37 protein-coding genes, 4 tRNA genes and 1 pseudogene (1 of these 42 running past the window's edge) are annotated in these 57,671 nt (G+C 62.5%); 12 read left to right on the top strand and 30 right to left on the bottom strand.

The features are described 5' to 3' along the window. A protein-coding gene (locus TU74_RS18375) for an ABC transporter permease (RefSeq protein ID WP_047275097.1) crosses the window boundary here: on the top strand, positions 1-558 show its 3' portion. It extends 213 nt beyond the left edge of the window; 558 of the gene's 771 nt are visible here — the last part of the coding sequence; its start codon lies beyond the left edge, outside the window; its stop codon occupies positions 556-558. A gap of 3 nt (positions 559-561) precedes the next feature. Here the strand turns inward: TU74_RS18375 and TU74_RS18370 are convergent, their stop codons facing one another. Continuing rightward, positions 562-822: a helix-turn-helix domain-containing protein gene (locus tag TU74_RS18370; RefSeq protein WP_047293819.1), complete on the bottom strand. Its 261-nt coding sequence runs from the start codon at positions 820-822 to the stop codon at positions 562-564. 145 nt (positions 823-967) lie between these two features. Continuing rightward, positions 968-2,353 (bottom strand): nucleobase:cation symporter-2 family protein, encoded by a 1,386-nt coding sequence (locus tag TU74_RS18365; protein ID WP_047275093.1) that lies wholly within the window; start codon positions 2,351-2,353, stop codon positions 968-970. Between the two features lie 185 nt (positions 2,354-2,538). Between TU74_RS18365 and TU74_RS18360 the strand changes: the two genes are divergently transcribed. Then, positions 2,539-4,182, top strand: a complete 1,644-nt coding sequence (locus tag TU74_RS18360; protein ID WP_048377282.1) for an ABC1 kinase family protein — start codon at positions 2,539-2,541, stop codon at positions 4,180-4,182. 55 nt (positions 4,183-4,237) lie between these two features. On the opposite strand, the gene lpdA is transcribed toward TU74_RS18360, so the two are convergent. From lpdA to TU74_RS18340, 4 genes are read right to left on the bottom strand one after another with little or no spacing between them, the layout of a single operon-like run. Next, positions 4,238-5,626 (bottom strand): dihydrolipoyl dehydrogenase, encoded by a 1,389-nt coding sequence (gene lpdA / locus TU74_RS18355; RefSeq protein ID WP_048377281.1) that lies wholly within the window; start codon positions 5,624-5,626, stop codon positions 4,238-4,240. A 2-nt stretch (positions 5,627-5,628) separates the two neighbouring features. Beyond that, positions 5,629-6,915: a dihydrolipoamide acetyltransferase family protein gene (locus tag TU74_RS18350; RefSeq protein WP_048377280.1), complete on the bottom strand. Its 1,287-nt coding sequence runs from the start codon at positions 6,913-6,915 to the stop codon at positions 5,629-5,631. Further along, on the bottom strand, positions 6,916-7,971 hold the full coding sequence (locus TU74_RS18345; protein WP_047275086.1) for an alpha-ketoacid dehydrogenase subunit beta: 1,056 nt from the start codon (positions 7,969-7,971) through the stop codon (positions 6,916-6,918). Positions 7,972-7,975: 4 nt separating this feature from the next. Continuing rightward, positions 7,976-9,211, bottom strand: a complete 1,236-nt coding sequence (locus TU74_RS18340; protein ID WP_047275084.1) for a 3-methyl-2-oxobutanoate dehydrogenase (2-methylpropanoyl-transferring) subunit alpha — start codon at positions 9,209-9,211, stop codon at positions 7,976-7,978. A gap of 207 nt (positions 9,212-9,418) precedes the next feature. Between TU74_RS18340 and bkdR the strand changes: the two genes are divergently transcribed. Further along, on the top strand, positions 9,419-9,910 hold the full coding sequence (gene bkdR / locus TU74_RS18335; RefSeq protein ID WP_047275082.1) for a Bkd operon transcriptional regulator BkdR: 492 nt from the start codon (positions 9,419-9,421) through the stop codon (positions 9,908-9,910). Between the two features lie 35 nt (positions 9,911-9,945). Here the strand turns inward: bkdR and TU74_RS18330 are convergent, their stop codons facing one another. From TU74_RS18330 to TU74_RS18255, 16 genes are all read right to left on the bottom strand, one after another. Then, positions 9,946-10,491: a histidine phosphatase family protein gene (locus TU74_RS18330; RefSeq protein ID WP_047275081.1), complete on the bottom strand. Its 546-nt coding sequence runs from the start codon at positions 10,489-10,491 to the stop codon at positions 9,946-9,948. Positions 10,492-10,726: 235 nt separating this feature from the next. Next, positions 10,727-11,626 carry a lipid A hydroxylase LpxO gene (gene lpxO, locus TU74_RS18325; protein ID WP_047291238.1) on the bottom strand — a complete coding sequence of 300 codons (900 nt, stop codon included), beginning with the start codon at positions 11,624-11,626 and terminating at the stop codon, positions 10,727-10,729. A 227-nt stretch (positions 11,627-11,853) separates the two neighbouring features. Further along, the gene (locus tag TU74_RS18320; RefSeq protein WP_048377279.1) at positions 11,854-12,795 is read right to left on the bottom strand and encodes a PfkB family carbohydrate kinase; all 942 of its coding nucleotides are present in this window, start codon (positions 12,793-12,795) and stop codon (positions 11,854-11,856) included. Then, the gene (locus TU74_RS18315) at positions 12,788-14,251 is read right to left on the bottom strand and encodes a purine-cytosine permease family protein (protein WP_048377278.1); all 1,464 of its coding nucleotides are present in this window, start codon (positions 14,249-14,251) and stop codon (positions 12,788-12,790) included. The genes TU74_RS18320 and TU74_RS18315 overlap by 8 nt, the downstream gene beginning before the upstream one ends. A gap of 95 nt (positions 14,252-14,346) precedes the next feature. Continuing rightward, positions 14,347-15,351 carry an ADP-ribosylglycohydrolase family protein gene (locus TU74_RS18310; RefSeq protein ID WP_048377277.1) on the bottom strand — a complete coding sequence of 335 codons (1,005 nt, stop codon included), beginning with the start codon at positions 15,349-15,351 and terminating at the stop codon, positions 14,347-14,349. Continuing rightward, positions 15,348-16,061, bottom strand: a complete 714-nt coding sequence (locus TU74_RS18305) for a GntR family transcriptional regulator (RefSeq protein WP_048377276.1) — start codon at positions 16,059-16,061, stop codon at positions 15,348-15,350. The genes TU74_RS18310 and TU74_RS18305 overlap by 4 nt, the downstream gene beginning before the upstream one ends. Positions 16,062-16,211: 150 nt before the next feature. Continuing rightward, the gene (locus TU74_RS18300) at positions 16,212-16,901 is read right to left on the bottom strand and encodes an endonuclease (RefSeq protein WP_048377275.1); all 690 of its coding nucleotides are present in this window, start codon (positions 16,899-16,901) and stop codon (positions 16,212-16,214) included. Between the two features lie 4 nt (positions 16,902-16,905). Further along, complete coding sequence (locus tag TU74_RS18295; protein WP_047275066.1) at positions 16,906-17,157, bottom strand: DUF1654 domain-containing protein; 252 nt, start codon at positions 17,155-17,157, stop codon at positions 16,906-16,908. Positions 17,158-17,310: 153 nt separating this feature from the next. Continuing rightward, positions 17,311-18,216, bottom strand: coding sequence for a metal ABC transporter solute-binding protein, Zn/Mn family (locus tag TU74_RS18290; RefSeq protein ID WP_048377274.1), 906 nt, complete (start codon positions 18,214-18,216; stop codon positions 17,311-17,313). Continuing rightward, positions 18,217-19,116 (bottom strand): metal ABC transporter permease, encoded by a 900-nt coding sequence (locus tag TU74_RS18285; protein WP_047275062.1) that lies wholly within the window; start codon positions 19,114-19,116, stop codon positions 18,217-18,219. It abuts the gene before it with no gap. Continuing rightward, positions 19,113-19,868, bottom strand: a complete 756-nt coding sequence (locus TU74_RS18280) for a metal ABC transporter ATP-binding protein (protein WP_048377273.1) — start codon at positions 19,866-19,868, stop codon at positions 19,113-19,115. Before TU74_RS18280 ends, TU74_RS18285 begins: the two co-directional genes overlap by 4 nt. Beyond that, the gene (locus TU74_RS18275) at positions 19,865-20,803 is read right to left on the bottom strand and encodes a metal ABC transporter substrate-binding protein (RefSeq protein WP_047280370.1); all 939 of its coding nucleotides are present in this window, start codon (positions 20,801-20,803) and stop codon (positions 19,865-19,867) included. Before TU74_RS18275 ends, TU74_RS18280 begins: the two co-directional genes overlap by 4 nt. A gap of 34 nt (positions 20,804-20,837) precedes the next feature. Beyond that, positions 20,838-21,392, bottom strand: coding sequence for a DUF6162 family protein (locus tag TU74_RS18270; protein ID WP_048377272.1), 555 nt, complete (start codon positions 21,390-21,392; stop codon positions 20,838-20,840). Continuing rightward, complete coding sequence (locus TU74_RS18265; RefSeq protein WP_048377298.1) at positions 21,389-21,694, bottom strand: hypothetical protein; 306 nt, start codon at positions 21,692-21,694, stop codon at positions 21,389-21,391. The genes TU74_RS18270 and TU74_RS18265 overlap by 4 nt, the downstream gene beginning before the upstream one ends. 35 nt (positions 21,695-21,729) lie before the next feature. Further along, positions 21,730-22,272, bottom strand: a complete 543-nt coding sequence (locus tag TU74_RS18260) for a hypothetical protein (protein WP_047280368.1) — start codon at positions 22,270-22,272, stop codon at positions 21,730-21,732. Next, the gene (locus TU74_RS18255) at positions 22,269-23,477 is read right to left on the bottom strand and encodes a PepSY-associated TM helix domain-containing protein (protein WP_048377297.1); all 1,209 of its coding nucleotides are present in this window, start codon (positions 23,475-23,477) and stop codon (positions 22,269-22,271) included. Before TU74_RS18255 ends, TU74_RS18260 begins: the two co-directional genes overlap by 4 nt. A gap of 272 nt (positions 23,478-23,749) precedes the next feature. Between TU74_RS18255 and TU74_RS18250 the strand changes: the two genes are divergently transcribed. Continuing rightward, positions 23,750-24,589 carry a YceK/YidQ family lipoprotein gene (locus tag TU74_RS18250; protein ID WP_082149897.1) on the top strand — a complete coding sequence of 280 codons (840 nt, stop codon included), beginning with the start codon at positions 23,750-23,752 and terminating at the stop codon, positions 24,587-24,589. 126 nt (positions 24,590-24,715) lie between these two features. Here TU74_RS18250 and TU74_RS18245 read toward each other — a convergent pair whose 3' ends face one another. Next, positions 24,716-25,666, bottom strand: a complete 951-nt coding sequence (locus TU74_RS18245) for a siderophore-interacting protein (protein WP_048377270.1) — start codon at positions 25,664-25,666, stop codon at positions 24,716-24,718. Between the two features lie 190 nt (positions 25,667-25,856). Here TU74_RS18245 and TU74_RS18240 point away from each other — a divergent pair, with 190 nt between their 5' ends. The 3 genes from TU74_RS18240 (at position 25,857) to TU74_RS18230 (ending at position 49,761) form a co-directional block, all read left to right on the top strand. Beyond that, a complete protein-coding gene (locus TU74_RS18240; RefSeq protein WP_048377269.1) occupies positions 25,857-36,920 on the top strand; it encodes a non-ribosomal peptide synthase/polyketide synthase in 11,064 nt (3,687 codons plus the stop codon). Continuing rightward, a complete protein-coding gene (locus TU74_RS18235; protein WP_048377268.1) occupies positions 36,920-48,709 on the top strand; it encodes a non-ribosomal peptide synthase/polyketide synthase in 11,790 nt (3,929 codons plus the stop codon). The genes TU74_RS18240 and TU74_RS18235 overlap by 1 nt, the downstream gene beginning before the upstream one ends. 89 nt (positions 48,710-48,798) lie before the next feature. Further along, positions 48,799-49,761: an alpha/beta hydrolase fold domain-containing protein gene (locus tag TU74_RS18230; protein ID WP_048377267.1), complete on the top strand. Its 963-nt coding sequence runs from the start codon at positions 48,799-48,801 to the stop codon at positions 49,759-49,761. Positions 49,762-49,771: 10 nt separating this feature from the next. Here the strand turns inward: TU74_RS18230 and TU74_RS18225 are convergent. After that, positions 49,772-51,096 (bottom strand): annotated as a pseudogene (locus TU74_RS18225) (Nramp family divalent metal transporter). Positions 51,097-51,324: 228 nt separating this feature from the next. Between TU74_RS18225 and gltX the strand changes: the two are divergent. The 5 genes from gltX (at position 51,325) to TU74_RS18200 (ending at position 53,552) form a co-directional block, all read left to right on the top strand. Continuing rightward, positions 51,325-52,806 (top strand): glutamate--tRNA ligase, encoded by a 1,482-nt coding sequence (gene gltX, locus TU74_RS18220; protein ID WP_048377266.1) that lies wholly within the window; start codon positions 51,325-51,327, stop codon positions 52,804-52,806. Between the two features lie 239 nt (positions 52,807-53,045). Further along, positions 53,046-53,121 (top strand) — tRNA-Ala (locus tag TU74_RS18215). A 77-nt stretch (positions 53,122-53,198) separates the two neighbouring features. After that, positions 53,199-53,274, top strand: a tRNA-Glu gene (locus TU74_RS18210). Between the two features lie 50 nt (positions 53,275-53,324). Then, positions 53,325-53,400: transfer RNA gene (locus TU74_RS18205), tRNA-Ala, on the top strand. A gap of 76 nt (positions 53,401-53,476) precedes the next feature. Then, positions 53,477-53,552, top strand: a tRNA-Glu gene (locus TU74_RS18200). Positions 53,553-53,905: 353 nt separating this feature from the next. On the opposite strand, the gene TU74_RS18195 is transcribed toward TU74_RS18200, so the two are convergent. The 6 genes from TU74_RS18195 to TU74_RS18170 all read right to left on the bottom strand — a co-directional run bounded on the left by TU74_RS18195 (position 53,906) and on the right by TU74_RS18170 (position 57,545). Continuing rightward, a complete protein-coding gene (locus tag TU74_RS18195; protein ID WP_048377265.1) occupies positions 53,906-54,478 on the bottom strand; it encodes a recombinase family protein in 573 nt (190 codons plus the stop codon). 537 nt (positions 54,479-55,015) lie between these two features. After that, positions 55,016-55,240 (bottom strand): hypothetical protein, encoded by a 225-nt coding sequence (locus tag TU74_RS18190; protein ID WP_048377296.1) that lies wholly within the window; start codon positions 55,238-55,240, stop codon positions 55,016-55,018. A gap of 164 nt (positions 55,241-55,404) precedes the next feature. Continuing rightward, on the bottom strand, positions 55,405-55,674 hold the full coding sequence (locus tag TU74_RS18185) for a hypothetical protein (RefSeq protein ID WP_048377264.1): 270 nt from the start codon (positions 55,672-55,674) through the stop codon (positions 55,405-55,407). 40 nt (positions 55,675-55,714) lie between these two features. Further along, complete coding sequence (locus TU74_RS18180) at positions 55,715-56,083, bottom strand: hypothetical protein (RefSeq protein WP_241485591.1); 369 nt, start codon at positions 56,081-56,083, stop codon at positions 55,715-55,717. Positions 56,084-56,337: 254 nt separating this feature from the next. Then, the gene (locus tag TU74_RS18175) at positions 56,338-57,279 is read right to left on the bottom strand and encodes a hypothetical protein (RefSeq protein ID WP_048377263.1); all 942 of its coding nucleotides are present in this window, start codon (positions 57,277-57,279) and stop codon (positions 56,338-56,340) included. Positions 57,280-57,305: 26 nt separating this feature from the next. After that, positions 57,306-57,545: a hypothetical protein gene (locus TU74_RS18170; RefSeq protein ID WP_048377262.1), complete on the bottom strand. Its 240-nt coding sequence runs from the start codon at positions 57,543-57,545 to the stop codon at positions 57,306-57,308. Positions 57,546-57,671: the final 126 nt, after the last annotated feature.

The raw sequence follows: 57,671 nt of genomic DNA, 5'->3' as shown, positions 1-57,671 counted from the left end.
ATCGTGGTCAGCCTGGTGATGGCGTTATTGATCGGCGTGCCATTAGGGCTGCTGATAGGCGGCTCGCGTAATCTGGAGGCCGCCACCACGCCCGCCTTTCAATTCCTGCGCATGATTTCGCCGCTGTCCTGGATGCCGGTGGTGGTGATGCTGATGGGCGTGGGCGATCAGCCCATCTACTTCTTGCTGACCTTTGCCGCCGTGTGGCCGATTTTGCTCAATACCATTGCGGGGGTACGCCAACTGGACCCGCGCTGGCTGCAACTGAGCCGCAGCTTGAGTGCTACGCGTTGGGAAACCTTGCGCCGGGTGATCCTGCCCGGTGTGTTGGGGCATGTGCTGACCGGGGTCCGGCTTTCCATCGGGATTTTGTGGATCGTGCTGGTGCCTTGCGAAATGCTCGGCGTGAGTGCGGGGCTGGGCTATTTCATTCTCGACACCCGCGACCGGCTGGCCTATTCAGAACTGATGGCCATGGTGCTGTTGATCGGTGTGCTGGGGTTTGCGCTGGATGCACTGGCCCGTGGCCTGCATCGACGCTGGGTACACGCGGCCTGATACTCAGCGCTCGCTGAGCTGGCCATTACCGGATGTTTCAGTGTGCGGGTGAGGCGGGTGCGGGGTATGGCGGCCGGTCAGGACGAACAACACGTCGATTCCGACCAGCGTGATGGCCGCCAGGTAGTTGGCGCGGGGCAGGGTCATGTCACGCTCATACAGGCTTTGCGCGTGCCGACCGACTCCACCGGCCTGCGCCAGTTGCTGTTGCGTCAGGCCCAGGCGCATGCGTTCCTGCTGCAGTCGTTTTCCGTAGGTATTCATATCGACGCCTGTTTCAGGCTGGGGGATGGAAAAAGAGTACTGGAAGCGCCGCAAGAGGAAAAGCCTGGAATGTGGCATGTCGCCAGCGTGCGGGGTGAGTCTCATAATCGGGCAGGATCAGCGGGGAGCCTGCCCGGTTATCGACTTAAATGCCTGGTTTTTGCTCGGCTTCCGGCAAGAACCAGTTCAGCAGCAGCGCACAGATACCGCCGGTCGCCACGCCCGATTCCAGTACGTTGCGTAACGCCGCCGGCATGTGGGCGAGGAACTCAGGCACTTGCGACACGCCCAGGCCCAGCGCCAGCGACACGGCAATGATCAGCAGCGCACGACGGTCCAGGGTGATGCTGGCCAGAATGTTAATGCCCGATGCGGCCACCGCGCCAAACATCACCATGGCTGCACCGCCCAGTACCGGCTCGGGCACAGCCTGAATCGCCCCGGCCACGCTCGGGAACAGGCCGAGCAGGATCAGCATGGCGGCAATCCAGACGCCGATGTGGCGGCTGGCAATGCCGGTCAGCTGAATCACGCCATTGTTCTGGGCAAAGATCGAGCTGGGGAAGGTGTTGAAAATACCGGCCAGCAGCGAGTTGGCCCCGTTGACCAGTACGCCGCCCTTGATACGTTGCATCCACACCGGGCCTTCGACGGGCTGGCGTGACACCTTACTGGTGGCCGTCACATCGCCAATCGCTTCCAGCGAAGTGACGAGGTAAATCACTAGCATCGGAATGAACAGTGCCCACGAGAACCCAAGGCCAAAGTGCAGTGGCACCGGCACTTGAAACAGCTCGGCCTGGTGCATGCCGGTAAAATCCAGACGCCCCAGATAGCCTGCCAGCGCATAGCCCACCGCCAGTGCGATGACGATGGCGCAGCTGCGCATCCACACCAGCGGGATGCGGTTGAGGATCACGATGATCGCCAGCACCACGCCTGACAGCATCAGGTTTTCGCCATTGGCGAACGTGCCATTGCCCATGGCGGTGAAGCCGCCGCCCATGCTGATCAGGCCGACCTTGATCAGCGTCAGGCCGATCATTAACACCACGATGCCGGTCACCAGCGGGGTAATCATGCGCTTGACGAAAGGCAGCACCCGCGAGATGCCCATTTCAACGAACGAACCGGCAATCACCACGCCAAAGATCGCCGCCATCACGCTTTCGACGGGCGTGCCTTGCTTGACCATCAACGCGCCGCCCGCGATCAACGGGCCGACGAAGTTAAAACTGGTCCCTTGCACAATCAGCAAGCCAGCACCGAATGGGCCGAAGCGTTTGCACTGCACAAATGTGGCGATCCCCGAAATCACCAACGACATCGAGACAATCAGGTTGGTGTCGCGACTGGACACGCCCAACGCCTGACAGATCAGCAGGCCGGGGGTGACGATCGGAACAATGATGGCGAGCAAGTGTTGCAGGGCCGCCAGAAAGCCGATCCACGGCTTGGGGCGGTCCTCAAGACCAAAGACCAGATCGCTGTTCTGGGACTCGGCTTCAAGCGGCGTTTTGGGAGAGGTCATGGCGAGCGCCCTTGGAAAAAAGAGCGCGATTCTACTGGTGTTAGGCCAGCACGCCCAGCGTTTGCGTACCCAAGCGTGCCATTGAACCGGTCGCAGGCTTTAATCAGTCGAATGTTTAGGCCCGCCGACGGTCCCAGATAGAGCCGCCCCGGCTGTCAGCCCCCCAGAAACAAGGACCCGTGCCCATGCTCGAACCCACCTGGACCGCCGTCAAACATCACCGCCGCCTTCATCAGATCATCGCCACCCTGGTGCGTTTTGGCGCGCAGGACGTGGTGGTGCGCCTGGGGCTGGGGCGTTTGCTCGCCCAGGTCAGCGCAGAACCGGGTGAGGCTCTGCCAGCCAGCAGCGCGCAGCGCGTGCGCATGGCGTTAGAAGCCCTGGGCCCGACCTTTATCAAGTGCGGGCAGATTCTGGCCAGCCGCAGCGACATCCTGCCGCCGCACTGGGTCGAAGAACTGCAGGCGCTGCACAGTCAGGCCTCGACCGTGCCGTGGGAGGCGCTGCACGTGCAGGTGCTTGAAGACCTGGGCTGCCCGCTGGAAGAGGTTTTCGCGGTGTTTGACACCCAGCCGCTGGCCGCGGCTTCCATGGCGCAGGTGTACCGCGCACGTTTGCACACGGGCGAGGAGGTGGTGGTCAAGGTTCAGCGTCCCGGGCTGAGGGGCAAAATGACGGCGGACTTGCAACTGCTGGAAAGCGTCGCCCAGTTGATTGAGCAAAACGAGGCGCTGGCGGTGGATCAGCCCCGCCAGATGGTGCGCCAACTGGCGCGGGCGATGCTGCAAGAGCTGGATTTCACCCAGGAGGGCCAGCATTGCGACAGCGTGGCGCAGCATTTTGAACACGACCCCGCCATCGTGATCCCGCGTATACATTGGGCCTACAGCAGCCAGCGGCTGCTGGTGCAGGAATTTCTCCCCAGCTTCACGCCGTTGGAGCGCGAGGCGTTGATTGCCCAAGGCCTGGACCCAAGCCTGTTGGCGCAACGCGGCGCCAAAGCCTTCATCAAGATGTTGCTGGAGGACGGCCTGTTCCATGGCGACCCGCACCCCGGCAATCTGCGGGCCATGAGTGAAAACCGCGTCGGATTTATCGACTTCGGCATGGTCGGGCGCCTGGATGAGCGGCGGCGTCTGGAGGTCATGACATTTATGCGTGCGTTGACCGAAGGCAGTACTGAAACCCTGATCTCGGTCTTGATCGACTGGCAGGGCGAACGGGTGCAGGACGTGACCCAGATCGAACGTGCGGCGCGTCAATACATGGCACAGCACACCCGCCAGCCGTTGAACATGAGTGCGCTGATTCGTGATTTTTTGACGGTGATGCGTGAATACCGCTTGCTGTTGCCCCCGGACCTGCTGGTGCTGTTCAAGGCGCTGATAACAGCCGATGGCGTGTTGACCCGGCTGGACCCGGAGCTGGATTTGGTCGCAACCGCCCAACCTGCGGTGCAGAAGATGCTCCGCGAGCAGTTGAGCTGGAACGTTGCCCAGCGCCTCGCAATGGACGGGCTGCAGTTGGGGCGCGGTGTGTTGGAAGATTTGCCGAAATTGACCCGGTTGATGGTGCATCGCCTCAAGCACGGCGTGCTGGATCTGAAAGTCGACCTGCCGGGGATCGAAAAGCTGGAGCGCTCACTGCGCCTGGCTTCAACGCGCTTGTCGCTGGCGCTGTTGATCAGTGCGTTGTTGATCGCCTTTGGCCCCCAGATCGCGGCGGCGGGACCCGTATGGCAAGGGCTCTCGGCCATCGGCTGGCTGGCGGGGATTGCCACGCTGGGCGGGTTGCTGGCGTTCTTGTGGAGCCTGTTCAAAGGTTCCTGACGAAAAACGAAGCGGCGCCGGTCAGGCCGGACGCCGCCTCGTGCACGGCACGGTGTTACATATGCAGCGCATGCCCCAGTGCGCGCAGCGCGGCTTCCTGCACTGCCTCGCCCAGGGTCGGGTGGGCGTGGATGGTGCCAGCAATGTCCTCCAGGCACGCACCCATTTCCAGTGATTGGCCAAAGGCCGTGGACAATTCCGACACACCCGCACCGACGGCCTGCCAACCCACAATCAGGTGATTGTCACGCCGCGCCACCACCCGCACGAAGCCGCTTTTGGACTCCAGGGTCATGGCTCGCCCATTGGCCGCAAACGGGAAGCTGGCGTTCAGGCAATCCAGCCCTGCGGCCTCAGCCTCGGCCGGGGTCTTGCCGACCACGACGATTTCAGGGTCGGTGAAACACACGGCCGCGATCGCCGCCGGGCTGAACTCACGTTGTTGGCCAGCAATGATCTCGGCCACCATTTCCCCCTGCGCCATGGCGCGATGGGCCAGCATCGGCTCGCCGGTCAGGTCGCCAATCGCCCAGACGTTGCGCATGCTGGTCTGGCAGCGGTTGTCGACACGGATCGCCGGGCCGTTCATGGTCAAGGCGAGGGTTTCCAGATTGAAACCCTGCGTGCGCGGGCGACGGCCGACCGCCACCAGCACCTGATCGGTTTCCAGCGTCTGGCTTTCCCCCATGCGATTGCGCATCGACAAGGTGCCGGTGCTGGCCTGGAACCCTTCGACGCTGTGTTCCAGGTACAGCGTGATGCCCAGCGCTTTGAGGGATTCGGCAACCGGCTGCGTCAGCTCCATGTCATAGGTGGGCAGGATGCGCTCGCGGGCTTCGACCACCGTGACTTCCGCGCCCAGCTTGCGGTAGGCGATCCCCAGCTCAAGCCCGATGTAACCGGCGCCCACCACGGTCAGGCGTTTGGGAATGTGTGTGGGGTTCAGTGCTTCGGTGGACGAAATAATGGCGCCGCCCAGTGGCAGTATCGGCAGATTGACCGTTTCTGAGCCGGTGGCCAGCAGCAGGTGTTCGCACTCGATGCGCTGGCCGTCGACCTCAACGGCCTTGCCATCCAGAATCTTCGCCCAGCCATGGATGACCTTGACGCCATTCTTTTTCAGCAACGCGCCGACGCCCGTGGTCAGGCGATCGACGATGCCGTTCTTCCAGCTCACGCTTTGCCCGATGTCCAGGGTCGGGGCCGTGGTCTTGATCCCCAAGGGCGAACCGCCCGCGCTGTAGCGTTGCGTGGTGTGGAACTGCTCGGCTACGTGAATCAGGGCTTTGGACGGAATGCAGCCGACATTCAGGCAGGTTCCGCCCAGCGACTGGCCTTCGATCAGGACCGTGGGTATGCCCAGCTGGCCAGCGCGGATGGCCGCCACGTAACCGCCGGGGCCGCCGCCGATAATCAGCAGCGTGGTGTGTTGAGTTGGCTGCATGTTCACTCCACAAACAGGGTGGCAGGTTGTTCGAGCAAGCCACGCATGGCCTGGATAAAGAGTGCCGCGTCCATGCCGTCCACCACCCGGTGGTCGAACGAGCTGGAGAGGTTCATCATTTTGCGCACCACGATCTGGCCTTTGACCACCACCGGGCGCTCGACGATGCGGTTGACGCCAATGATCGCCACTTCCGGCAGGTTGACCACCGGCGTGCTGACGATCCCGCCCAGCGCACCGAGGCTGGTCAGGGTAATGGTCGAGCCCGACAACTCTTCACGGGCGGCCTTGCCGGTGCGCACGGCATTGGCCAGCCGGGCGATCTCATCGGAGGCGCCCCACAGCGTCAGGCTTTCGGCATGCTTGACCACCGGCACCATCAGGCCGTTGTCGCTTTGCGCTGCGACGCCCACGTGCACGGCGCCAAAACGGGTGATGACCTGTGCCTGATCGTCGTAGCGCACGTTGATCTGCGGGAAGTCACGCAGCGCCACAACCATGGCCCGAACCAGGAATGGCAGCAGGGTCAGCTTGCCGCGGCTGTCGCCCCATTTCTGGTTGAGCTGGGCGCGCAGTTCTTCGAGGGCGGTCACGTCGACTTCTTCGACATAGCTGAAATGCGCGGCCCGGCGCTTGGCATCTTGCATGCGCTCAGCGATCTTGCGGCGCAGGCCGATCACCGGAATCTGTTGTTCGTCGTTGCGTTTGGCGTAACTGCCGACCGGCGCAGGGCTGGTTTGCGTGTCCTGGGCCAAATAGGCATCAAGGTCGTCATGCAGCACGCGGCCAGCCGGGCCGGTGCCGATCACAAAGCGCAGCTCGATACCGGCGTCCCACGCGCGTTTACGCACGGCCGGCGAGGCCAGCGGGCGCTCATTGGCTTCACGGGCCACCGGCGCCGGGCGTGAGGCCGGAGCCACCGCCGGTTTGGCGGGCGGCGCGGTCACGGCGGCCACTTCGACCCGGGCCTGGGGTGCCGCTTTTGGCGCCGCCGCCGCAGGAGCAGGTTCGGCGGGGGCGGCTGCGCTTTCGCGCAGGTTGCCGGCCCCCTCGACTTCGATGCGAATCAGTTCGCTGCCCACGGCCATCACTTCACCGGGCTGGCCGCCCAGAGCCAACACCTTGCCCGCCACTGGCGAAGGAATGTCCACCGTGGCCTTGTCGGTCATCACATCTGCGACCACCTGGTCTTCGCTGACCATGTCACCGACTTTGACGAACCATTCCACCAGTTCCACTTGCGCAATGCCTTCGCCAATGTCCGGCATCTTGATAACGTGCGTACCCATTCAGACCTCCATAACCCGTTGCAAAGCCGCTCCCACTCGCGCCGGGCCGGGGAAATAGGCCCACTCCTGAGCATGCGGGTAAGGGGTGTCCCAGCCCGTGACACGCTCGATCGGCGCTTCCAGATAGTGGAAGCAGTGCTCTTGAACCAGTGCGATCAGCTCGGCGCCAAAACCGCACGTGCGGGTGGCTTCGTGCACGACGACGCAGCGGCGGGTCTTTTTCACGGAGTTGACGATGGCGTCCAGATCCAGCGGCCACAGGCTGCGAAGGTCGATGACTTCGGCGTCGATGCCGGTTTCTTCGGCCGCCACTTGTGACACGTACACCGTGGTGCCGTAGGTCAGGATGGTGACTTCTGTGCCGGGGCGCACGATGGCGGCGCAGTCCAGCGGTACGGTGTAGTAGCCGTCCGGCACCAAGCTGGCGGCGTGTTTGGACCACGGGGTCACGGGGCGTTCGTGGTGACCGTCGAACGGGCCGTTATACAGGCGCTTGGGTTCGAGAAAAATCACCGGGTCATCGTTTTCGATGGAGGCGATCAGCAAGCCCTTGGCGTCGTAAGGGTTGGACGGCATCACGGTGCGCAGGCCGCAGACCTGGGTGAACATTGCTTCGGGGCTCTGGCTGTGGGTCTGGCCGCCGTAGATCCCGCCGCCGCAGGGCATGCGCAGGGTCATCGGGGCTATGAATTCCCCGGCTGAGCGGTAACGCAAACGGGCGGCTTCGGACACGATCTGGTCGGAGGCGGGGTAGAAGTAGTCGGCAAACTGAATCTCGGCCACCGGGCGCAGGCCATACGCGCCCATGCCGACCGCGGCGCCCACGATGCCGCTTTCGGAGATGGGCGCGTCAAACACCCGCGACTTGCCGTATTTGGCCTGCAAGCCTTCGGTGCAGCGGAACACGCCGCCGAAGTAACCCACGTCCTGGCCGAATACCACCACGTTGTCGTCGCGCTCAAGCATCACGTCCATGGCCGAGCGCAAGGCCTGGATCATCGTCATGGTGCTGGTGCTCACGGCGTTCTCCATCTGAATTTTATTGTTGTCGTTCATCTGGTTATAACCCCAATTGCTGACGTTGCCGACGCAAGTGCTCGGGCATGTCTTTGTAGACGTCCTCGAAAATCGTTGCGGCGCTCGGCATTTGCCCGCCCGCCAGGGTGCCGAAGCGTTCGGCTTCCTTTTGTGCCCCGATGATTTCGGCTTCGAGTTCTGCGCTGACGGCAGCGTGTTCGTCTTCGGACCAGTTGCCGGTGGCAATCAGGTGCTGTTTGAGGCGAATGATCGGATCACCCAGCGGGAAGTGGCTCCAGTCATCTGCAGGACGGTACTTGGAAGGGTCGTCAGATGTTGAGTGCGGGCCGGCGCGATAAGTGACCCATTCGATCAGCGTCGGGCCCAGATTGCGGCGCGCACGTTCTGCGGCCCATACCGAGGCGGCGTAAACGGCGATGAAGTCGTTGCCGTCGACCCGCAGGGAGGCGATGCCGCACCCCACGCCACGCCCGGCGAATGTCGTGGATTCACCCCCGGCAATGGCCTGGAACGTGGAGATGGCCCACTGGTTATTCACCACGTTGAGGATGACCGGGGCGCGGTACACGTGAGCGAAGGTGAGGGCGGTGTGGAAGTCGGATTCGGCGGTGGCGCCGTCACCGATCCAGGCGGACGCAATTTTGGTATCGCCCTTGATGGCCGACGCCATGCCCCAGCCCACGGCCTGGACGAATTGGGTGGCGAGGTTGCCGGAAATACTGAAGAAGCCGTAATCGCGTACCGAATACATGATCGGCAACTGGCGGCCTTTGAGCGGGTCGCGCTCGTTGGACAGCAGCTGGCAGATCAGGTCCACCAGCGGTACGTCGCGGGCCATGAGAATGCTTTGCTGGCGATAGGTCGGAAAGCACATGTCGTCAAGGTTCAGTGCCAGCGCCTGGGCACTGCCGATGGCTTCTTCGCCCAGGCTTTGCATGTAGAACGACATCTTTTTCTGGCGTTGGGCAACCACCATGCGGGTGTCAAAGATGCGGGTTTTGAGCATCGCCCGCATCCCGGCGCGCAGCACGTCGGTCGGGACGCCTTCGGCCCACGGCCCCAAGGCCCGGCCCTGATCGTCGAGTACGCGGATCAAGCCCTTGGCCAGGTCTGCGGTGTCTGCCGGTTCTACATCAATGGGCGGCTTGCGTACCAAACCGGCGTCGGTAAGACGCAGGTAGCTGAAATCGGTCTTGCAGCCGGGACGGCCGGAAGGTTCGGGAACGTGCAGGCGCAGTGGTGCATAGTCTTGATTCATGGCTTTCTCTACGCTCGATCTTGTCGTGTTTTATTAGGGCGCGGGAGCTAGGTACTGCATGCAAGAAATGTCAGTTCAACCGGCAGATCTTGTCCTACAACAATCATATTCCGGACAGTGAAGAATATTTATCTGTAGTTCGTTGTGCTTTACGGCGAATAAGGATAAGAATTCTGCATAAACATAAAAAACAGGTGGTTTTGTCTCATGCGCAAGCTGGATCGAACGGATATCGGGATTCTCAACAGCCTTCAGGAGAACGCGCGCATCACCAATGCGGACCTTGCGCGCTCGGTCAACCTGTCGCCCACCCCGTGTTTCAACCGGGTCAAAGCGATGGAAGAGCGCGGGTTGATTCGCGAGCAAGTGACCTTGCTCGATGCCGACATGCTCGGCCTGCACGTCAATGTGTTTATTCACGTGAGCCTGGAAAAGCAGGTGGAAGAGGCGCTGCAACATTTCGAGGCGGCCATCTCGGACCGGCCCGAGGTGATGGAGTGCTACCTGATGGCGGGTGACCCCGACTACCTGATTCGCGTACTGGTGCCGAGCATTCAGGCGCTGGAGCGCTTCATGATGGACTTCCTGACCAAAGTCCCCGGCGTTGCCAACATCCGCTCCAGTTTCGCCCTTAAGCAAGTGCGCTATAAAACTGCGCTGCCGTTGCCGCCGGGCGGGTTGGTGCTCGAAGAACGCTAAACCGGATGCGGGGACCCGCCTCGAGTTGCCTCAGCTCAGAATCGCAGCCGCCAGCGTTCGTTAAAACGCAAATCCACGACCGCTAACGGCTCGATGTCAATCAGGTTGAACGAAGCGGTGCTGGCCGCCAGGGCATGCAAAATGGCGGCGCGGATCACGAACGGATGCGTGACCACGGCAAAATGGCCTTCCTCGCGGAATTCATCGAGCCAGGCGCCCACCCGCAGGCACAGGTCTTGCACCGACTCGCCATGGTGGGGCGCGGCATAGGGGTTGCTGAGCCAGTCCGCCAGGGCCTGCGGGGTGCTCTCTTGCAGGTCAGACAGGCTTTGGCCTCTCCAGTCGCCAAAATCGTATTCTTCCAGCGCGGGCACGATTTCGATTTCGCTGCCCAGGGCATGGGCGGTTTGCAAGGTTCGGGTCTCAGGGGCGCAGAGAATCCGCACCGGTTTTTTCAGCACTGTGGCCAGTTGCCCGGCTTTTTCCAGGCTTTTGCTTTCTGCCGGCTCATCTTGCGGGAACCGGCCCAGACGCTGGGCTTCGGTACGGGCATGGCAAATAAAACTGAGACGAATGGGCATGGTGCAGACCTCCAGAGTCCTGTCACACAATCGCCTGCCAGGGCGGTTCAACAAGCACACGCCAACCAGTATATGGGCGCGCTTTCGCAACTCAAGGCGCATTGCCATGATGGCTGATTAACACAAGGTGCGGGAACGACGTGAGGCGTGAGACGTGGGGCAGGAGGGTAGCAAGCGCCGCGCAGCCGCTTCACAGGTGAGCGACTGCGGGTGTCGGGGTCAACGGGCGAGCGGTTCAGATCAGCAGGAACAGCGCCAGCAAGCCGCCGAAAATGGCCCACTTTTCAAGGTAGTAGCGTGTGCGGTTGCGCTTTTTCAGTTCCTTGCCGCGCAGGCGGATTTTGTACAGTTTGGTGAACGCACGGTTCAGGCCGCCGACCTTGTCATTGGCGTCGTTCGGCGAGCTGGCAGAGGCCATGACGGTACGGCTGAACCATTGGTTGAACGCCGCCGCCCAGCGGTACTGCATCGGCCGCTCGACATCGCAGAACAAAATAATGCGGTTTTTGTCTGTCTTGTTTTCGGCGTAGTGGATGAAGGTTTCGTCGAACATCACGGCTTCACCGTCACGCCACGCGTAATTCTGACCGTCCACGTTGATGTAGCACCCTGGATCGTCCGGCGTGTCCAGGCCCAAGTGGTAACGCAACGAACCTGCGTACGGATCGCGGTGGCGCACCAGCTTTGAGCCGGGCGGCAGCTCGGCGAACATGGCGGCTTTGATCGTGCCAATGCCATTGAGCAGTTCGATGGTGCGTGGGCACAGCTCCACGGCCGAAGGGTGATTGTCGCCGTACCATTTGAGGTAGAAGCGCTTCCAACCGGTTTTGAAAAACGAGTTGAAACCCACGTCATTCGGTTGCTCTGAGCGCTTGATCTCGCCCGCGTGCATCAGCTTGCGGGCTTCTTCGCGGATCTCTTCCCAGTGCGCTTGCAACGGTTGCAGTTCCGGGAAGTCCTCAGGCTTGAAGTAAGGCTGGCTGGGGACTTTGGAGAACAGGTACAAAAAGCAGTTGATCGGTGCCAGAAAGGTTGAATGGTCGCTTAATTGACGGCTCAGCTTATGCCGAACCTTGCCCCGCAAGTGGACATATGCGATGGACAAAACGTAGACAGCAATAATGATGAGTTTCAAGAGTATCGTCACAAGTCGAGAGAAAACGCCGCCCTGTTAGCACGCAAATGGCTCGGGAAACGTAAGAATTACCGCGCACAGGTGCAACAGGAGGGATGTTAAAGGGCAAGGTTAAATCAGCCCTTTAGGCATTTTCCAGCTTTTGTGAAGGTTTTATACACTTTTGCTTACATTCTTTGGTCGTGTTGATTGTGGGAATTAACCCTGAAGAGATTCAGAAATTGCGTTCACACCTCGGAAGTACGGGCGTTTTGCTGTGCCATGAACCCATCGATCTCCTCTGCACGAGGCGCCGTGGCGGGGCCCCGCCAGGTCACGGCAATGGCCGCCCCGGCGTTGGCCCGTCGCGCGGCTTCAACCGGCGTAGCGCCATGGGCCAATGCCGCCAGCAACACGCCTGTGTGAGCATCACCCGCACCGTTGCTGTCCAGCGCGTGCACCTTGAACCCGGCAATGCGGTGGTGGCCATGGGTATCGCTGACCCGGCAGCCGTGCGCGCCATCACGTACCACGTTCAGGCAGGTGCGAGGCAAGCGTTCATCCAGCGCCGTCAGGGCATCCTCCAGCGTGCACGTACCTGTGAGGGCCTGCGCTTCATGGCGATTGCTGGTCCACAGGTTCAGGCGTGGCAACAGTGCGTCCAGCAAGTGGGGGGCGATGTCGTGGAGCAACGGGCCGGGATCGAGGCTGATGTGAACATCCCCCGGCAAGACCAGCAGCCAGTCCAGCAAGGGTTGCGCTTTGCCAGCGTGCAGCAGGCTGTAACCGCTGACATACACGTAGTCGTCATGGGCCACCTGCACCTGTTGCAGATCATCGGCGCTCAGCACGCCCTCGGCGCCGATGTACGAGATGAACGTGCGTTCTGCGCTGGCTTCCGTCAGGGCCACACACAGGCCGGTGTCTGTGTGCGGATCGGGTGGCAGGGTCGGGGTGATGCCTTCGTCGCGCATGGCCTGACGCGCCAGTTCACCGAACCGGCCTTGGCCGTGTCGCCCCAGGTACAGGGCGGGCAGGCCGTTACGCCGGGCGGCGGCCATCACGTTAAAACCGCCCCCGGCGTGGAAGCTGGCGCTGCTGGCCAGCGCATCACCGCCCGAGGGTGGCAGGGTATCGAGTGCCATCACCAGGTCGATGATGATTTGGCCCGTGTGCAGCATCCTAGGCATGGACAGGCTCCGTGCCACTGAGACGCCGGTCACGCGCGCCGCCCAGCAGGGCATACAGGCCGCCTGCCACCACGAAGGTCACCACCCAGCCCATTCCGTTATGCCCCAGCCAGGCATCTGCCAGCGGGCCGACAAACCAGTCGGCCTCGCTGCTGCCCACCCGGGTAAAACAGAACCCCAGGATCAGCGCCACGGCCCAGGCACCCAAGGCCCGCCATTCGATGCCGCCGGTGTACCAATAGGCACTGGAAGGGCTGACGTCCATCAAGTCCTGAGCGCTGTAGTAATGACGGTGGATCAGGTCGACCACAAAGATGGCGACCCACGCGGTAATCGGAATGGCCGTCAGGGAGATAAAGGTAATGAACGGGCCATAAAAGCTGTCTGCGTACAACATGAAGTAAATCGAGCCACAAAAAATCGCGACGATATCCACGACCACCGCCTGGACGCGCTTGATCCTTACCCCGAGGGTCAAGGTGGTCAGGCCCGCGGAGTACACCGACAGGTGATTGGACAGCAACAGGCCGCCAAAGGCGCTGAGCAAATAGGGCACGGCCATCCAGGCGGGCAGCAGGTTGCGGATGGCGGCAATCGGGTCGGTGGCCGAAGCCAGTTCATGATTGCCCACGGTCAGCAAACCGCCGAGGGTAATGAGCAGCACCAACGGTATGCCAGCGCCCCAGGCCGCAGATGCCACCAGTTGCGGGCCACTGACGCTGCGTTTTTGATAGCGCGACATGTCGGCCCCGGCGTTCGCCCAGCCGATACCCGTGCCTGCCGCCATGATGCCGATACCGATAATCACAGCGCTCATGGGGGCCGAAGGCGCTGCAAACACACCTTGCCAGTCGATGGTGGCGCAGAGAAAACCGCCGACCAGTACGTTGAGGGCGCCGAACACGTAGGTGGCCCATCGCTGGATGACCAGTAACGTGGCATGGCCAAGCCCGGACACTGACAAGGTGAGCAGGGCAAAAATGGCAATGCACAGCAGGGTCAGGAGCGGGGCGCTTTTAGCGTCGGTCGGGGTGCCAAATACGATGGCACTCAGGGCCAGCAAAACAAACGCTGCCGTGGTGGTATTCACGGTTTCCCAGCCGACCCGCGAAATCAGCGACACCAGTGTCGGCCCGATATTGCCGCGCACGCCGAAAATGGCTCTGGAGAGTGTCAGGCTTGGCGCGCGGCCGCGTCGCCCCGCAATGGAAATGACCCCGACCACGGCGAACGAGCCTGCGGCGCCGATCAGCGCGACGAGAATGACTTGCCAGATCGCCAAGTGGTGAAAGGCCACCAGCGTGGCGCCCAAAGGCAACCCTAAAATGCTGATGTTGGCGGCAAACCAGACCCAAAACAGTTGCAGCGGATTGCCATTGCACTCCGTTTCCGGGACGGGTTCGATGCCACGGGTTTCCAGTTGACCGGCGCTGTGGCCGACGGGGCGATTGTTCATGGGTGTCGCTCCTGATGCTTATTTAGCGTTTTTAAGCAAAGTGTCGCGCCGGTATTGGGCCGCAAACCGGTGTGCAGTCCATTGCGAGGGGGCATCTAAGCGTTGCGCAGGGTTAACAACGCCTCGACCAGCGGTTCGAGTTGCAAGTGATTGACGTCCCGCACCTGCTCAATCAGTGCCGTGGGCCAGGTGTCGAGCCCCTCACAGGCGCCCAGCATGGCCCCGAGCACCGCAGCGATGGTGTCGGTGTCGCCGCCAATACTGGCCGCCCTGCACAGCGCATCAAAACTGTTCATTTCACCACTGGCCACCCGCTGTGCCAGCGCAAAGGCTGCGACCACGGATTCTTGTGAGGCGACTGAGGTGCCTATCACGTCGTACAGCAGATCCCCGACGTTATCGTTGTTGCAATGCGCGCTGGCATCGCGTGCCCAGCGCAGGCGAGGCCCGATGCGGGCGCCTGCCACCCAATGGCCGTGATGCTCGGCTATGTAGGCCATTTCAGTGCCGGCATTCAAGGCGTGTTCGAGTTTTTTACCGTTGATCCCGCTGGACACCACGGCCGCGACGGCGGCAGCGCTGGCGATTCCCAAACGGGTGTTGTGGGTCACCTGACACGACTGGACGACCGCCTGTATGAAGCGTTCGGGGTGCGCGATGTCGCTGACGATGCCGACGGGCGTAATGCGCATGGCCGCACCGTTGGTGGTGCCATAACGGCCTGCTTCTTCGGGGCTGTGGCCCGCCAAAATCAGGCTGATGGCCCGTTTGGTGGAGGGCCCCAGCAAGTCTTGTGAGCCCTTGGCCTGCATCCCGGCCTCCCAGTCAATCAGCCGCTGTGCCAACAGAGCGGCGGGGATGCAGCCCTGATTTTCGATCAGCAGTTGAGCGACGAGAATGGCTTGCTCGGTGTCGTCGGTGACTGAGCCCTTTGCCATGTTCGGGGCTACGGGCTGATCGGCGGGCGCCGATTCAAGGGTGGTGATGCGGCCGAAACGGGCAGCGATTTCGGCACGGCTGAACGACTGGGTGGGCATGCCCAGCGCATCCCCCAGTGCCAGTCCGTAAAACGCGCCCAGCGCCCGGTCACGTTGTGTCACAGGGGCGCCCCGAATGACTGGTGCATGCGGAAGTGCTGCGGGTCCAGCCAGCTTTCGACCTGCTCCATGAAGCGACCTTGTCGGTCATAGGTGGTGCGCAGTGCCTTTAGAAATACCGTGCCGGGGGTTCGCCCCAGCAGTTGCGCGTCGTCGACGGTCAACGGTTCGGCACCGATCCATTGATCGCCACGCTCACCGACAAAGCCATAAGCGGCGAGGGTGATGGTGAGTGAATCGTCGATCAGCCCTACCCGTGGCAAGCTTTCAAGGCCGTTGGTGGCCGGCATCAATGAGCGCTCCAGCGACACCGCGGTGCCATCGGCGCGACGGCGTCGGCGGTCCAGGGTAATGAACTGGCTGACACCAAACTGATGAAGCAGCTCGGGCCGCTCAATGGCTTCAAAACGCAACAGTTCGGTATGGATGCGCGCGCCAGTATCAGCCAGCGCCTGGGTCCAGCCATTGTTTTGATCCAGCGTGATGCCGTCGTAGGTCACGACAGAGCCGCCCCCGGCACGGGTGGCGATATAACGGCGACGTTCGAGTTCGGTCAAGGCCTGACGCAACGTATGGCGGGTGACACCCAGTTCTTGTGCCAACTTGTCTTCTTCGGGCAGGGGTAAGCCATCGACTAAACGTCCGCTTTCTATTCGGTGAACCAGTTCATCTACCACGTGTTGTTTCTTATTGAATCGAGCTTGTCTAATCATGTGCAGAGTAATAGCTCAATAATGGCACTTCGGCAATAAAAGGGCCTCTGAATCGAGGGCATGCAGGAAGGGTTACAGCGGTGCTGATGTGAAAAGCCCCTTGAGCCTCAGGGCAGCAAGACTCAAGGGGTAACGGGCTTGCGGGTTGCTCTAACCGCAGGCCTTGAGATTAACCGGGCCGACGAACTCATTACCGCGACCCATGACACAGGCCACGGCCTGGTTACGCTGGCGTTCCCAAGCTTGCACCGGGTAGGTTTTATCCCACGCTTCGTATAACTGTCGGTCTTGTTTGGACAAGCGCAAATTGTAGCGCTTGCTCATGTAGAAATAGGTGCGTGCGATCATCCCCCGGATAGAAGGTCGGGGCATGACCTTCTTTGCCTTGAAGTCCACCTGGGTCAAACACGAACCGTATTGCCCCGGCTGCTGCGGGAGCCAGCCGAAACTGAAGTTGTTGCGGTCACCGTTGACCTCTCCGATGCTCGGCACCAGGTTGTGCAGGTCGGCCTCGGCCACTTTGTAGACCGGGTCGTTGCGGGTGCAGTTTTTGCGTCCTCCTTTTTGCCAGCATTGGCGTTGATGGCCAATCTGCCAGGCCGGCACGATGTGTTCCCATTCAATGCGTGCCGCGCGGTTGGCATTTTTGCGCGGCACATACCCACAGGCTTTTAGATTGACGCGGTTACCTGTGTATTTGCAGCCACAGTAAAACTCGGTGGATTGAGGTGCGTAGAGTTTCCAGGCAACCTTTTTCGCTTCACTAAAGGTTTGCGGCGCAGCCGCGTGAACGCTTAAAGCAGTGAAGAGGCTGGCAAATGCCAGTAAACAAACCCTCATTGACTCAGTCTTCCTCAGGCACAGTCCAGAAAACGTTCACGCCGCCATCATCGCGATGGGCAACGGTGACGTTGTCGTTTTCGGAGATTTCTTCCAGCAGGCGCTCCCAGAATTCCGGGTTATCGCCTTCCTGACGCAAAAGGACCGCCATTTTGGCCTTTTGTGCCTTGGGAGAACTGATTTCTTTTTGTATGCGAAGCCCGAACAATTCGTAGGGTGTTGGAGGCGTCGGTGCTTTCGCTGCTTTTTTAGCCATGATGCGGTCCTTGGTTAGCTGTATGTGCATACAGTATTTAACTGCGCGACATTTCGCAACCGTTTGGTGCATTCCAGTGGCTGGGAGGGTGGAGTCCTCCGGCTTCGAGGGGGACGCAAACACGGCCGCGCCAACATCCCGCCCGATACCGTGTTACGCCTTGTTCAACGCCTTGATGATTGCTTCGATCGTGGCCTGCAGTTGCGCCACCGGATCTGCACCGTCGGCGTTGACCACCAGCAGTTGGCTGCCGCTTTGTGCCACGGCCGCTGTTAACGCGTCGCTGGGGGCACGATGGTCCAGCACCAGCGCCACGTCGTTGTCTTTCAGGGTGCGGGTCAGGGCTTCAAGGGCTTCGGGTGTCCAGGGCTGGTCAGATGGGTGGTCGACCGTCACCGGTTCCAGGTTTAACCCTGCCACCAGGTAATCCAGTCGGTCGGACAAACTCACCACGCTCAGGTTGTCGACGTTGGCCAGTTGCTGTTCAGTGTCGGCGCTGAGCTTGAGCAGGCGTTGCTTGAGGGCGGCCAGATTGGCTTCGATCTGCGGTTTGGCGTGGGGGGCCAGGCGTACCAGGTCGGCGGCCATAACGTCGGCCATGCGCCCCATGTTGTTGCTGACCAGCCACGGCTGAGTGTTCAGGCCATCGCGCGGGGCGCCCGGTTGCAAGGCGATACCCGGCAGGCTGCCATCGACCGGGCGTGCGGCATCGATTTCGACGATGCGCAGGTTGCTGCGGCGTGCCATGGGGTAGAGCGGGTCGTCGGCCCATACCGAACGCAGGCCGATGACGGCATCGGCGTGTTCGGCCAGTTTGTGCAGGGCGGGTGCGCCGCGCCCACTGAAGTAAGCGCTTTGGCGGCTGCCTGGGAGATTGGCGGCCGCAGCGCGCTCCAGGGTCACGTCAGTGTCCTTGAGCAACAACTGGCCCAGGCCATAGGTGATTGGTAAGCTGGCCAGAATGCGCACCGGTTGTGCCGCTGGGTCGGCGGCCATGAGCGGGGTGCTGAGCAGGCCGGTCAGGGCCAGCGCGAGGGTGAGTGTGCGCAGAGTAGGCATTTATCCAATATTCCCTTTCAGGCTGGGGACCACACCGCGCGCGATGGCGGCGAGGGCAAAGGCGATACCGGCCACCAGAATGATTGCGGCGCCGGAGGGGATGGGCAGGTCGAACACGATGGGCAACAAAATCCCGCACAACGTGCTGAACGTGGCAATGACTACCGAGATCCAGAAGAAACCCTTCAGCGACTGGCTCAGCAGCCGTGCCGCGGCTGCCGGAATCACCAGCAGGGCGCCTACCAGAATGGCACCGATGACCTTGACCGCCGCGACCGTGATCAGCGTCACCAGAATCACGAACAGGTAATCCAGCGACTTCACGGCCACACCGCGCACGGCGGCCAGTTGCGGATTGAAACTGGCCAGCATGATGCGGTTGTACAGCGGCAGGCTTAGCCCGAGCACCAGCGCACCGACAATCGCCAGCACCAGCAAGTCGTTGCCGTTGACGGTGAGGACGGAGCCAAAGAGCACGTTTTCGAGAATGTGAACGTTGATCTTGCCCGCCAGAATCAGCAGCAGGCTGGCGCCCAACGCCAGTGACACCGAGAGGAAAACGCCAATCAGTGTGTCGGGTGCCAGACCGGTGCGATTGCGCAGGTAATTGAGTGACACGCCAAACAGCAGGCAGTAGCCGAACAGGCTGCCATAGGGCCCGGTATAGGGTTCGCCGAGCAAAATGCCGATGGCGACCCCCGTCAGTGCCGCGTGGCCCACCGCTTCGGAGAAAAACGCAAAGCGCTTGACCACCACCAGCGTTCCCAGGCCGCCAAGGACCGGGCCGATCAACAGACCGGCCAGCAACGCGTTGACCACAAAACCGTAGGCCAGTACCCCGGGCAGATAACCCGCCGAGGCCCAGCCTTGAACCATCAGCCGAAAGGCTTCGTAACTCATGAATCAGTGCTCCCGTGGCCGGTGGGGTGAGTCGCAAACAGGTTCAGCAGGCGTTCGGGGCTCAAAGTCTGTTCGGGTGGACCGTCGAACAGCACCCGACGGTTGAGCCCCGTGACTCGTTCAGCCAAACGCTTGACGGCCGCCAGATCGTGTTCGATCCACACCACGGTCACGCCCGCCTGACGCCAGTCCTTGAGCAAGCGTTCAAACACGCGGGCGCCAGCTTCGTCCAGCGCGGACATGGGTTCGTCCAGTACCAGCAACTGCGGGGCCGGGATCAGGCCCTGAGCCAGTAGCACACGCTGGCGTTCACCGCCGGACAATGCGCCCATGCGGCGCTTGCGTTTGTCCTGCATGCCGACCCGCTCCAGTGCTTCACCAATGGCGGGCGCTACCTTGCGCGACAGGCCCAGAAAGGCCGGTCGCCGTTGGCACATGGCGGCCATGAAGTCGTCCACCGTCATGGGCAAGCCCCGGTCGAATTCCAGCGCCTGCGGCACGTAGCCGATCGGACCGGTTGCGCCCGGCCAGTTCAGGCACAGGCGGCCCTGATGCGGCATCTGCCCCAGCAGGGTCTTGATCAGCGAGCTTTTACCACCGCCGTTCGGGCCGACCAGCGCATGCACACTGCCGGGGCGGATGTTGAAACTGACGTGATCGAGAATCGGCGTCTGGCCCAGGGTCAGCGAGACCTGGTCGAACTCAACCCCGGGGCCGGTGGCGAGGGTGGCCAGCGGTTCGGCAGCGCTCATGCTCCGGCCTCCTGTATGGCCTTGACCACGGTGTTGAGGTTGCCGGTCATTTCTTTTTCGTATTTGTCAGCGCTGTAGTCGCCATAGGAAATGTGTGACAACGGATAGAGCTTGACCCCCGACTCGCGCTGGATGGTGTCGACGTAGGTGGAAGGGAAGTCCATCTCCGAGAAAATCACCTTTACGTCCAGTGCGCGCAATTGGTCGATGGTCTTTTTCAACTGGCTCGGGCTGGGCTCGATGCCGTGGGCAGGTTCGACCACGGCCGTGACTTCAAGGCCAAACTCGCGCAATAGGTAGTCATACGCGGCATGCACAGTGGCCACCCGTAAATCGGCATTGGGGGCTTCGGTCAATTTGGCCAGCGCATCGGCCCGCATCTGGCGCAGGCGTTTGCCATACGCGCGGGCATTGGCGGTGTAGGTTTTGGCATTGGCCGGGTCCAGCTTGCCCAGTTCGCGGGCAATGTTGTTGACCTGGGCAATCGAGGCGCTGATGGACAGGAAGGTATGAGGGTTGACCACTTTGCCTGCACCGCGGGCGGCATTGCCGGTGGCGGCCAGCAACGGCACGTTCTGATTGGCCTCGATCACCGGGATGTCGGGCGTTTCGCTGGCTTCGATCATGCGGTCAGCGAAGTCGTCGTGGCCCACGCCGTTGAGCACGATCACATCCAGCGTGCCGATGCGTTTGATGTCTTCGGCCCGGGGTTCGTAGGCGTGGGGGTTAAAACCGGCGGGAATCAGCGGCACCACCTCGGCCTTGTCGCCGACGATGTTGCTCACGTAGCTGTAATAGGGGTGCAAGGTGATGCCGATGCGCAACGGCTTGGCGAGCGCTGTTGGGCTGTCGGCCGAAGCGAGCGGGGCAAGGCAGCAGGCAATCAGCCCGGCCAGCAACAGGGTGCGGCGACGCAGAACAGATGAAATGGACATGGCGAGCAGGCTTCTCTCAGGTCAGGCGGTGGGTTCAGTGCCGATGCTGGCGAGTCACCCCGGCATCGAATTGCGCGATCACTTGCTGCCAGCCGTTGCTGCGCAAGGCCGCATCGCTGACGTCGGCGGGTACGCTGACCGTGCTGTTGCGGTTGAGCCAGACATCCGGCTCAGCACCGATACGCAACAAAAACGAGCCCGCAACCTCAGGGTGGGGGCTCACGCCCAGGTATGCCTGGTCGCCCAGCAACTGCCACACGTGGCCGCCGCGGCTGATTGAGCTGGCGTCGGTCGCAAAAGGGGCAAACCCTTCAGCGGCCAGTTCTGAGGGCTCGGCCAGCGCATTCGAGTCTTCGCGCAGCCACTGGATTTCGTCGAGTGTGACCCGCAGGTCGGCGTAGATCCCTTGCTCGGCGGCGTTCAAGTCCCGTCGCGCATCCAGTTGGTGGGCCGCTACTGGGGTTTCGCTCAGCGATTCATGGCGCCACGCCACCACCGAACCGGCAACGCTCAGGATCAACAGGCATAACAGCAGGGCGTACAGGGTTTCATGCCCGGCCCCGGCGGGGCGTACCACGTGCGTATTCATGGGGCCTCGATGTCGGCTTGGTCGATTTCAACGATGTGCCCGGGGCCCGCGTCAAACAGCACGTAAAATTCGCCATTGGGTTTTTTGAACGTCAGGCTGGAGTCCTGACCCAACTTGCCGGGCACCAGAATGGTTTCGTCGTAACCGATGACGTCCAGGGTGACACCCGGCGCGCCACTGCCGTCCGAGAATCCGCCGGTGCAGCGGATCTGTTCGCCATCTAGTTCTTTGCATTCGCACATCGGGTTGTGCGCAAGCACCGGGGTGCTCATGACCATGCAGGCGGCAAAGCCTGCGGTCATCAGGCGCCGCGCAGGGAGTCTGGACAGTCGCATGTTCATGGTTTGCCTCCTTGTTGTTTCAGCCAGGCCACCGTGGCAGGTGATGCCGTTTTCAGGGGGATGGATGCCTGATGCACCGAGCCGTCCCAACCTTCAAGGGTGACCCACAGCTCGGCATTCTCTTGGGTGCGCAGCGGCACGGGAACGGTGGCGCCCAGGCGATAGGGCGTGCCGAAGAAAATCACCCCGGCGGTGCGCAGGCTGCGGGGTTTGCCGATGCGCAGGTAGACCGCCTTGACCGGTTCGATGCAGGCGTCGCACAAGGCCGCGTTAAAGTTTTTCATGTAGCCCGCAGGCCCGTCCGGGCGTGGCGCTTCGTCGCGCAGTTCGGCCAGTTGCAGGCTCCAGGGCCCGACCTGCAGGGTGCCGATGTCGCGTTCGCCCAGACCGCTGTCGCCGCGAAACAGCGACGCATCGGCGAAGTACTTGGGCATGAACCCCAGCGGCACCAGCAACAGCAAAATGTTCAGGTGAAAGCGCCATTGGTGCCACCAGCGGCTCAAGGGCGAGGCGGGCTGCGCCGTGGTTGCCTTGCTCATGCGTTGACCTGCGTGTGGTTATCGGTGGTTGTTGTGGCGGCCTGAGCGGCAGGCGCGCGCGCAGGCGTGTTGCTGCGCTTGAGGGCGTGGGCGGTGGCCAGTGCGGTGCGCTTGGTCCAGATCAGCAAACCGCTGAGCACCATCATGCTCAGGATCAGGCCGAAGAAGAACCAGATCAGCTTGACCCAAATGCCGCCAAAGTCGCCGGTGTGCAGCGGCCGCATCGACTCGGTGACCAGCTCCAGGCCGGAGCGGTCGGCAATCATGCGCGAGCCTTCAATCAGGCCGTTGTACGGGTTGATCTCGGCGGTCTGAAACAACAGCGGGTACCAGCCCGGGCCGCCGACTTCGATATGGCCGTAGGCATTACTCGGCAGGCTGATGAAGCTGGCTTCAAGGCCGGGAATTTTCTCGGCAGCAATCGACACGGCCTTGTCCAGACTGATCTGCGGCGCCGGTTTGCCGTCGGCCATGATCGGCACGTCCTGACGGGCCACCACCGGCGGGTTGCCGGCCGTTGAAATGGAAATCTGGTTATCGAACATGAACGCCTGAATCAGGAACCACAGGCCGGTGATGGAAATCACCGCGATAAACCAGATCGACCAGATCCCGCACAGGCGATGGAAGTCGCCCCAGAAAATTCGCGCGCCGTGCTTGAAGCGCAAGTTGGGTTTGAAAAAGCCTTTCCAGAATTTCTTGTAGACCACCAGCCCGGTAATCAGCGAGCCCAGCAACGGCAGGCCGAGGAACGACACCAAATACCAGCCCCAGCTGTAACCATTGGTGAACGGCACCAGCCACCAGCCGTGCAGGGCGCGGGTGAACGCCTTGAAATTGAAACTCGGGCTCTCGCCCTGAATGGCGCCGGTGTAGGGGTTGATGTACAGCGAAGGTGAGCGCCCGTCGGGGTACACCACATCGGCCACCAGCGCGAAGTGGGCCTCGTCGGGTCGGCTGATCGACTGCACGGCCAGGGCGGGTTCGGCCTGATGAATGGCAGTGAGCACCTGTTCATAACTGAGTAGCGGCGCATCGTCCGAGGGCTGGCTGGCACGGGCTTCAGGGGTCGCCAGCCACACAATTTCCTGGCTCACCACGGCCAGGGTGCCGGTCACGCACACGATCAGCACGAAGAACCAGATCGGCAACGTGAGCCAGCTGTGCACCAGAAACCAGAGCTTGGAACGGGATTTTTTGGACATGGGTAACGGCAAACTCGCGGTTGAGCGGGTGTTAATCGCCATTGAGAAGCGATTGCTTATCCATGTAGGACGGATGAGCAGGCCGAAACCCGAACCTTGAGATGTAAAGAATTATTACAGCGCGTTTTCGTAGGGCATTTCAGAGAGGGTATTCAGTTTTGTTGATAGTCACAGACATGGGCAAAAATATAGGCATTGCGACCTGTTAATTTATAGATTTATTCATGTGGATCCGTTAAAAACCAGATAAAAAGAAGAAGCAAGGAGTTGCAATGAAAGTCAGTCGCCATAAAGAAATACAGGGATATGTTTTGGTGGTGTGTATGTCGCTGATGTCCGGATGTGGGACGTTGATGAGTGAGCGGTCAGGAGGGTTTAGCGGGGTTCGAGAAGATATGAAAATTGCCAAAGAGCCCTTTTTCTGGATAGGTTCACTCGGGTTGCTCCCGATGATGGGAATCGCCTCCATGCCGGTGGATTTGGCAGTGGATATTGTTTTGTATCCGTTCGATGTTTGGCTAAAAAATAGTTTGCGGGTCAAAGATACACCTCGTCCCGTGGGTTATTCGGCCCCGCTGTACAGCATTAATTTAACCGGCGGTGGTGACTTCGATTATGCGATATGGACGTATTATGATGCGCCTCGAAACAACACTGACTTTACAAAAGTGACCGCGCTCCAACAGCCCGACAGCTACACGGCACGCGCGGTGTCAGCCCCCAGCCCCGGCGGGCCTGTAAAACCCGTGGCCGGGGTGATCAATCCGGCACGACTGTTTTCACGTTATCCCTACAATTCAGAGACCACCTACAGCTTTCACAAATTGGGTCCGGAGTATCAGGGGGCGGAGGGTGAGCGCTATCGAAACACAACCAAGATTAAGGAAGCCAAGCTGGCGCCTGTTGATGATGTAACGGACAAGTCCATTATTATTTTTTTTATGCCGTGTAATGAACTGGTGTTAGTTCGTTCTGATGTGCCTGACTACAACCCTGAGGCGTTACAACTGCCTGGCGTGCAATCCCTGTATAAAAAATTGAAGAAACAGTCCTCTCTCGCCCAATGCCCTGTGCCTGCATCGACTGATAAGGTTGTGGTTGTTCAGGGTTAAATATTTCGCAAATCCGATGTTGATGTATGACTCATAACCTGTACTTGTGGAATGTTCTTACAGGGGAAGCGAATCAAGTGTGCGCGATTGAACTTTATTAGGTTCAATCGCCTGCACGCTGAGTCATTATTCCAGTGACCGCCCCAGTTTCCAGTAACCCATCAATGTCAGTTGCTGGCGTGCCAGCCCTTGTTCGTTGATTAAAAACCGTCGAATCGCCATCACCGCAGCGGACTCACCGGCAACCCAGGCATAAAAGTCGCCCTGTTTGGCGCTGGCGCGCTCCCAGGGGCGCTGGGTGTTGAGGTCCAGCTCTTCAGCGGCCGCCGTGTTGGCCATGCGCGTGTTCACCGGCGGCAAGCTCGCCAGCTCCCGGGCCGCCAGGGTCATGCCTTCGCCGTGGCGCTTGCCCAGACTGGCGCGGGGCAACCAGTGGACCTTGGCATTCAAGCCGCAGAGCAGGGGCAGGCAGTCGGCTTCTTCGGGCACTTCGATAAAGGCTTGTACCCGTGGCGCATCGGGGTGGTCGGTCAGTTGCTCCAGAATCCCGGCCAGCGCCGGTAACGCGGTTTCGTCGCCAATCAGCAACACCTGCCGCACCCCTTGGGGCGGCTGCCATTCATAGCCTCCGGGGTCGCCTCGATACGCCGCCTGCGGCGCGACGATTTGCAGGCGGTCGCCCGGCTGGCTGTGCACGGCCCAGCGCGAGGCCGGGCCGGTTTCCCCATGCAGGACGAAGTCGATGTCCAGCTCGTGGGCGTCGGGCCGCAGGTCGCGAACGGTGTAGGTGCGCATGGGCGGGATTTTGTCAGCGCTCAAGGCGCGCCGCGCTGCCTGCCAGTCACCGCTCTTCGGCAGGCAGGGCAAGGTCCCGTCGTTACTGGGGAAGAACAGCTTGACCCGCTGATCCGGGGCCAGGGTTTGCATCAGTCCCACATCTGCGCCGGTGAACACGAAACGCATCAGCGAAGGGCTCAGGGCAATGCGCTGCTGGAGGTGGATGTCGAACAGTTCATAACCGCCAGGTTTGCTCAGGCGTTTGCGCAGGGTGTGCACCAGCGTGGCAGCGGCAGACATAAACAGCACCTCGGTCAGTGGGAGTCATGCTGGATAACGAGTGAGTGCCGCCGGTATTTACCCCGGTACGGCCACCCCGAAACCTGCGACCCCCGGCCTGCGGGCGCAGGTTAATTTTGTGCCGCGTTCATCCGTTCCGTAGGGATAGCCGAGCCAATGCTCGATAGCCAATACGTACGGAAGAAGCCAGATGAATGCTGAGAAGTCCCTCAAACTTGCCCGCCGGTTCATCGAATTGCCGCTGGAAAAACGCCGGTTATTCCTCGACGGATTGCGCGGGGAAGGGATCGACTTTTCTCAGTTCCCGATTCCTAAAGAGGTGGCGCAAGACGACCGCCACGCACTGTCCTACGCACAGCGGCGCATGTGGTTTTTGTGGCAACTGGACCCGCACAGCGGCGCGTACAACTTGCCGGGCGCGGTGCGCCTCAAGGGTGAGTTGAACGTCGCGGCGCTGGAGCAGGCGTTCGCCCATGTGGTGCAGCGCCACGAAACCCTGCGCACGGTGTTTCGGCAGAACGCCGATGACAGCCTCGAACAAGTGGCCTTGAGCCAGCCATTGGCGGTCGAGTCGATGGATTTCACCCTGCTGCCTGCCGTGGCGCGCGATCAGGCGGTGGCTGCCCAAGCGCAGCGCCAGTCGCTGTTGCCCTTCGATCTGGCCAATGGCCCCCTGTTGCGCATCATGTTGCTGAAACTGGCTGACGATGAACACGTCCTGCTGCTGACCTTGCACCACATCGTGTCTGACGGCTGGTCGATGAATGTGCTGATCGACGAATTCATGCGCGGTTATGACGCCTTTGAGCGCGGTCAGTCACCACAACTGCCCGAACTGCCGATTCAATACCGCGACTATGCGCTGTGGCAGCGCCGCTGGCTGGAGGCTGGCGAGCAGGCGCGGCAGCTGACGTATTGGCGTGACAGGCTGGGCGACGAACACCCGGTCATCGCGTTGCCCACCGATTACCCGCGCCCGGCGATGCCAAGCTATCGCGGCACCCGCCATGAATTCGCGCTCGATCCTGCACTGGTGGAGCAGTTGCGCACATTGGCGCAACGCCACTCGGTCACGCTGTTCATGCTGTTGCTGGCGGCGTTCAACATTCTGTTGCACCGCTACAGCGGCCAGACCGATGTGCGTGTCGGCGTGCCGATCGCCAACCGCAACCGGCGTGAGGTCGAAGGGCTGATCGGCTTTTTCGTGAACACCCAGGTGTTGCGCTGCGAACTGAATGCCCAGACCCCGGTGGCGGACCTGCTGCGTATGGTCAAGGAAACCGCCCTCGGCGCCCAGGCCCATCAGGAGCTGCCGTTCGAGCAATTGGTCGAGGCGTTCAAGCTGAAACGCAACCTGAGCCATAACCCGCTGTTCCAGGTGATGTACAACCACCAGTCGCAGGTGGCGGACCTTGAAACGGTCAAGACGGCCTCGGGCCTGGAACTGGGCCTGATCGAATGGGAAGCGCGCACCACTCAGTTCGACCTGAGCCTGGACACCTGGGAAAAAGGCGGGCGCCTCAACGCAGCGCTGACCTATGCCAACGATCTGTTCGACGCCGCGACCATCACCCGCATGGCGCGCCACTGGAGCAACCTGCTGCGGGCGCTGGTGGCCAATACCGAGTGCCGGATCGGCGAGTTGCCGATGCTCGATGCCAGCGAATTGCACACGCAGGTTTACGAATGGAACCACACGGCCGCCGCGTACCCGTCCGATCGCAGCGTGCATCATTTGCTCCAAGCGCAGGTGGCGCGCACCCCGCAAGCCTGCGCACTGGTGTTCGGGGAGCAGGCGCTCAGTTATGCGCAGCTCAATGCCCGCGCCAATCAGTTGGCACGGCACCTGCGCGAACAGGGCGTGGGCCCGGATGTGCTGGTGGGCATCGCGCTCGAACGTTCGCTGGAGATGGTGATCGGCCTGCTGGCCATCCTCAAGGCGGGCGGCGCCTACGTGCCGCTGGACCCTGAATACCCGCAAGAGCGCCTGGCCTACATGATCGAGGACAGCGGCATCGACCTGTTGCTCACCCAGCAGGCGCTTGTGGCCGGTCTGCCCGCGGCCGACATCCGGATCATCGCCCTCGATGACCCCGCCCAAGCACTGCACGGCTATGACGACAGCAACCTGAACCTCAGCCATGACGCACAGCAACTGGCCTATGTGATTTACACCTCGGGTTCGACCGGCCGCCCGAAAGGCGCGGGCAACACCCATGCGGCGCTGGTCAACCGGTTGTGCTGGATGCAGCAGGCGTATGGCCTGGATGCGCACGACACGGTGCTGCAAAAAACCCCGTTCAGCTTTGACGTGTCAGTGTGGGAGTTTTTCTGGCCACTGCTCGCCGGAGCACGGCTGGTCGTGGCGCAGCCCGGTGAACACCGCGAGCCGCTGCGCCTGATCGACACCATCCGCCAGCATCAGGTCAGCACCCTGCATTTCGTGCCGTCGATGCTGCAGGCCTTTATCCACGAAACCGGTGTGCAGCACTGCACCAGCCTGCGGCGCATCGTGTGCAGCGGTGAAGCCTTGCCGGTGGACGCTCAGCAGCAGGTGTTTGCCAAGCTGCCGGGTGCCGAGCTGTACAACTTGTACGGCCCGACTGAAGCCGCCATCGACGTCACGCACTGGACCTGTGTCGATGAAGGCGCAGCCAGCGTGCCCATTGGCCTGCCCATTGCCAACCTGCGCACCGTGGTGCTCGACGCTGACCTGTCGCCGGTGGCAGTGGGTGTGGCAGGCGAGCTGTATCTGGGAGGCGCCGGTCTGGCCCGTCACTACCATCGACGTCCGGGGCTGACCGCCGAACGCTTTGTGCCGTGCCCGTTCCATGACGGCCAGCGCCTGTACCGCACCGGCGACCGGGTACGCCAGCGCGTGGACGGGGTGATCGAATACCTGGGCCGTCTCGACCATCAGGTCAAACTGCGCGGGCTGCGCATTGAACTGGGGGAAATCGAAGCGCGCCTGGCCGAACACGCTGGCGTGCGTGAAGCCGTGGTGCTGGTGCTCGACGGCAAGCAACTGGTGGCCTACGTGGTCCTGCAAGACCCGGTCAGCGCTGGCGACTGGCAGGCTGCGCTGACGGCCCACCTGCTGCGCGGCTTGCCGGAGTACATGGTGCCTGGCCACTGGATCAGCCTTGAGCACCTGCCGCTGTCGCCCAACGGCAAGCTGGAGCGCAAGGCCTTGCCGCGCCCCGACCCGGTGTCAGCGCAGCAGGTTTACAGCGCGCCTGCCACGGAACGGGAACAGCGTCTGGCTGAGATCTGGCAGGCGGTGCTGGGCGTGGCGCACATCGGCGTGGACGACAATTTCTTCGCGCTGGGCGGCGACTCGATCATCTCCATTCAAGTGGTCAGCCGGGCGCGTCAGGCAGGCATCGCCTTCAGTCCCCGTGACCTGTTCCAGCATCAGACCATCCGCAGCCTGGCGCGGGTGGCCGAACTGAGCACACACACCGCCCTCGATCAGGGCATTGCCCACGGCCCGGTGGCCTTGGCGCCAGTGCAGCACGGGTTCTTCGAGCAGCCGATGCCGTCACGCCATCACTGGAATCAGTCATTGCTGTTGCACCCGCGTCAGCCGGTCGAGGCCGCGCCGCTGGAGCAGGCGTTGCGGCAACTGCTGACCCATCACGATGCCCTGCGCCTGCGTTTTGAACAGCGCGATGGCCAGTGGCAGCAGGCCTATGGCGAACTGTCGGCCGAGCCGGTGTTGTGGCAGCAACAGGCGGCGTCGGAAGATGAACTCAACCGCCTGTGCGAACTCGCCCAGCGCAGCCTTGATCTGCAAGCAGGGCCGCTGTTGCGTGCGGTGCTGATCGACATGGCCGACCACAGCCAGCGCGTGCTGCTGGTGGTGCACCATCTGGCCGTGGATGGCGTGTCGTGGCGGGTGCTGCTGGAGGACTTGCAACAGTTCTACGCGCAGCCGACGCAGGCGCCGCAGGCCAAAACCAGTGCCTATCAGGCCTGGACCGCGCACTTGCAGGCCGCCGCGCAGGCGCGTTTGCCGGAATTGGCGTACTGGCACGCTCACCTGAGCGGGGCCAGCAGTGAATTGCCTTGCGACCGTGCCGGGGGCGGGTTGCAGAACCGTCACGGGCAAACACGCGCGTTCAGCCTGGACGCCGAGCGTACCCGGCAATTGCTGCAAGTGGCGCCCGCGACCTACCGCACGCAGGTCAATGACCTGTTGCTCACGGCGCTGGCGCGGGTGATCTGCCGCTGGAGCGGCCACACCAGCAGCCTGATTCAGCTTGAAGGCCACGGTCGCGAAGAGCTGTTCGACGGTCTCGACCTGTCGCGTACCGTGGGCTGGTTCACCAGCCTGTTCCCGGTGCAATTGACGCCAGCCGTGGGCATGGGCGAGTCGATCAAGGCCATCAAGGAACAATTGCGCAGCGTCCCGGACAAAGGCGTCGGTTATGGACTGCTGCGCTATCTGGCCGGCAGCGAGGCGGGTGCGCAACTGGCCGCGCTGGCCACCCCGCGTATCACCTTCAACTACCTGGGCCAGTTCGATCGCCAGTTCGACGGTCAGGCGCTGTTCGTCCCGGCGGCCGAAAGCGCCGGTCAGGCGCAGGATGAACAGGCGCCGCTGGCCAACTGGCTGAGCATCGAAGGGCAGGTGTATGGCGGCGAGCTGAACCTGCAATGGACCTTCAGCACCGAGATGTTCGAACCGGCAACCATTCACGCCTTGATGGACGACTACCAGCGCGAACTGTCGGCGCTGATCGAGCACTGCGTGACCCATGAAACCGGCGGCATGACGCCGTCGGACTTCCCGTTGGCGCGCCTTACTCAGCAGCAACTGGACACCCTCAAGGTAGCGCCCGGGGCCATTGAAGACATCTACCCGCTGTCGCCGATGCAGCAGGGGTTGCTGGTGCACACCTTGCTGGAACCGGGGTCGGGCATTTATTTCATGCAAGACCGTTACATCATCGACAGTGACATCGACCTGCCACGCTTTACGGCGGCCTGGCACGCCGTGGTGCAGCGTCACGATGCATTGCGGGCGTCGTTCAGCCTCGACGATGACGGCAACATGCTGCAAATCATCCACCGCGACGCAGCGCCCAAGGTGCAGGTGCATGACTGGAGCGATCGCCCCGAGGCTGAGCACGAAGCGGCGTTGCAAGCGTTGCTGGCGCAAGACCGCGCCGAAGGGTTTGACCTGCTCAACACGCCACCTTTCAGCCTGCGCCTGATTCGCCGCAGCACCGGGCATTACTGGTTCATCCTCAGTAACCACCACATCCTGATCGATGCCTGGTGCCGTTCGCTGTTGCTGCAAGATTTCTTCGCCCTTTACAGCGGTCAACGCAGCCTGCCGCCCGCGGCCCGTTACCGCGACTTTATCCAGTGGCTGCAAGAACAGGGCGAGCGCGAGGCGCTAGCCGCCTGGACCCGGGAGCTGGCGGGCTTTGAGCAACCCACCCCGTTGCCGTTTGACCGGGCCTTGCGGCGTCAGGGCGGCTTCTCGGTGATAGGCGATGTGTATGCCGATCTGCAGGTCAGTCAGGGCCGCGCCTTGCGCGAGTTGGCGCAGCGTTTCCAGCTCACCGTCAACACCCTGACCCAAGCGGCCTGGGCGTTGGTCTTGCAGCGTTACAGTGGCCTCGATGAGGTGCTGTTTGGCGTGACCGTGGCCGGTCGCCCGGTCAATCGCCCCGAGATGCAGGACACCGTGGGCCTGTTCATCAACAGCATTCCGTTGCGCCTGCAACTGCCGCGTGCCGGGCAGGACGTCAGCGTCAAGGCGTGGCTGCAACGCTTGTTCGAGCACAACCTGGCGCTGCGTGAGCACGAGCACCTGCCGCTGTTGAAGGTTCAGGCGTGCAGTGCGCTGGACAAAGGCCAGTCGATTTTCGACAGTTTGTTTGTCTACGAAAACGCGCCGGTGGAAAGCGCCGTGGTCACGGGGGCCGAGCACATCAGCGCCCGATCCGACAGCGCGCGCACCCACACCAACTACCCGATGACGGTGGTGGTGTACCCCGGCGACGCGCTCGGCCTGCACCTGTCTTACGACACGCGCTTCTTCGACGACGCCACCGCCGAGCGTTTGCTGGCCGATTTCAAACGCCTGCTGCTGGCCATTGGCGAGCATGCAGACGGGCCGTTCGCGGAGTTGCCGGTGGTTGACGCCGCCGAGCGCGAGCACCTGTTGCAGGCGGGCAATCACACCGACCGCGACTACCCCCTGGCCGACGGTTATGTGCGCCTGTTTGAAGCGCAGCACGACGCGCACCCGGAGCAGGTGGTGGCGACATGCCTCGATCAGCGCTGGACGTATCGCGAGCTGGAAACCCGCGCCAACCGCCTCGGCCATGCCTTGAGGGCGGCGGGTGTGGGGGTCGATCAGCCAGTGGCGCTGCTGGCCGAGCGCAGCCTGGCGCTGCTGGGCATGATGCTCGGCAGCTTCAAGGCCGGTGCAGCCTATTTGCCGCTGGACCCGCAATTACCCGCCCGGCGTTTGCTCGATTTGCTGCAACTGGGGCAAGTGCCCGTGCTGGTGGCCAGCGCGGCGTGTGGCGATCAGGCCCGTGCCTTGCTGGCGCAATTAGCCCCGGCGCAACGGCCGCGCCTGGTGGTGTGGGAGGACGTGCAGGCCCAGGACTTCTCCAGCGCGCGGCCGGGGGTCTACACCGGGCCTGACCATTTGGCCTACGTGATCTTCACCTCGGGCTCCACCGGGACGCCAAAAGGGGTCATGGTCGAGCAGGCCGGGATGCTCAACAACCAGTTGAGCAAACGGCCTTACCTCGACCTGGGCCGTGACGCTGTGATTGCCCAGACCGCGTCCCAGAGTTTCGATATTTCAGTGTGGCAATTCCTCGCGGCGCCGTTGTTTGGCGCACAGGTGGACATCGTGCCGAGCGCCATCGCCCATGATCCGGCCGCGTTGCTGGGCCACGTCGCTGCACGCGGCATCAGCGTGCTAGAGAGCGTGCCGTCGCTGATCCAGAGCCTGCTGGATGAACCCCTTGGTCAACTGTCCGGCCTGCGCTGGATGCTGCCGACCGGTGAAGCCATGCCGCCCGAACTGGCGCGGCGCTGGTTGCAGCGATACCCCGACATCGGTCTGGTCAATGTCTACGGCCCGGCAGAGTGCTCGGACGACGTGGCGCTGTTCCGGGTCGACGCAGCGTCGGCCGACAGCGCGTACCTGCCGATTGGTCTGGCCACCGACAACAATCGCCTGTACGTCCTCGACGGCGGCTTGCAGCCTGTGCCCACCGGAGTGGTGGGCGAACTGTACGTGGCCGGCACCGGCGTGGGGCGCGGGTATTTTGGTGATCCGTTGCGCACCGCCAGTGTGTTCCTGCCCAATCCTTACGCCCGGCAAGCGGGGGAGCGCTTGTACCGCACCGGCGATCTGGCGCGCCGCCGCGCTGACGGTCAGCTGGAATACGTGGGCCGGATCGACCAGCAGGTGAAAGTGCGCGGGTTCCGCATTGAGCTGGGGGAAATTGAATCACGCTTGCGCGACGTGAGCGATGTGCGTGAAGTGGCCGTGGTGGTGCAGGACGGTCCGACCGGCAAGGCGCTGGTGGCATTTATCGTGGCGCAACCGTCGGCGCCGCAGTGGTCAACGCTGCGTGAACAACTGAAAACCGCGCTCAAGGCGCAGTTGCCCGACTACATGGTGCCGTTGCAATGGCTGCCTCTGGACCACTTGCCGCTCAATGCCAACGGCAAGGTGGACCGCAAGGCCTTGCCGCAGGCGCAAGCGGCCGACTGGCAGCGCGAGCTGGTGGCGCCCCATGCAGGCATTGAGTCGCGTATTGCGGCGATCTGGCAGGAAGTCCTCAAACTGGACGCCGTCAGCCGCGACGACAACTTCTTCGAATTGGGCGGCCATTCGCTGCTGGTGGCGCAAGTGGTGTCCCGCGTGCGTCAGCAGTTGATGATTGAACTGCCCCTCAGCAGCCTGTTTGAAACCAGCGTGCTCAGCGAGTTTGCTGCCCGTTGCCAGGCGCAGCCGCCAACGCTCAGTGCCCCGACCTTGAAGCCGATGGCGCAAGGGCAGGCGGGGGTGCTGTCGTACGCACAGCAGCGGCAGTGGATTCTCTGGCAACTGGACCCGGACAGCTCCGCTTACACCATCCCGGCTGCGCTGCGGCTCACGGGCACGCTCAATCGCGATGCCTTGGTGCGCAGTTTCAATGACCTGCAAGCGCGGCACGCCACCTTACGCACCACCTTTGTTCAGGACGGCGAACAGGCGCGTGGCGTCGTGCACGCCAGCCTGCCGTTGGACCTGCGCGAGCTGACGCTGGCGGCACCGACGCAGGCCGAAATTCAAGCACGGGTCGCCGAGGCGATGCGTCAACCCTTCGACCTGCGTCACGGCCCGCTACTGCGTGTATTGTTGCTCACCGTCGGGGCCGATGAGCACGTGTTGGTGCTGACGGTGCACCACATCGCGGCCGACGGCTGGTCGATGCAAATCATGGTCGATGAGTTCAGCGCCCTGTATCAGGCCCATGTGCTGGGGCAGGCGCCCGAGCTGCCGGCCCTGGCTGTCAGTTACGCCGATTTTGCGGTCTGGCAACGGGACAGGTTGCAGGCCGGTGAGGGCGAGCGTCAGTTGAGTGCCTGGAAGGCCCATTTGGGCCAACAGCATCCGCCGCTTGAACTGCCCAGCGAACTGACTCGCCCGGCGATACGCAGCGAACGCGGGGCGCGCCTGGAACTGGCAGTCGAGCCCGAACTGGCGGCCGGTTTGCGGCAGTTGGCGCAGCAACACCACGTGACCCTGTTCATGGTGCTGCTGGCCAGTTTCCAAACCGTGCTGCACCGCTACAGCGGTCAGTCGGCGATCAACGTCGGTGTGCCCAGTGCCGGGCGCAGCCACCTCGAAACGGAAGGCCTGATCGGTTTCTTCATCAACACCCACGTGCTGCGCGCGGAGATTGACGGCCAGCAGACATTTGCCAGCCTGCTGCAACAGGTCAAGAGCACCGCGTTGTGGGCGCAGGCTCATCAAGAATTGCCGTTCGAGCAACTGGTGGAAGCGCTGCAACCTGAGCGCAGTCTGAGCCACAGCCCGTTGTTCCAAGTGCTGTTCAACCACCAGCGGCCGATCGGCGAGAGCGTCGAGCGCAGTCTGCCGGGGCTGGTCATCCGGCGCATGGCGTGGCAACAGCACACGGCGCAGTTCGATCTGGCGCTGGACACCGAAGAGCAGGGCGAGCACTTGCACGCCAGCCTGACCTACGCCAGCGACGTGTACGACGCCGCCACCGTCGAACGCCTCGCGCAGCACTGGCTGAACCTGCTGCGCGCCGTGGTGCGTGAACCACAACAACGGATTGCGGCGCTTGAGCTGATGGCCCCTGCCGAGCAACAGGCGCTGATCCGGCAGTGGAACCCGCAGGTCGAGGTTCAGCCCGTAGCACCTGGCTTGCATCAGCTGTTTGAAGCACAGGCCGCGGCGCAGCCGCAGGCGGTGGCAGTGCGCTGTGGCGAGCAATCGCTGGATTACGGCGAGCTCAATGCATGCGCCAATCGACTGGCGCGCAAGCTGCGCGAACTGGGCGTCGGCCCGGAAGTGCGGGTAGGGATTGCCACGGAACGTGCGATACCGCTGGTGGTGGGCGTGCTGGCCATCCTCAAGGCGGGGGGCGCTTATGTGCCACTGGACCCGCAATACCCGGCCGAACGCTTGAGCTACATGATCGGGGACAGCGGCATCCGCCTTCTGCTGACCCAAGAGCACTTGCTGGAAAGTCTGCCGCCCCACGTCGGGGTTCAAAGCCTGTGTCTGGAGCACCTGACGCTGGACACGTTCAGTGCCGAGAACCTGGCGAACCTGACCCGACCGGACAACCTGGCCTATATGATTTACACCTCGGGCTCCACCGGGCGGCCAAAGGGCGCCTTGCTCAGCCATGCCAACGTCACCCGCTTGTTGAGTGCCACGCAACAGTCGTTCGGTTTCGATCAGCACGACGTGTGGACGCTGTTCCATTCCTACGCGTTCGACTTTTCGGTGTGGGAGCTGTTTGGCGCCCTGTGCAGCGGAGGGCGCCTGGTGATCGTGCCGTATTTCATCAGCCGCGAGCCGCACGCGTTCCATCAACTGCTGTGTGATGAAGGCGTCACGGTGCTCAACCAGACCCCGACCGCTTTCCGGCAATTGATGCCGGTGGCGTGCCAAAGCCCGCAAGCGCTGGCATTGCGCTGGGTGATCTTCGGCGGCGAAGCGCTGGAGGTGGCGAGTCTGCGGCCGTGGTACGAGCGCTTTGGCGATCGCCCCACGACGCTGGTCAATATGTACGGCATCACCGAGACCACGGTGCATGTGACCTTCCGCGCGCTCAGCCCGGCCGATCTGCAGGCCAACGTGCAGAGCCCGATTGGCCGCCCGCTCAGTGACTTGAGCTGGTACTTGCTCGACAGCCAGTTGCAGCCCGTGGCGCCGGGGTGCGCGGGCGAGCTGTACATCGCCGGTCAAGGGCTGGCGCGGGGCTATCACGGCCGCGCCGGGCTCAGCGCCGAACGCTTTGTGCCCAGCCCGTTTGCGCCGGGGGAACGCCTTTACCGCAGCGGCGACCTGGCGCGTCAGCGGGCAGACGGCAACATCGACTACCTGGGCCGCATCGACCAGCAAGTGAAGATTCGCGGTTTCCGCATCGAGCTGGGGGAAATCGAGGCCTGCCTCAAGCAGCAACCGGGGGTCGCGGAGGCCGTGCTGACGGTGCATGCGAGCGGCCAAGACTCACAACTGTGCGCGTACGTGGTGGCAATCGACACTCCGACCGATCCGCTGGCCTGGCGCGAACATTTGCGCGCGGCGCTCAAGGTCGACCTGCCGGACTACATGGTGCCCAGCCACTGGCGGCTGCTGGATGCGCTGCCCCTGACCGGCAACGGCAAGCTGGACCGCAAGGCCTTGCCGCAGCCGGATGCCGATGCCGAAGGCTGGCAGCGCCCTTACAGCGCCCCGGTCGGGACGCTGGAAACGCAGCTTGCGGCGATCTGGGCCAGCGTGCTGGACGTGGAGCGTGTGGGTCGACATGACAACTTCTTTGAATTGGGCGGGCACTCATTGCTGGCGGCCCAGGCCAGTGCCCGGGTCGAGCTGGAGCTGGGCATCGAGCTGGCGCTGCGTGCGCTGTTCGAGGCGCCCGACCTGCAAGCCTATGCCGCCTTGGCACAAGCACACACGCCTGCGGATAACGATGGTCGTCTGAGCGCACTTGAGTCGCTGCTCGACGAGATGGAGATCAACTGATGGAAAATTCTACCGCGTGGCGTATTGCCAACCGTTTTGCCAGCCTGGCGCCGCACCAGCGCCGTGAATTCCTGCAAAAAATGCAGGAGCAGGGCGTCAGCTTCGGCCAGTTGCCGATTCCGCCCACCGCCAATGCCAACGCCGACGCGCCGTGCGAACTGTCGTACGCGCAACAACGGCAATGGTTTTTATGGCAACTGGACCCGCAAAGCGCGGCCTACCATATTCCGGCGGCCTTGCGCCTGCTCGGCGCGCTGAATATCGAGGCTCTGCAACGCAGCTTCGACGCCTTGCTGGAGCGCCATCACAGTTTGCGCAGCGTCTTTGTCGAGCCAGACCCGCAGGCCGCTGGCGACGACAGCCAACCCCCGTCACGGACCTTCAAGGTGGCCGCGTCGGTGCAACCGCTCGCGGCCAGCGGCCCTTGGCTGAGGCTTGCGCGCCACGACTTGCGCGATCTGCCCCACCACCAGCGCCTCGACCAGGCGCTGACGCTGCTGGAGGACGACATCGCCCGGCCGTTCGACCTGCAACATGGCCCCTTGCTGAGGGTCAGCCTGTTGCAGCTCGACACCGACGATCACGTGCTGGTGCTGACCCTGCACCACATCGTGGCCGATGGTTGGGCGATGGGCGTGTTGGTCGATGAGTTTTCGCAGCTGTACGCCGCCCATGCCCAGGGCCAGTCCGTGACCCTGCCACCCTTGCCGATTCAGTACGCCGACTACGCGCGGTGGCAGCGGCGCTGGATGGAGGCGGGCGAACTGGAACGCCAACTGGACTGGTGGCGCGCGCAATTGGGTGACGAGCAGCCGGTGCTGGAGCTGCCCGCTGATCGCCCGCGTCCCGCTCACCCGACGCAGCAGGGCGCGCGGCTGGACTTCACCCTGGACCCGCTGCTGGCCAAAAACCTCATGGCATTGGCCCGTCAGCGGGGCGTGACCCCCTTCATGCTGTTGCTGGCCAGCTTTCAGGCGTTGCTGCATCGCTACAGCGGCCAGCCGGACCTGCGCATCGGCGTGCCGGTGGCCAATCGCACGCGCGCCGAGACCCGTGGGTTGATCGGTTTTTTCGTCAACACCCAGGTGCTGCGCGCCGAACTGGACGGGCGCATGCCCTTTGCCCGCTTGCTGGAGCAGACCCGCGATCGTTCGCTTGATGCACAGGCCTATCAGGAGGTGCCGTTCGAGCGTCTGGTGCAGGCGCTACAGGGCGAGCGCAGCCTGAGCCACAGCCCGTTGTTTCAAGTGATGTTCAACCACCAGCAAAGCCGACCCGGTGCGCTGAGCGGGATGCTGGCCGGGTTGCAGGTCGAAAGCGTGGAGTGGCAAGGCCGTACCACTCAATTCGATCTGCAACTGGACACCCATGAGGAAGGCGAGCGCCTGATGGCCAGCCTGACCTACGCCACCGACCTGTTTGACGCACCGCGTATCGAGCAGATGGCGGCCCATTGGCGCAACCTGCTGGCGGCCATTGTGGCCAATCCTGAGTGCGCGATTGGCCAATTGCCGATGCTGACGGCGGCCGAGGTTGAATCCACCCTTTATCAACTCAATGCCACCGAACACCGCTATCCCGGCCCCGCGTGCGTTCAGGAGCACATCGAAGCGCAAGCGGCCGCCACCCCCGATGCCTGTGCGCTGATATTTGCTGATGAGCACCTGAGCTACCGCGCGTTGAATGAGCGCGCCAACCGTTTGGCCCGGCGTCTGCGCGACGCAGGGGTGGGGCCTGAAGTGCGTGTCGGGGTGGCCTGCGAACGCTCGCTGGAACTGGTCATCGGGCTGCTGGCGATTCTCAAGGCCGGGGGCGCCTATGTGCCGCTGGACCCGGAATACCCGGCTGAGCGTCTGGCCTATCTGTTTGAAGACAGTGCTATCAGCCTGTTGCTGACCCAGCCCCATGTGCAGGCCGACCTGCCGTTGCCTGACGCGTTACCGGTCATCTGCCTGGAAGCGGGCGACACCTGGCTGGCCGGGTACGACAGCGACAATCTGCCCAACCTCGCTTGTGCCCAGCACCTGGCGTACGTGATTTACACCTCCGGCTCCACCGGGCGCCCCAAAGGCGCGGGCAACAGCCATGGCGCGCTCTATAACCGTCTGGCATGGATGCAACAGGCCTATGGCCTGAGCGCGGCCGACCGGGTGTTGCAGAAGACACCGTTCAGCTTCGACGTGTCGGTGTGGGAGTTTTTCTGGCCGCTGATGCACGGCGCCACGCTGGTGGTGGCAGCGCCAGGCGTCCACCGCGACCCGCAACAGCTGGCGGCGCTGATCGTGGAACAGGCGATCACCACGCTGCACTTTGTGCCGTCGATGCTGCAAGCGTTTATCAGTGTCGATCAAGCCCGCCAGTGCAGCTCGTTGCGGCGCATTGTGTGCAGCGGTGAAGCGCTGCCAATCGAATTGCAGCGCCAGACCCTGCGCAGCTTGCCGAAGGCGGCGTTGTACAACCTGTACGGCCCGACCGAAGCCGCGATCGACGTCACCCACTGGACCTGTGTCGAAGAAGGCCGCGACAGCGTGCCCATAGGTCGCCCGATTGCCAACCTGCGCACGTATATCCTGAGCCCCGAATTGCAGGCGTTGCCCTGTGGTGCAATCGGCGAGTTGTACCTGGCTGGCAGCGGTCTGGCCCGGGGCTACCATGCCCGGCCGGGGCTGACAGCGGAGCGCTTTGTGGTCGATCCGTTCGGCACGGGCGAGCGCTTGTACCGCACCGGCGACCTGGCCCGCTATCGCGCCGATGGCGCCATTGAGTACTGCGGCCGCATCGACCATCAGGTGAAAATTCGCGGCTTGCGCATTGAGCTGGGGGAAATCGAAGCGCGCCTGCACGAACACCCGCAGGTGCAGGAAGCCGTGGTGCTGGCGCTGGACAATCAATTGGTGGCGTACCTGGTGCCGACCGACGCGCAATTGGCCCACGACGTTCAAGCGCAAGGCCCGTGGCGCGACGCCTTGAAAGCGCGCTTGTTGCAGAGCCTGCCCGATTACATGGTGCCGACGCACCTGATGGTGATTGAGCGGATGCCGTTAAGCCCTAACGGCAAACTGGAGCGCAAATTGCTGCCTGCGCCTGGGGTGAGCGTCAGTCAGCGCGTGTTTGAAGCGCCACGCAGTGACCACGAACGGCAGCTAGCAGCGATCTGGCAGCAGGTGCTGGGGGTCGAACAGGTCGGCCGGCAGGACAACTTCTTTGAGCTGGGCGGCGACTCGATCATCTCGATTCAGGTCGTGAGCCGGGCCCGGCGTGCCGGGCTGCGTTTACAGCCGCGCGACCTGTTTCAACAGCCGACCTTGCAGGCGTTGGCGGCCGTGGCCAGTCAGCAGGCAGTGCCGCAGATCGCCCAAGGGCCGGTGCTCGGCACACAAGCCCTGACCCCGGTGCAACGTTGGTTCTTCGACAACCAGACCGTGCAGCCACAGCACTGGAACCAGGCCGTGTTGCTGGAGGTGCGCGAGCCGCTGGACCTGCTGCGGTTGCAGACTGCCCTGCAACGGGTGTTGGCCCGCCACGATGCGCTGCGCCTGCAATTTCGTCAGGTCGAGGGGCAATGGACGGCGCGGTATGTGCCGCTCGACAGCGCGGCGGCCACCGACGTGCTGTGGACCGCGCACGTGCAGAGCGATGAGGCATTGCAGGGGTTGTGCGATGAAGCCCAGCGCAGCCTGTCGCTGCAAGAGGGCTCGCTGTTGCGTGCGGTGTTGATCGACCACGCAGACGGCGGGCAACGCGTGCTGTTGGTGATTCATCACCTGGTGGTGGACGGTGTGTCGTGGCGGATTGTGCTTGAAGACTTGCAAGCAGCGTATGCCGACCAGCCGTTGCCGGAAAAAACCAGCGCCTTGCAAGACTGGGCGAACCAGCTCGGTGCCTACGCCAACAGCGACGCCGTGGTAGCTGAATGCAACTGGTGGCAACAGCACCTGCAAGACGCCAGTGCTGCGCTGCCCAACACTCGCCCGAACGCCAGCCAGGCCGTGCGTCACCGCCAGGTGGTCAGCCTGGGGCTGGACCGCGAGCGTACGCGCCAACTGCTGCAACAGGCCCCGGCGGCGTACCGCACCCAGGTCAATGACCTGTTGCTCACTGCGCTGGCGCGCGCCCTGTGCGACTGGACCGGCGACGCCCATGCATTGATTCAACTGGAAGGTCACGGCCGTGAAGACCTGTTTGACACCATCGACCTGACCCGCACCGTGGGCTGGTTCACCAGCCTGTTCCCGGTCAAGTTGACCCCGGCCACCGATCTGGCGACGTCGATCAAAGCCATCAAGCAACAACTGCGCGACATTCCCGGCAAAGGGCTGGGGTTTGGCCTGCTGCGCTACCAAGGGCCCGTCGAGGTGCAAGCTCGCCTGGCGGCATTGCCGAGCGCGCGGGTCACGTTCAACTACCTGGGGCAGTTCGACCAGAGCTTCAGCGACGACGCCCTGTTCGTGCCCGCGCGTCAAGCCAGCGGCGCAGCGCAAAGCCCGGATTCACCCTTGGCCAACTGGTTGTCGGTGGACGGCCAGGTGTTTGGCGGGGAGCTGAAACTGGACCTGAGCTTCAGTCAGGCATGCTTCGACAAGGCCGATATTCAGGCGTTGGCAGCGGCCATCGAATCGAACCTGCAGGCCGTGGTGGCGCATTGCATCGACCCGCGCCACGGCGGTGTGACCCCGGCCGATTTCCCGCTGGCCGACCTGACCCAGGCGCAACTTGATGACGTGCCGGTGACGTCGCGGCAGATCGAGGATCTGTATCCGCTGTCGCCGATGCAGCGCGGGCTGTTGTTCCACAGTGTGTACGAGCCGCTGGCGGGCGCGTATGTCAACCAGCTCAGCGTGGAAGCCACCGGGCTGGACGCGACGCGTCTGGCGCAGGCGTGGCAGGCGACTCTGGACGCACACCCGATTCTGCGCAGCGGCTTCCATTGGCCGCCGGGCGCCGCGCAACCGGTGCAAGTGGTGCAGCGCACACTGGAGTTGCCGTTGACTGTGCTGGACTGGCGCGGGCGCGCCGATCAGGCTGGCCAATTGCAACTGCTGGCGCGCAGCGAGCGGTTGCAGTTTGACCCGGCGCACCCGCCCTTGCTGCGTCTGGCGCTGGTGCGGCTGGATGAACAGCGTCAGCAACTGATTTACACCCATCATCACCTGCTGCTGGATGGCTGGAGCAACGCGCTGTTGTTGGGCGAAGTGTTGCAGCGCTATGCCGGGGACACTGTGGCGAGCCATTCAGGGCGTTTTGCCGACTACATCGGTTGGCTGCACAGGCAGGATGCAGCAGCCGATGAGGCGTTCTGGCGCACCCAGCTGGCCGGTCTGGAAAACCCGACCCTGTTGGCCCAGAGCGTGGCGTACACGGCTTCGCCACAGGCGGATGAGTACGCCGACCATCGTCAGGTCTTCGACGCGGCCAGCAGTGCGGCGTTTACCGCATTTGCCCGCCAGCACGCCATCACCCTCAACACGCTGCTTCAAGGCGCGTGGGCGCTGCTGTTACAGCGCTACAGCGGCCAGCAGACGGTCGCGTTCGGCGCCACGGTCTCGGGGCGCCCGGTGGACTTGCCGGGTGCCGAGCATCAGCTCGGGCTGTTCATCAATACCTTGCCGGTGATCAGCCAGCCGCAGGCCGCTGAAAGCGTGGCGCAGTGGCTGGACCGCTTGCAGGCACATAACCTTGAGCTGCGGGAGCACGAATTCACCGCGTTGAGTGACGTGCAGCGTTGGGCCGGGCGTGCGGGTGAGCCGCTGTTCGACAGCTTGCTGGTGTTCGAAAACTTCCCGGTTGCCGAGGCCTTGCAACAGGGTGCCCCGGACGGCTTGCGCTTTTCGCTGCCGGATAACCACGAGCGCACCAACTACCCGCTGACGCTGGCGGCGGTGAGTGAAGGGCATTTGAGCCTGACCTGGAGTTACCAGCTCAGCCACTTCTCGCCCCCGGTGATTGCCCGCATGAGCCAGCATTTGGCGTGCCTGCTGAACGCCATGGTGGCCGCCCCGCAGGCCCGCCTGGGCGAGTTGCCCTGGTTGAGCGAAGGTGAACGCCAGCAGTTGCTGCATGACTGGAACCCGGCACCGGGGCCAGCGACCACGCAATGCGTGCATCAGTTGATCGAAGCGCAGGCGGCGATTCGCCCCGAGGCGGTGGCGCTGATCTTTGCCGACACCCCCTTCAGCTATCACGACCTCAATCAACGTGCCAACCGCTTGGCTCATCGCTTGCGTGAGTTGGGTATCGGCCCCGAGGTGCGCGTGGGGCTGGCCGTCGAGCGCTCGCCGCAGATGATTATCGGCCTGCTGGCGATCCTCAAGGCCGGGGGCGCTTACGTGCCGCTGGACCCGGCGTACCCGGCCGAACGTTTGGGGTATTTGATGCAGGACAGCGGCATTGCGCTGCTGTTGACCCAATCGTGGCTGCGCCCGTCATTGCCACCGGTGGCAGGGGTGCCGGTGCTGGAACTGGACCGTGAGGCCGTGGCGCATTTGCCGGGCACCGACCTGCGCAACCTGAACGACGCGCAGAACCTCGCTTACCTGATTTACACCTCGGGTTCCACCGGGCGTCCGAAAGGCGTCAGTGTCGCCCATGGCCCGCTGGCCATGCATTGCCTGTCCATCGGCGCGCTGTACGGCATGACCCCGCACGACCGCGAGTTGCAATTTGCCTCCATCAGTTTCGACGGCGCCCACGAGCGCTGGCTGACCCCGCTGGTCTTCGGCTCGGCGCTGATGCCCCGTGATGACGAGCTTTGGAGCGTGCAACGCACCTGCGAAGAGATCGAGCGGCACGGCATCACCATTGCCTGTTTCACCCCCAGCTATTTGCTGCAAATGGCCGACTACCTGGGTGAAGCCGGGCGTGCCTTACCGATCCGTTCTTACACCGTGGGCGGTGAAGGCATGCCCAAACACGCCTTCGATGAAGTGCAGCGGGTGTTGCAGCCACCGCGCATTATCAACGGCTACGGCCCGACTGAAACCGTGATTACACCGTTGATCTGGTGCGCGTATCCGGGCACGCAGTTTGACTCGCCGTTTTTGCCCATTGGCCGTCCGGTGGGGCAGCGCAGCGCTTACGTGCTCGACAGTCAGCTGCAACCCTTGCCGGTGGGCGTGGCGGGCGAGCTGTACATGGGCGGCGAGGGCATTGCGCGTGGCTACCATCAGCGGCCCGACCTGACGGCGGAACGGTTTGTACCGGACCCGTTCGTGGCAGGCGCGCGCCTGTACCGCAGTGGCGATCTGGCGCGGCTGCGCGAGGACGGGGTGGTCGAGTACCTGGGCCGTATCGACCAGCAGGTGAAAATCCGTGGGTTCCGCATTGAGCTGGGGGAAATCGAAGCCTGTCTGCTGGAGCACGACGGCGTGCGCGAAGCCTTTGTGGTCGACCGCGAAGGTCCGGTCAGCCGTCAGTTGGTGGGTTACATCGTGCCCCGCGACCCACTGGCCGATGACAGCGCGCTGCGCGAGGCATTGATAGCGCACCTGCGCAGCCGTCTGCCGTCACACATGCTGCCGGCGCATTTAATGTGCCTGGCCGCGTTGCCGTTGACCCCCAACGGAAAGCTGGACCGTCAGGCGCTGCCGGCGCCCGAGGCCAGCCGCCAGGTGGCGGAACGGGTCTTGCCGGGCACCCCGGCAGAAGCCCTGCTGGCGGCGGTCTGGCAAGACGTGCTGGGGCTGGAAGCCGTGGGGGTGACTGAAAACTTCTTCGAGTTGGGCGGCGATTCGATCATCTCGTTGCAGGCCGTGAGCCGTGCAGGGGCGCTGGGCTTGGCGTTCACCCCGAAACAACTGTTCGAGGCGCAAACCATTCGTGCGCTGGCACAACGGGCCGTGGCGGCAGCACCCCGTGTCGCGCATGCTCCCGACGCCGTGCCTTTTGCCCAAGCGCCGACCACCGTGCAGGTGGAGCGCGAGGGGCTGGACGACCTGTACCCGCTGTCGCCGATGCAACAGGGCATGCTGTTCCACTGCATTGAGTCGCCCGAGCTGAACCTGTACGTCAACCAGCTCAGCGTGGCGGTTGAAGGGTTGCAGGTCGACCGTTTCCGCGCCGCCTGGGACACCTTGCTGCAGCGCCATGAAGTGCTGCGTGCGGCCTTCCTCTGGCGCGACGGTCTGGCGGATCCGCTGCAAGCGGTGTATCAGCAGGCGCAAGTGCCGATTGTGGAACTGGACTGGCGTGAACACGCCGACCCGCAGGCGGCGTTGTTGGCCTTGGCGGCGGACGATCAGGCGCGTGGCTTCGACCTCAGTTGCCCGCCCTTGATGCGTTTCACCTTGGTGCGTCTGGGCGATAACCGGCACCAGATGATCTGGACCTACCATCACTTGCTGCTGGACGGCTGGAGCGCGTCACGTCTGCTCGGCGAGATGCTGCGCCTGTACGCGCACCAGACCTTGCCAGCGCTGACCGGGCGCTATGCCGATTACATCCACTGGCTGGCGCAGCAGGACGTGACGCTGGCCGAAGGGTTCTGGCGCGCACGCCTGGAGACGCTGCAAGCGCCGACGATGCTGGCCAATGCGGCCAACACCGGCGGCAGCGGCCACGGCGTGCTTTATAGCTATCTGGACAGCGAGGCGACCCGCCGTTTGTACACGTTTGCCACTCAACAACGGGTGACGTTGAACACGCTGGTGCAAGCGGCCTGGCTGCTGCTGTTGCAGCGTCATACCGGGCAGCGCAGCGTGGCTTTCGGCGCCACCGTGGCGGGGCGCCCGACCCAACTGCCAGGCGCGCAGGACATGCTGGGCCTGTTCATCAACACCTTGCCGGTGATCCAGACCCTCGATCCGCAACAGACGCTGGGCGACTGGCTGCGCGAGTTACAGGACTACAATCTGTCGATCCGTGAGGTCGAGCACACGCCGCTGGCCGATATTCAGCGCTGGGCCGGGCAGGGCGGCCAAGGGCTGTTCGACAGCATCATCGTGTTTGAAAACCACCCGGTGGACCGCGCCCTGCGCGGCGAGCAGAACGGCGAATTGAGGTTTGCCGAAGTCGGCAGCGGCGGGGTCACCAACTTCCCGATGGATTTGATGGTCAGTGCCACCGACCAAGGGCTGGAGGTGGAATACCTGTACTTGCGCGAACGTTTCACGGCGCCGCAGGTCGAGGCCATTCGCGCCCAGTTGGAAGGGTTGCTGGCGCAGTTGCCGCAGGATGCCCAGTGCCGGATTGGCGACATTGGCTTGCCACAGTCACGCATTGAGCAGGCACAGGTGCAGGCCCCTGCGACGGACTTGGTGCATGGCTTCATGGCGCAGGTGCGGCGCCAGCCCGATGCCGTGGCCTTGATCTGCGACGGCCGTGAACTGACGTATGCCGCGCTGGACCGGCAGGCCGACGTGCTGGCGGCTCACTTGCAAGGGCGCGGCATTGGCCCCGAGACACGGGTGGCGGTGGCGTTGCCGCGTTCGGAGCAGACGATTGTGGCGTTCCTGGCCGTGCTCAAGGCAGGCGCCGCGTACGTGCCGCTGGACCTCGACTACCCGGCTGAGCGACTGACCTTCATGCTGGCCGATTCAGCGGCCAGCCTGTTGCTGTGCAACAGCGATGTGGACCAGCGGGTGACCTTCGATGCCGCCACCCCGCGTCTGTTGCTCGACCAATTGAGCGATCAGGTGGCGTTGCCACGGGCGGTTGAGTCGCTGAGCGGGCATCTGGCATACCTGATTTACACCTCGGGTTCGACCGGCCAGCCCAAAGGCGTGGCCGTGGCCCGCCAGCCGATTGCGCGGCACTGTCAGGGCATCATCGACCTGTACGCGCTCAACCCGGACAGCCGCGAGCTGCACTTTATGTCCTTCGCGTTTGACGGTGCGCAGGAGCGCTGGCTCAGCGTCTTGCTGGCCGGTGGCAGCCTGGTGATCCGCGACGATCAGCTGTGGACCCCGGAGCAGACTTTACACGTGCTGCACCAACAACACGTGACGGTGGCGTGCTTCCCGCCCGCTTACCTGCAACAGCTGGCAGAAGTCGCGCTGGCCCAAGGCAACCCACCGCCCGTGCACACCTATTGTTTTGGTGGCGACGCGGTGCCGGATGCCAGCTTTGAGCTGGTCAAGCGAGCCCTGCGCCCGCAACGACTGGTCAACGGCTACGGGCCGACCGAAACCGTGGTCACGCCGCTGTTGTGGCGGGCCGAGGTGACGGACTGCTGTGAAGCGGCCTATGCGCCGATTGGACGGGGTGTCGCCGGACGCGGTTTGTATGTGCTGGACGCGGACATGAACCCGTTGCCCGCCGGTGTGAGTGGCGAGTTGTACCTGGGCGGGGAATGCCTGGCCCGTGGCTATCACGGGCAACCGGGGTTGAGTGCCGAGCGCTTTGTGCCGGACCCGTTCGATGCCAAGGGCGCTCGCATGTACCGCACCGGGGACCGGGTTCGTCAGCGCGAATGCGGCCTGATCGACTACCTGGGGCGCCTGGACCAACAGGTAAAAATCCGCGGCTTCCGCATTGAACTGGGGGAAATCGAAGCGCGTCTGCGTCAGTGCGAAGGGGTGCAGGATGCGGCGGTCAAGGTGATCGAAGGGCCGACCGGCAAGCAGTTGGCAGGGTATGTGGTCGCGTCCGGCACCCTGCTGGAACGCACACTCAAAGAGCAATTGCAGGCGCACCTGCCGGATTACATGGTGCCGAGCCACATCGTGCCGATGGCGCGTTTCCCGCTGTCCGCCAACGGCAAGCTGGACCGTCGCGCACTGCCCGAGCCGCAGGTTGCCCAAGGCACGTACCGGGCGCCGCGCACTGAACTGGAACAGGCATTGGCGCTGATCTGGCAAGAGGTGTTGGGGCTGGAGCAGGTGGGGATCGACGACAATTTCTTTGAGCTGGGCGGCGACTCGTTGCAGGTGCTTAAAGTGATTTCACGGGTGCGTAATCAGCCGCAGTTGGGTTTCAGCCTCAAGCTGCGCGACCTGATGCAGAAACCGTGCATTGCCGAGCTCAGCGGCTTTGAACCTGTGGCGCTCGCTCAGGCCCCCGACCCGCTGCTGGCGCTCAATAGCCGCGTTGGTGACGTGCCGCCGTTGTTCTGTTTGCACGCGGGGTTCGGCACGGTGTTCGACTACGAGCCGCTGGCCCGTAAATTGGACGGGCGCCGCAGCGTTTATGGTGTGCAGTGCCGCATGTTGCTCGACCCTGAATGGCAAGACACCTCGTTGCATAGCATGGCGCAGGCGTATGCCGGACGTATCCGCCAGCAACAGGCTGACGGCCCGTATCACCTGCTGGGCTGGTCATTGGGCGGGGCGTTGACCTTGCTGGTGGCCCAGGCGCTGGAGGCGCAAGGTCAGCAGGTGGCGTTTGCCGGGCTGGTGGACACCTACGTGGCGGGGACGGCCGAGGCCAGTGACGGGCGTGAAGACTTGCAGGATTTCTTGCGCTTTGTGCTGGGGCTGTCCGAGCACGACGCGTGCGGGTTGATGGAGGATCAGGGGCGCAGCGCCGAGCAGGTGATTGCCGCCGCCATGGCCGAGCCACGTGCCGGGTTGGGCGAGCACGGGCTGCTCGGGTCGGCGGAGCTGAGTCACATCTTTGCCGTGGGCGCGCGCCTCAAGCAGTTGGCTTTGCAGCAGCCGATGCTGCCTGCAACCCGGGTTCAGGCGCACCACTGGTGGGTGGCCGGGCGCGACGACGAGCGCCGCGTGCATGGGGCGCAAGTGGGGCCGGGCGCCAGTCACAGCGTGCTCAAGGGCGGGCATTACGAGGTGTTGCGTCAGGCGCCATTGCTGATCCGACTGGAGCAATTACTGGCAGGGCAGGCCGAGCGGGTGTGACGGCACCTTATGCACGTGCGTTGAGGTTCAGCGCTAACCATCACCGCCTTCGGCAACCCGTGCCGAAGGCTATTTGCAAGGACACACGTATGTCAGTAGTACCGGAGCTGGAAGCCTTTTTGGAACTGGCCGAGTTCAGCCGCATGACCGGCAAAAGCCAGGCCCTGCATGACCTGAGCCCGGCGCAGGCCCGGCTGGAGTTTGAAATGAGTGCCGGGGTGCTGGACGAGCCGTTGTCGGGCATCGACAGTTACGACCTGCGCCTGCCGGCCCGGGATGGTTTCAGCTTGCCAGCGCGCCTGTATCGCGCCCCGCAGCTAACGCCACAACCGCTGCCGGTGGTGGTCTACTTCCACGGCGGCGGTTATGTGATTGGCAGTCTGGACAGCCACGACGGGCTGTGTCGCCGGTTGGCCCATGCCGGGCAATTCGCCGTGCTGGCCGTGGATTACCGGCTGGCCCCGGAGTGGGTGTTCCCCACGGCGGTGCAAGATGCCTGCGACGCAGTGAACTGGTTGCTGCGCGAGGGCGCCCGTCATGGGCTGGACGCCACCCGTGTGGCGTTTGCCGGTGACAGTGCGGGCGGCACATTGAGCACAGTGCTCGCGATTCTGGCGGTGCGTGACCCGCAGGAGGTGGCCATCGTGCCGCGCGCGCAGGTGTTGCTGTACCCGGTCACTGACGGCAGTTGCAAACGTGAATCCCACCAGCGTTTCGCCCACGGGTATCTGCTCGAAACCGCCACCATGGACTGGTTCTACGGGCACTACACCCGAACCACGGCGGATGTGCAGGATTGGCGTCTTTCACCGTTACTGGCCCCGGATGTCAGCGGCGTGGCCCCTGCGTTGGTGTACCTGGCCGGGTTTGATCCGTTGCATGACGAGGGGCTGGCCTATGCCGCCAAACTGGAACAGGCGGGCAATGAGGTGGTGAGGTGGGAAGAACCGGGGATGACCCATGACTTCATGCGCATGAGCGGCTTGCTCGAAGAAGTGGCCGGGATTCATGAGCGGGTGGCGGGCTGGCTGGATGAGCGGCTGGCCGGGTGAGGGCGCGCCCTCACTCACCCACGCTGAGTTGCGCAATCAACCAGATGTTGGCCCCGCTGATCACCGCGAACAGAAACCACGCCAGCAAGCGCGTCGGCAGGCGGTTGACGAAGGGGCCCATCAGTTTGACGTCGCTGGTCATGCGGATCAGGGGGTAGAGCGCAAACTGCAATTGCAGGCTGAGCACCACCTGACTGAGGATCAGCAGCTTGCCGACGGCGTTGTCGCCCATCAACCAAACGCCCGCAAATGCCGGGATCAAGGCCAGCCCGCGGGTAATCAGGCGCCGCTGCCAGCACGGGATGCGCGGTCGAGGTAGCCTTCCATGATGACTTGACCGGCGATGGTGCCGGTGAACGTCGAGCTTTGCCCGGACGCCAGCAGCGCCACGCCAAACAGCACGCTGGCCATCGCGCCGCCCACGAGTGGGTCGAGCAGGCGGTAGGCGTCCTGGATTTGCACCACGTCGGTGTGGCCGGTTGTGTGAAACGCGGCCGCCGCCAGAATCAGGATCGCGCCGTTGACCATCAGCGCCAGCGCCAGCGAGCCGATGGTGTCGATCCGCGCCAGCCTTACGGCGTCGAGCTTGCTGGCGTAGTCGTTGCCCACCCGCCTTGTTTGCACCACGGAGCTGTGCAAGTACAGGTTGTGCGGCATCACGGTGGCGCCGAGGATGCCGATGGCCAGGTACAGCGGCGCCGCTTCGCTGATCGCCGAAAGGGACGGTTTGAATCCGTCGAAGACGTCAGGCCAATAGGGTTTGATCAGCACCAGCTCGACGAAAAAGCACACGCCAATCGTCATCACCAGCACCAGCATGATGGCTTCCAGCCGACGGAAGCCTTTGCCTTGAAGGGCCAGGATCAGCAGGGTGTCGAAGGCCGTCAGCGCGATGCCGAAGGTCAGCGAGCAGCCCAGCAACAAGTGGAACGCCAAGGCGCAGCCAAGGACTTCGGCGAGGTCGGTGGCAATGATCGAGACTTCGGCCAGCAGCCACTGCACCCTGGCTGAGCGCGTGCTGTAGCGCTGGCGGCACAGTTGCGCCAGATCGCGGCCGGTGGCGATGCCGAGTCGCGAGCACAGGCATTGCACCGCCATGCCCGCGAGGCTGGCCAGCAACACGACGAATAACAGGTTATAGCCGTAGCGCGACCCGGCTTCGATGGCGGTCGCCCAGTTGCCGGGGTCCATGTAGCCAATACTGATCAGCAGGCCCGGCCCGGCAAAACGCAAGGCGCGCTTCCAGAACGGTGCGCGGGGGTCCACCGCTACGCTGCCGCTGACTTCAGGCGGGCAGAAGGGCGCCGTGGGGATTTTCGGCAGGCTGAATGTCAAGTGCAGGCTCCGGTTGTTTTTGTGCGGGAGGCGGGCAGGGGCAATGGGTGTGAGGTTACATCGGTCGTGGGGTTTTTTCCGCCGATAGGGTCGATACAGCGGGGCTATTGCTGTTTTTACAGTCACGGGGGCGGCGATCTGTCTCGACGGTCAGTCCTGAGCTGGAGCCAAGCGGGGTCGGCCTGTTACCATTCGGCACTTTGTTTTATCTCCACTTCGAGACCGCCCATGACCACCGTTCGCACGCGCATTGCGCCATCGCCTACCGGCGACCCCCACGTCGGCACCGCTTACATCGCTTTGTTCAACTACTGCTTCGCCAAGCAGCATGGCGGCGAGTTCATCCTGCGGATCGAAGACACCGACCAATTGCGTTCGACCCGTGAGTCCGAACAGCAGATTTACGATGCGCTGCGCTGGCTCGGCATCACCTGGAGCGAAGGCCCCGACGTTGGCGGCCCGCATGGCCCGTATCGTCAGAGCGAGCGCAGCGATATTTATAAGCAGTACACCCAGCAACTGGTCGACATGGGGCATGCGTTCCCTTGTTTCTGCACCGCACAAGAGCTGGACCAGATGCGCGCCGAGCAAATGGCCAAGGGCGAGACCCCGCGCTACGACGGTCGCGCGCTGTTGCTGTCCAAGGAAGAAGTGGCCCGGCGCCTGGCCGCTGGCGAGCCACACGTGATCCGCATGAAAGTGCCGACCGAAGGCGTGTGCGTGGTGCCAGACCTGCTGCGCGGCGACGTCGAGATCCCGTGGGACCGCATGGACATGCAAGTGCTGATGAAGACCGACGGCCTGCCGACGTACTTCCTGGCCAACGTGGTCGACGATCATTTGATGGGCATCACCCACGTATTGCGCGGGGAAGAATGGCTGCCGTCGGCGCCGAAACTGATCCTGCTCTACGAGTACTTTGGCTGGGAACAACCGCAGTTGTGCTACATGCCACTGCTGCGTAACCCGGACAAGAGCAAGCTGTCCAAGCGCAAGAACCCGACCTCGGTCACGTTCTACGAGCGCATGGGCTTCATGCCCGAAGCGATGCTCAACTACTTGGGTCGCATGGGTTGGTCGATGCCTGACGAGCGCGAGAAGTTCTCGCTGCAAGAGATGGTCGACAACTTTGACCTGTCCCGTGTTTCGCTGGGCGGTCCGATTTTCGATATTGAAAAACTCTCCTGGCTCAATGGCCAATGGTTGCGTGACTTGCCGCTGGACGAATTTGCCAGCCGTGTCCAGCAATGGGCGCTGAACCCCGAGTACATGATGAAGATCGCGCCGCTGGTACAGGGGCGGGTCGAGACGTTCAGTCAGATCGCGCCGCTGGCCGGGTTCTTCTTCTCGGGTGGCTTGCAACTGGATGCCAAGCTGTTTGAGCACAAAAAGTTGTCCGGCGATCAAGTGCGTCAACTGATGCAACTGATCCTGTGGAAGCTCGAAAGCCTGCGTCAGTGGGAAAAAGACGCCATCACCGGTTGCATACAAACGGTGGTGGATGCCCTTGAGCTGAAGCTGCGCGATGCGATGCCGCTGATGTTTGCGTCGATCACGGGGCAGGCCAGCTCGGTGTCGGTGCTGGACGCCATGGAGATTCTGGGCCCGGACCTCACGCGTTTCCGCTTGCGTCAGGCGCTGGAACTGCTGGGCGGTGTCTCGAAGAAAGAAAACAAAGAGTGGGAAAAGCTGTTCAACGCAATCGCTTGATCGGTTTTGAGGTGCCGTCGCTGCCGCAGGCTGGGGTCAGGACCGCTGCGCGGCCCTTTTAGGCCTTTGGCAGCGACGGCACGTTTTGTATGCGGGGCCCGTATTTACGGGGTGGGAAGGGTAAGTGGTTGTTCTCTCGACCATTTTTTTTAAAAAACTTTGAAAATAAGTTTGACAGCCTACCGATCCAGTCTTAATATGCGCCCCGTCCACACAGCAACACGCAACACTGACTGTTTGGGGCTATAGCTCAGCTGGGAGAGCGCTTGCATGGCATGCAAGAGGTCAACGGTTCGATCCCGTTTAGCTCCACCAAATTTACAGTTCAATGCTTGGCCACACCGGCATTGAATCGATCAGCACTCAGCGCTGATCATTGTTAGAAGGTTTGTGTCCCCTTCGTCTAGTGGCCTAGGACACCGCCCTTTCACGGCGGTAACAGGGGTTCGAGTCCCCTAGGGGACGCCAGTTTTACAGAAGCAGCACTTCGGTGTTGCTCCGCCGCCAGGCGATAAATCGGGGCTATAGCTCAGCTGGGAGAGCGCTTGCATGGCATGCAAGAGGTCAACGGTTCGATCCCGTTTAGCTCCACCAATTTACAGTTCAACGTCGGGCCACACTGGCGTTGAAGCGATCAGGCAAATGCCTGATCACTGTTAGAAGGGTTTGTGTCCCCTTCGTCTAGTGGCCTAGGACACCGCCCTTTCACGGCGGTAACAGGGGTTCGAGTCCCCTAGGGGACGCCACGATTACCCGCTCTGCGGGATTTTTAAGGGTCATTCAATTATTGAGTGGCCCTTTTGTTTTTTAGGCTCCGAAAGGCCCGGTTTAGAAGGCTTTCAGCCCTATCAGTACCACTCGTCGGCACTGTGCGCCCGCATCACGTGTCACAGTCAGAACCGATCAATTCCCTCTCCCGATGATTAAAGTCCGCATTGCTTGCCAGTGGTGCACTGGGGTTATTCCAAACCTCAATGAATCCAAGCGAGCGGCAATCCTTGCCCGGTGCTCCCGTTGTTTCAGGCGGTGCACAGGGGTGCCTTAATCGGGTGTGCTCACTCCTTGAAGTGAACACGTCAAAGTTCGGCTCTTGGCTCCATCAGGCTGCGACATTCCAATGCCGCTTCACAGTGGCAAGGCTGATGCCAAGCGCGGTAGCCGTCCGCGATTGACTCACGCCAGCGGCCTTCTGAGCCTGCACAGCCGACGTGGTGCCAGTAGCCGCAGGTCGACCTAGAGTCTTGCCCTCTGCCTTTGCACGCTCAAGCCCAGCCTGAGTACGCTCAATCAGCAGGTCACGCTCGAACTCAGCGACAGCAGCGAGCACCTGCATCGTCATTTTGCCCGCTGCACTTGTCAGGTCTACACCGCCCAAGGCGAGGCAATGCACACGAACACCCATCGCATCCAGTCGCTCTACTGTGCTGCGCACGTCCATTGCGTTACGACCCAGACGGTCGAGCTTGGTCACAATAAGCACATCTGTACTCTCCATGCGCTCTAGCAGCTTCATGAACCCCGGACGCTCAGCAGCAGAAGTGCTGCCTGAGATTGTCTCTTGTACGACGCGCTGGGGTTGCACGTCAAAGCCAGCATTGTGTACCTCCAAGACTTGGTTAGCAGTGGTCTGGTCAGTGGTCGATACTCGGGCATACAGGAAGGTACGGCTCATGCTGTGTCTCCAGCGCTAGTGTCATCTAATGTGGTGTCAAGGTACGCTAGTGTCACTTAATCGTAAAGCACGTTTTATGACACCAGCCTTAAACACTGACAGACGGTAGCACCTAACGGACGTTTAATGACACCTAACAGCTACCAGCCATTCAGGCCACCATGCAGCAGCACGTCCCACAGAGACCTAGGGTGATACTGTGATGACGCAAAGGAGGGTCAGCACAGCAGGCTGATGGCAGCATCGCACGGTGTTGTACGTGGCAGCACCGCATCCTCTCGACGCGCTGCGCAGTGCGTGAGGCTTCCAGAAACGCGAGCACGATGCTTCAAGGCGCGATGCTCAGGCGCAGGATGTGCGCGACCAACACCGCAGGCCCGCGCAGGATCAGTACGCCCGCTCGCGCCTGAGCCCGCGCGTTAAGGAGCCACCGGCAGGACCGGCATGGGGGCGAGGCTGTGCTTTCAGTGGAGGGACCCTCTCGCGTGAATATAATAATTTTAGGTTTCAGCCAGAGGCCAAAAAGGGAAGCAGCCTTTAGGCCACTTCCAGATGTTGCTGTGAATGCCGGTGTAAATGCTGCTCTAGCAGTTCGATCTGTTCAGCACGCTCGGCGTGTTCCATAAGGATTTCACGGACAACCCAAGCGGGGACAGTCAGAAGCTGCATGTCCCAGTGCATGAACCCACCGAGGTCGGTGCCTTCCCAGTCAACGATTACCGGCAGGTGATAATTCCTAGGCCAGATGCAATGCTGAGCCATGCTCTTATCATGCGGCCACGTGATCTCAATCGGGCAGCCCGCCACCACACTGGGTAGACCGCTCACCACGTACCGCAAGCCGCAGGGTGAAGTGTCAGACAGCACGTACTCTTCATGCCAACCCTTCATCCGCGGCGGAGTCCGACTGATGCAACCTCGGGCGCTCACGCCGCCACCTCTGACATTGCCGGGACGCGGTGTTGGGCGCGGTGCAGTGCAACGAGCACTTCCATAGCCAAGTATTTCTCACCGTTCAGAGTGACAACGTACGTCCCAGTGTTCGTTGAACCTCCGGCAACATCTCCAGCCTCACGGCTACGGGTGCCAGTGCAGCCGTTCCAGCGCAACCAGCGCAACCCAGACGGTGAGGTGAGATCGGTGCTGAATGCCTCGGTGAAAGTACGCAGGATCTTGCGAGTGATTTTAGCTTTCATGGGGTTCTCCAATAGGTGCGGCCCACCCATTGGGCAAGCATCAAGTTCGATTAGGTTTAGGGAAGGCACCGGCCTGTACAGCGGCAGCAATTGTGCGAACTAGCAGCACCAGTTCCCGGTGAATACTCAGCAGCGGGGTAAGGGCAGCACGTGACTGTTCAGGATCACCGGACAGCAGCGCGTCCACAGCAAGCATCAGTGTCTCGGTATCGAGCTGAACGCTCCCGGCACGGAGCACAACGCCCCCTGAGAGGTGGTATCGACCGACCTGAATCGGCCCCAGCCGGTTCAGCATCAACTGCTGATCTAGTAGTCGGGTAGTTCGTAGGTGTCGCTGCTGCCAGTTCTCAGAGGCGTTCGCGTCCTTCGGGATGTACACCACCTGCCCGTCAGGCAGGGTCTTGAACACGCTCGGGACTCGGGCCCCGTTGCAGGCTCGGCAAGTCAGGTTCCGGGTATGCCGCTCGTTCCCACCGCATTCAGTGCAACGCCAATCTGGATCATTGAAGGTTTTCGCACCGGACATGACAGCAGCGTACCGAGCAGGCTTCATCACCCGCATACTCTGTAGCCTCGCCTCATACCCCGGATACCCGAGGCGCATCTTTATGAGGTCATTAGCGGAGGGGTGTTGCCCACGCCGAAGCGCAGGCTGTTCAGCGATCACACCAACGCCTGCAACTTGTCAGCGAACCCACCAGCAATACGCGGGATCGAACGGCCTTCTCGTGCACAGTCACGGGCAATACGGCGACGATCTTCAAGAGCGCGCTCTTGACCAGCAACGCAGGCTTCTACTGGCACCCAAATCTGGCCAATGTACTGACTCAAGACCCAACCGTCGCCGGGTTGAACTTCAAGGTTGTAACTGCACCCGGCAGTCGCTGTGCCCACACCTTCAAAGGATACGGTTCCACGCGACTTGCATTCACCGGCCCATGCATCAGCGATAGCGCGCCAATCTTTGCCACGACCAGCAACCAGCGCAGGGACATTCACACCGGGGCCAGCAAGGTTTTGAGCCATACCAGATCGGTCGGTGTCAACCAGCTCAAGCAGGAACTTGAACTCAGCCGCGCTCAGGGACTTCGATGCGTCGATAGCGGCCAACTCACCGACAGCGGCAACCTGCAAACGGCTCTGCCAATCCTTGTGCACCTCAGCGGCAGCAGTGCGCTCACGCATGGACAACTCAACGTATCGGTTTAGTTGCAACTTGTGTAATGCATGCGCAGCGAACACCCGCACCGCGTACTCAATATCTTGAACAGTCTTGATGTCGTCACCCGCAGCCTTGCGTAAGTCCTCACTCATCTGTCCACCTTTGGTGCGGAAGTGGTACGACACTGGCTCACCAGCACTAATACCGGCTGCGTACAGCACACGAGATGGAAGCGCAGAGCTTACGGTGCAATCCAGAACGGCTTGCGCTTGAGCCAGCAGATCAGCCAGCGCAGGGACAGGTGGGGCAACTGGCGAGGCGCTTGGGACGATGGTTAGTGCCACAGCCTCCACAGCGGCATCTCCCGCTGTGATCGGGGCCATTAGATCGGCATCGGATAAGCGAGCGAATTGTTCAGCGGTCGGGGTTTTAGAAGCGGTCATAGTGGGTCTCCTTAATTAGTGGCGTGTTATTCGGTTGGTGCGTCGCGGTATGCCTGAGCGAATGACTGGGCCGTTTCGCTTGAGTCGGCATCTATGCCGCTGTTCTGGAAGTAATAAGCAGCCAGAGCCAAGTCGCCTCGGGTCAGGTCTTTGCCGTCGAGGATTTGAGCGATCTCGGTCTCATATTTCGCCTTCACGGCAAGGCGCGACGAACTGCGTAAATGGCTGGTAAGGAACTCCAAACGGGTCCTCTCGTGGTACGACATGAATCGCCCCTAGTTTCGTAGACACCTCCAAGCCTTAAAATGAGGCCCATTAGGAGGTGCCATGAGCAACCAGCGATATCCCGAAGAATTCAAAATCCAGGCGGTCAAACAAGTGACCGAAAAGAA

Source organism: Pseudomonas lundensis (assembly GCF_001042985.1).
Taxonomy (GTDB): domain Bacteria; phylum Pseudomonadota; class Gammaproteobacteria; order Pseudomonadales; family Pseudomonadaceae; genus Aquipseudomonas; species Aquipseudomonas lundensis.
This window is presented reverse-complemented; position numbering and strand designations above follow the sequence as displayed.

What these genes read in the sequence shown, in the direction of transcription:
- lpdA (WP_048377281.1), bottom strand. Translation starts at nt 5,626, where the DNA reads ATGCAGCCAACTCAACACACCACGCTGCTGATTATCGGCGGCGGCCCC.
- TU74_RS18245 (WP_048377270.1), bottom strand. Translation starts at nt 25,666, where the DNA reads ATGTCTGCCGCTGCCACGCTGGTGCACACCCTGCGCAAACGCCTGAGC.
- TU74_RS18270 (WP_048377272.1), bottom strand. Translation starts at nt 21,392, where the DNA reads ATGAATACGCACGTGGTACGCCCCGCCGGGGCCGGGCATGAAACCCTG.
- TU74_RS18230 (WP_048377267.1), top strand. Translation starts at nt 48,799, where the DNA reads ATGTCAGTAGTACCGGAGCTGGAAGCCTTTTTGGAACTGGCCGAGTTC.
- TU74_RS18345 (WP_047275086.1), bottom strand. Translation starts at nt 7,971, where the DNA reads ATGAACGACAACAATAAAATTCAGATGGAGAACGCCGTGAGCACCAGC.
- TU74_RS18280 (WP_048377273.1), bottom strand. Translation starts at nt 19,868, where the DNA reads ATGAGCGCTGCCGAACCGCTGGCCACCCTCGCCACCGGCCCCGGGGTT.
- TU74_RS18250 (WP_082149897.1), top strand. Translation starts at nt 23,750, where the DNA reads ATGAAAGTCAGTCGCCATAAAGAAATACAGGGATATGTTTTGGTGGTG.
- TU74_RS18175 (WP_048377263.1), bottom strand. Translation starts at nt 57,279, where the DNA reads ATGACCGCTTCTAAAACCCCGACCGCTGAACAATTCGCTCGCTTATCC.
- TU74_RS18320 (WP_048377279.1), bottom strand. Translation starts at nt 12,795, where the DNA reads ATGCCTAGGATGCTGCACACGGGCCAAATCATCATCGACCTGGTGATG.
- TU74_RS18285 (WP_047275062.1), bottom strand. Translation starts at nt 19,116, where the DNA reads ATGAGTTACGAAGCCTTTCGGCTGATGGTTCAAGGCTGGGCCTCGGCG.
- TU74_RS18265 (WP_048377298.1), bottom strand. Translation starts at nt 21,694, where the DNA reads ATGACCGCAGGCTTTGCCGCCTGCATGGTCATGAGCACCCCGGTGCTT.
- gltX (WP_048377266.1), top strand. Translation starts at nt 51,325, where the DNA reads ATGACCACCGTTCGCACGCGCATTGCGCCATCGCCTACCGGCGACCCC.
- TU74_RS18360 (WP_048377282.1), top strand. Translation starts at nt 2,539, where the DNA reads ATGCTCGAACCCACCTGGACCGCCGTCAAACATCACCGCCGCCTTCAT.
- TU74_RS18290 (WP_048377274.1), bottom strand. Translation starts at nt 18,216, where the DNA reads ATGCCTACTCTGCGCACACTCACCCTCGCGCTGGCCCTGACCGGCCTG.
- TU74_RS18305 (WP_048377276.1), bottom strand. Translation starts at nt 16,061, where the DNA reads ATGATTAGACAAGCTCGATTCAATAAGAAACAACACGTGGTAGATGAA.
- TU74_RS18255 (WP_048377297.1), bottom strand. Translation starts at nt 23,477, where the DNA reads ATGTCCAAAAAATCCCGTTCCAAGCTCTGGTTTCTGGTGCACAGCTGG.
- TU74_RS18340 (WP_047275084.1), bottom strand. Translation starts at nt 9,211, where the DNA reads ATGAATCAAGACTATGCACCACTGCGCCTGCACGTTCCCGAACCTTCC.
- TU74_RS18315 (WP_048377278.1), bottom strand. Translation starts at nt 14,251, where the DNA reads ATGAACAATCGCCCCGTCGGCCACAGCGCCGGTCAACTGGAAACCCGT.
- TU74_RS18330 (WP_047275081.1), bottom strand. Translation starts at nt 10,491, where the DNA reads ATGCCCATTCGTCTCAGTTTTATTTGCCATGCCCGTACCGAAGCCCAG.
- TU74_RS18260 (WP_047280368.1), bottom strand. Translation starts at nt 22,272, where the DNA reads ATGAGCAAGGCAACCACGGCGCAGCCCGCCTCGCCCTTGAGCCGCTGG.
- TU74_RS18275 (WP_047280370.1), bottom strand. Translation starts at nt 20,803, where the DNA reads ATGTCCATTTCATCTGTTCTGCGTCGCCGCACCCTGTTGCTGGCCGGG.
- TU74_RS18195 (WP_048377265.1), bottom strand. Translation starts at nt 54,478, where the DNA reads ATGAGCCGTACCTTCCTGTATGCCCGAGTATCGACCACTGACCAGACC.
- TU74_RS18350 (WP_048377280.1), bottom strand. Translation starts at nt 6,915, where the DNA reads ATGGGTACGCACGTTATCAAGATGCCGGACATTGGCGAAGGCATTGCG.
- TU74_RS18170 (WP_048377262.1), bottom strand. Translation starts at nt 57,545, where the DNA reads ATGTCGTACCACGAGAGGACCCGTTTGGAGTTCCTTACCAGCCATTTA.
- TU74_RS18365 (WP_047275093.1), bottom strand. Translation starts at nt 2,353, where the DNA reads ATGACCTCTCCCAAAACGCCGCTTGAAGCCGAGTCCCAGAACAGCGAT.
- TU74_RS18235 (WP_048377268.1), top strand. Translation starts at nt 36,920, where the DNA reads ATGGAAAATTCTACCGCGTGGCGTATTGCCAACCGTTTTGCCAGCCTG.
- TU74_RS18240 (WP_048377269.1), top strand. Translation starts at nt 25,857, where the DNA reads ATGAATGCTGAGAAGTCCCTCAAACTTGCCCGCCGGTTCATCGAATTG.
- TU74_RS18185 (WP_048377264.1), bottom strand. Translation starts at nt 55,674, where the DNA reads ATGAAAGCTAAAATCACTCGCAAGATCCTGCGTACTTTCACCGAGGCA.
- TU74_RS18295 (WP_047275066.1), bottom strand. Translation starts at nt 17,157, where the DNA reads ATGGCTAAAAAAGCAGCGAAAGCACCGACGCCTCCAACACCCTACGAA.
- TU74_RS18300 (WP_048377275.1), bottom strand. Translation starts at nt 16,901, where the DNA reads ATGAGGGTTTGTTTACTGGCATTTGCCAGCCTCTTCACTGCTTTAAGC.
- TU74_RS18370 (WP_047293819.1), bottom strand. Translation starts at nt 822, where the DNA reads ATGAATACCTACGGAAAACGACTGCAGCAGGAACGCATGCGCCTGGGC.
- bkdR (WP_047275082.1), top strand. Translation starts at nt 9,419, where the DNA reads ATGCGCAAGCTGGATCGAACGGATATCGGGATTCTCAACAGCCTTCAG.
- TU74_RS18190 (WP_048377296.1), bottom strand. Translation starts at nt 55,240, where the DNA reads ATGGCTCAGCATTGCATCTGGCCTAGGAATTATCACCTGCCGGTAATC.